The organism is Lysinibacillus sp. FSL R5-0849 (assembly GCF_038595075.1).
Lineage (GTDB): Bacteria > Bacillota > Bacilli > Bacillales_A > Planococcaceae > Lysinibacillus > Lysinibacillus fusiformis.
The window spans coordinates 3,858,739-3,916,409 of the sequence record NZ_CP152004.1 but is presented as its reverse complement, the minus strand read 5'-3'; the positions used below and the strand labels follow the sequence as shown (position 1 = coordinate 3,916,409).

The following is a 57,671-nucleotide window of genomic DNA, read 5'->3' as shown; positions in this document are numbered from 1 at the left end:
GATACGTGTATTAATTGCAGACGATCATCACGTAGTGCGTCGAGGGTTATTGTTTTTCTTAAAGACACAAAAGGATATTGAGGTTGTTGGAGAGGCGAAAAATGGACATGAAGCCGTATCATTAGCAGAAAGTATCCAACCTGACATTATTTTAATGGATTTAGTGATGCCTGAGTTGGACGGCATACAGGCGACAAAGCGCATTAAAGCAAAATTTCCAAAAATAGAGATTTTAATGCTGACAAGCTTTTCAGATCGGGACCATGTTGTCCCTGCAATGGAGGCTGGGGCAGCAGGCTATCAATTGAAAGATATTGAGCCAGATGAATTGGTCTTATCTATTCGTCGTATTATGCGTGGCGAAAATACATTACACCCAGAGGCTACAACGACGCTTGAAATGGATCGCCAGGAGGCACAGAATGCCCCGCATTCGTTAAATCCATTGACACCTCGTGAGCAGGATGTGCTGGCAGAGCTTACAAAAGGGAAAAGTAATCGAGAAATTGCATCCTCATTATTTGTTACAGAAAAAACAGTTAAAACTCATATTTCTAATATATTTACAAAATTACAAGTACAAGATCGTACCCAGGCTGCTCTATATGCAGTTAAACATGGTTTGACAGAGGGTAGTGGTAGCTAAAGCAAAACGACGAGTTTCTACAATATTGTAGGAGCTCGTCGTTTTTAGTTTGGTTATTTACTTTCCACAAACAACTTTTTTGATATCTCTAATAAAGTAGAACTTGGAGCTAATGCTAAATCCTCTTTTAGTTTTTGTTTATACGTTAGGAAAATTTTGTGCGCCTGCTCATGAAGACCTGCCTGAATTAATGTGTATAAATAGTGTTCAAGTTTTTGTTCATTATAGGGATCATATTCTAATAAAGCATGCAAAAATTCTATGGCTTTATCAGTATCTGAAAAGACTGTAGTTTGGAACCCTTTTTCTAATAACTCTATGTATGATTTCGTTAATCTATCCTTATAGGCTTTTGCCCATTCATAATCATCAAATACAAATAAACCATTTTTATAAATTGCTAGACATTGATGAATTAAAGAAATAGAAGGAAATTCTAATCGTGAAAAATCCTCATGAAGTTTTTGAAAATCATATAAGTCACACACGAGGCTTGGTTTTTCAAAGATATAGTATTTATTTGAAAAAACAATACAGTTTTCATAGCCAATCGTATTTAATGTTTTCCTTAAGTACGACAAAGCTGTATGAAGATTTGATTTGGCTCTTACATAATCTAAATCTGGCCAAAGAATTTCAATTAAATAATCTCGGTGAATAGGAATATTTGGATGCAAAATAAAATAAGCAAATAATTCCTTCGTCTTCTCAGTTTTAAATGCTACTAAGCTTTTATTGCTATAAACAGCAAATTGATCAAAGCATTGTACGTTTAATAACGTTTGAGTTGCCTGTTGAAGCATCTGCTGTATAGAAAATTCATGCTCAATACGAGTCACTGTTTTTTCTAAACGAGCATGGCTGATGGGTTTTAATAAATAATCAAGTCCACCAATTTCATAAGCTTGTAAAGCAAATTCATGATGGGAAGTAATAAAAACAACACTGACATGTGGACGCTCTGTTTTAATAATGTCCGCTACTTCAAGTCCAGAAAGTTCTTTGAGTTTTACCTCTAAAAATAGAACCTCAAATTCTATCGAGGGTAGCTCATTAAGAAATACTTCTACACTTGTAAAGGTTTGAATAATTTGTATTTGCTGAAATACTTGTAGTTTATTTTGAAAATAGTGTAAAGCTAAAGGTTCATTGTCTATTAAAACGGCTCGAATCACATCAAACTCTCCTTTTTACAATTAAATTGAAAACCATTAAACTCTAGTTCATTTTGGTTGAAAAGGCTTTCTATATATACTGAAGGGCATGAAAAGTTAAAATCACTTAATTTTCTCTATTAAAAATTTGATACTAAAATAAAGCAATTTATAGTAGGTCTTCCACAGGCGAGAGTTAGTAATCCTGTGGGGGTGTCACATCACGCCAAATCCCTTCTTAGAAAGTATTCGCCGTTCATTATATAGAAGAAAGAAGTTATTTATTTGTGTTAAGAGAATTGAAATAATTGTTTAGGCGTTTATGTATCAAACTATTCTTATAAAAAATTGAAATAGTTTATATTTAGTAGGAACATAAAGCTGTAAGAGATCGACTTTAAAAAGTAATATTTTTTCTTATATTGTAAAAATAGTATAATGATTGTAATAATTAATCAGGCGTAATTATAGTACATTTGTCTTAAATAAAACTAAAAAAGTACTTAAAAAATACTTAAAAATATAGGATGATAGTAATTAAAATGCATTTTGCTGAGAAAAAAATAAGATCTATGAAGAAAGGGGCTTCGCTATGAAATTAGAGCGTCTGCTTACAATGATAATGATATTAATCAATCGAAAAAAGGTTACCGCACAAGAATTAGCAGAAGTATTTAATGTGTCGGTTCGTACTATTTATAGAGATATTGAAACACTTAGCTGTGCAGGGGTACCGGTTATTAGCCAACAAGGGGTGCACGGAGGAATTAGCTTGATAGATGGATATCGTGTGGATAAACAGATTTTAACAAAGGATGAGCTTACATCTCTGACAATTGCCATTAAAAGTGCTTTGACTACCTATGAAGATTCTCATGCAGAAGCTGTTCTTGAAAAGCTAACAAGTATTGCAGATGATCATGTCAAACAATCGATGGACCACCTATTTATAGATCTGAGTCCATGGGGGCCAAATATACTTTTTAAGGAACATATTACGATTTTAAAAAGTGCTATAGAAAATAGGCACTGTGTAAGCTTTACTTATTCGACGACACATGGAGAGTTAACAAGGCGAGTAGTTGAACCGCATACATTGGTTCAAAAAGGGAAGACATGGTATTTATATGGCTATTGCACGTTAAGAATGGACTTTCGTCTCTTTAAATTGGCAAGAATTAAAAACTTAATGCAAGAAGATCTACACTATGAGCGGAAGGAAATTAATTTAAGTGAACTTCCATGGGGGAAAGAATGGTATCAGCCAGAAAACGTAGTGGATTTAGTAATTAGTTTTGATATGGCTGTGACGACATTAGTGGAAGAATCCTTTGGAGTAGAATTTGTTGATCATAAGCAGGCCAAAATTAATATATCTATACCAGAGGATGAGTGGCTGTACGGCTTTTTACTTAGTTTTGGCAATCGCATAAAAGTTATTGAACCACCACACATAAGGGACATACTTCAAAAACGTGCGCAGGAAATTGTTCAATTATATAAAAATCCAGATAATAGTTGACAGACAGTTGTCAGGTTTCCTTTGCTATAGTAAGGACAAATAAAGCGAAGGGTGGAATCAAACATGATGCAAAACTATTGTCAAAGCTGTGGAATGCCTCTAACAGATGCGGCTTTATTAGGAACGGAAAAAGAAGGTCACAAAAATCAAGACTATTGTACATATTGTTATGAGGAGGGGAGTTTTAAACAACCTGATTTAACCGTTGAAGCAATGATTAACATTTGTGTGCCACATCTAAAGGAAGATGGTATGCCTGAAAACGAGGCCCGTCATATGCTTACATCTTTTTTGCCAAACTTAAAAAGATGGAGAAAACAAGAATGGTCAGAACCAAAAATTATAAAAAGAGAGGAATTCCAAATAATAGGAATTTCGACGGAAACAAGCAATACCAATGAAATGACAGCGCAAGCCAAAATTCCGCAATTATGGCATGATTTTTATGAGCAAAATATTGTTGACCAACTATCTAAGTTGGATAATCAAAGCGTATACGGTTTGTATTCAGATTATGAAACCGATGTAAACGGCAATTATTCCATAACACTTGGTGTAGAAGCCTCATTGAATACAGCACATTCTGATTTAGTCATCAAGACTATTCCAGCAGCCAAATATTTAGTATTCACATCACAGAAAGGAAAAATGCCGGAGATTGTTATCCAAACATGGCAAGAAGTTTGGGCATGGTTTGCAAATTCTGAGGTAGAACGAACATATACTGGTGATTTTGAATTGTATGATGAACGTTGTGCAAACCCACAAGAGGCACAGGTGGAAGTTTATATCGCTATTAAATAAAAATAAGTCTCTTACCAATCAATTGGTAGGAGACTTTTCATCGTTTGGAGGGGGAACTATTTCAATATGAGGTTCGATATGCACGAGAACCTGACAAAAACGATTTTCTCGCAAGATGGTACGTTCGATTTCTTCAGTAATGCGGTGACTGTCAAAAACATTTAAATAGGGGTCAACCGTTACGGTTATGTCGATAAAATACATATTACCGTGAGCGCGGCCTTTAAAGTCTAAGAGCTCGATCACACCGTCCACATTACGAATTAGGACTGATAACGTTTCCACTTCATCGATATCAAATGCATCTGTAAGACTTTGAACAGCCTCCCAAAAAATTTCTACTGCTGTTTTAATAATTAAAAAGGCAACGATAAGAGCCGTTAGAGAATCGATAATGGGAAAACCAAAAATTGCACCAAAAATACCTATTGCTGTGCCGATGCTGACAAATGCATCTGAGCGATTATCAAAGGCGGCTGCTTTGACAGCGGAGCTTTTTATTTTTTTTGATAGTGCCAAATTATAGCGATAAACGATATACATAACAACTCCACTACCTATTGCTACAAATGCTGTTAAGAGGGAAGGAGTTGTTCCAGGTGGTGCCCATAAGCTTTTTAAAGAGTTAATTAAAACCTGGAGACCAACAACAAGCATGATGAATGATGCTACTAAAGAGGCAATGGTCTCAGCACGCAAATGCCCATATTGATGATTGGAGTCGGGCGGTCTTTGAGCAATGCGTAAGCCAATCAAGACGGCAATAGAAGCGATAATATCCGTGGTGTTATTTAAACCATCTGCCTTTAATGCCTCAGAGGTACCGATATAGCCAATCGTTAGTTTGATGGAGCTTAGGATTAAATAAGTCCCAATGGATAACCAAGCGCCTTTTTCCCCTTCACGTAAATTTGTATAGAGCTCCATTTTGTTTCCCCCTCGCAAAATTTTCGGACATTAGAAAACGACCCCCTATTTAAAAGGGAGTCGTTTATATCTATTATCACGGTATTAACTCCCACCTATATAAGGTGTGAGGAAAAGTCCATATTTATGAATCTTACTCAGTAACAGCGTCAAATTCATTTGATAAATCACTTTCAGGTAACTTCAGAACTTCTAAGTATAAAATATGGTGACCATCTAATTCTTTTGCAATAAATTCATAACCTTGCTCCTGAATGCTGTCTCCTTCGACTGCATCGAAGCGTTTTGTCATAAACCAACCACCGATAGTATCAATATCATCATCTTCTATGTCAGTACCTAGCATATCATTTACATTTTCAAGAAGCATTTTGGCATCTAAAATAAAATGATTATCTGCTATTTCTTGTACCTCTGGGATTTCATCTTCGTCGAATTCATCTTGAATATCTCCGACAATCTCCTCAATAATATCTTCGATCGTCACTAAACCAGATGTTCCGCCATATTCATCCATTAAAATGGCCATATGAATACGTTCACGTTGAATTTTGAGTAATAAATCGTTAATTTGCGTTGTTTCCATCACTCGAATGATTGGTTGCATATAGTCAATAACTGGTTTATCCCCATTTTTCGGGTCTTTAATGTAAGCGGTTAATAAATGCTTCATATTAACTAAACCAATAATATGGTCTTTATCGCCGTCAATAATCGGATAACGAGTATATTGTTCAACACCCATTAAATCAAATACCTCTTTAATTGTCAGTTCTTTTTCAATGCCGACAATCTCTGTTCGAGGAACCATGATTTCCTTTGCAAGACGATCTGAGAATTCAAAAATACTATTTACATATTCATATTCTGAGTTATTTATTTCTCCACCCTTTAAACTATCCGATAAAATCATACGTAGTTCTTCCTCTGTATGAGCTACTTCTGATTCCGACATCATTTTTAAGCCAAAAAGGCCAGTTAAGCCACGGGCAGACCCGTTTAATAACTTTATGACTGGATACGTAATGTTGTGGAATAAAATTAATGGGCCAGAAAAGTTTAATGTGACAAGTTCTGCTTTTTGGATGGCTAATGTTTTTGGCGCCAATTCCCCAATAACAACATGCATAAACGTTACGATTGAGAATGCAATTATAAATGAAAGGATAGATGTTATACTACCATTCAAATTTAGAAATTCAAACACTGGGTGCAAAATAATTTCAAATGTAGGTTCACCTAACCAACCTAAACCAAGTGCAGTGATGGTAATACCTAACTGACATGCAGATAAGTACTCATCTAAATCTGAAACAACACGTTTTGCATTTTTCGCCTTCTTATGCCCTTCTGCGAGCAATTGATCAATGCGGGTAGTTCTCACTTTAACGATTGCAAATTCTGTTGCAACGAAAAATCCTGTCATTATAATTAGTAGGGCGAATGCCGCCAACCTAATGGTTATCTCCAATATGTCTCCGTCCAAATAATTCCTTTGTTCCCGCCCAAATGAGGGAAGTAAACAAAGTGTACACCTCCTATGATTTAAAAAATTGTTGGATGTTTCAATAATAAATTATTTAAAAGAAAAACACAAATATTGACAACAACTTTTTACGTTCGTATTCTATCCATGTAAAAAGTAGCTAGATTCAAAAGCAAAGTGATTGTAAACGTGATTGCAATATGCTAACTTAAATTGAGCAAAGATAGTTTGTTTAGGGAAAGAAGCATTTTGCATCTTATATAATACGACACGTCAAAAATCTCAAGATTGCTTTTACTTGCGGATTTTTTTAAATAAATTATTTTTAATAGCTAAAGGAGAGACTCGATCTTCAATTGAGACTTTCCTTTTTTTGTGGAAAAAACTTAGAAGGAGCAGTCTTTGATGTGACTGCTCCTTCTAAGTTTATTCCTGTTGGAAACGTAATTTTAAACATGCCTTCTCTACATCATGAAAGGATTCTTTCAAAGGTAAATTACCCATAAATGGTGCTATAGATATTGGTGCTTTTTCTGTGATACCTTGCTGAGTTAAAATATAATTTTTACCGTTATAAGTAAAGTACATTGTTTTAATTGACTTTTTACCAAAAGTGCTAGCAGACGAGTCAAAGAAACCTTTAAGTTGACTACAATATTCGTTATAGAAATCGCCATTAATGCCAGAGATGGCTTCGAATTTTTTGTGATCTAATTTACCAGCTTCGTCAGCTAGTTCGAATATTTTTGCGGAAAATTCTGAAAAAAATTCTTTTACTTTAACACGTATTAATGCTTTTGAATGATAACTGTTTAAGTCATCTGAAAGCGTGACTTTACTCATTGATATGGCCCCCTGCATAAAAAACATATACTATTAAATTGCTAACCCTAATGTATAAGAAATATATAGGAATTTCAACATGTATCAACATAATTAGCATAAAGGACGTGCTATATATAGTAAATATAGGTATTTTTATCGGGGAATTAAGCGAAAAAATTACTATATTTTTTAATCATACACATGGAATAGCATTAGCTCATGAATCATTTTTTTAACATCTTCTTCATTTGGTGGTGTTGGTCCTGTCCATTGAATAGTGCCGTCTTTTAAATATTCAGCAGAGTAGCGTTCACGCTGATAAAAAAATGAAACAGTCCATCCTGGAAGTTGAGTATTTTCAAATAATGGCTTAAAACTGAAATGTTGAATCATCATCCAACCTCATTTCTATAGTATGTAGTTCATATTATTCAAGGATAATGGTAATTTTGCAACTATTCACTTTTATACTGAAATCTAAAGGGGGTATTTCTTTCGTTGGAAATCATTGCTCTGCTATAATAAGTGCAGAAGGCGACATAAAACGCCAATCGTGAATTCAACTGAAATGAGAGGATACTAATGGACAATTTTATAGTGACATTACTTTTTATGGCAATTATTGGCGCAGCAATCGGAGGTGTTACCAATCACCTAGCCATTAAAATGCTTTTTCGTCCACATAACGCAATATATATAAAAAACTGGCGCGTTCCTTTTACACCTGGACTTATTCCAAAACGACGTGATGAATTAGCAAAACAGCTTGGTCTTACCGTTGTAAATTATTTATTAACTCCTGAAACGTTTAGAAAGAAATTTTTCTCGAAGGATATTCAGGAAAAGGTTGAACAGTTTGTGCAAACGAAAGTAGAGGAAACCATCTTTACAAACGATAAAACGATTCAAGATTGGTTAAATATTGCAGGGTTTGCTCATATGCCAGCTACGATTGAGCAGAAAGTTGAAGCAATTGTTGAGGGACAATTTGCATCAGTGAAGAATACACTATCAACAAAATCAATTCGTACACTCCTATCTTCAGATATGCAGGATACTCTTGATGCCAAGATTCCTGTAGCAGTCAGTCATATACTAGAAAAAGGCGAGGATTACTTTTTATCACCAGAAGGTGAAATGACAATTAAAGCAATGATTGATGATTTCTTATCATCAAAAGGATCATTTGGTGGTATGATCAATATGTTTTTAGGTGATTCATCGTCCCTTGTAGGAAAAGTTCAACGTGAGCTCGTCAAGTTTTTACAAGCTCCGGGTACGTCAACATTATTAACAAAAATATTTACACAAGAATGGGAAAAATTAAAAGATCGACCAGCGATGGACTTTTTACAAGACATGCAGTTTGATCCAATTTTGTCGAAATTACAAATGTATGTAAAAGAGCAATTAGCTGTCGCTGAACGTTTAAATCAATCAATTTCTTATTATTGGCCTGAAGGAAATGAATGGATGAAAAATTCGGTCATCCCACAGGCGATTGAAAAAGCTTTTGTCAAGGCAGAGGAAAAACTAGAGGATGTACTTACACGTTTAAATTTACAAGAAGTTGTTCGTGAGCAGGTTGACTCTTTCCCTGTAGAGAAATTAGAGGAACTTGTATTAGGTATTTCAAAACGTGAATTTAAAATGATTACCGTATTAGGTGCAGTTCTTGGTGGATTGATTGGAATTGTGCAAGGTTTAATTGTTTACTTTATTTAAAAAGGAGATTGTATAAATGGTTAATATTTATAATGACATTAATGCGCTAGAGGCAACATTCCGTAAGACTCCAGAGTTTGAGGCTTTACAAGCGGCGGTTGAAGTTGTAAAGAGTGATGAAGAGGCGTTAAATGTCTTTAAAAACTTCCGTAAAATTCAAATTGAATTACAAAAGAAACAATTAGCTGGAGAAGATTTATTGGAGGATGAGCTTGTTTATGCTCAAAAGGCATCTCAGCTTGTGCAGCAAAATGAAAAGATTTCAGCTATGCTTGAGGCAGAAATGAAGTTAAGTAAAGTCATTGAAGAAGTGAATCGTATTTTAATAAAGCCAATTCAAGGCCTATATGAAGATATTCAATAAATCATCCATATCGTAAGGAATAATTGTTTGAGAAATTGCACATATACAAGTAAGAGGAAAACGTGTATCCGCTAACCGGAGCACGTTTTTACTTTATATACACCAGTCAATTGTATTGGAGGTTATAACTATGCATGTATTCATTGAATGGACCTATAAAACACCGAAGGGAGCAACAACTGTTTTACGTTCTGAAGAAATGCCTGCAGCGCAAGCGCTATTACTAGCTGAGGATATGGAAAAGACCGGAAGAGTCAAGTCCATTCATTGTTTAGATCGTCAAGATACAAGTTGGACATTAAAAGAGCTAAAAGCCTATTTAAAAGAAATAGATACAGAGCCGCATAATATTATTGTCTATTTCGATGGAGGTTTTGATAGGGGGACAAGACAGGCAGGGCTTGGATGTGCTATTTACTATGAACAAAATGGCAAGCCCTATCGTTTAAGAAAAAATGCTTTTTCATCCGAACTTAAATCTAATAATGAAGCAGAGTATGCTGCGCTTTATTTAGGTTTAGTGGAGCTAGAATTACTAAATGTCCATCATCTACCTGTCCAAATTAAAGGAGACTCCCAAGTAGTTATCAATCAATTAAGTGGGGAATGGGCAGCATTAGAAAAGGATCTAGTAGGTTGGGCAGATAAGATTGATGCCAAATTAGCACAACTTACTATACAACCGGACTATCAGCTAATCGCTCGTAAGGACAATTCAGAAGCAGACCGGCTTGCTACACAAGCATTAAATGGTATAGATATTACAGGCTTGAGCGAACTTGTAAAAGAATAAATCGAAAGAGGTGTCGGTAGTTACTGTCACCTCTTTTTTTAAATTCTTTATAGGTAATGAAACTTTTTCCATTTTGAAACTACTACTACTATGAACCCAAACAATAAGGAGAGATTGTTATGTATATGAAAAAATTAGCACCAGCAGCTTTGTCTGCATTATTAATGGGAAGTGTTGTCATACCTGTTGCTTCGGCAAATGAGCAGAAGGATGAAGTTGAAGTTCCGCAAATCCAAATTGATCCAGTACACATTTTCAATCAAACACATGGAACAGTTGAAGATGTTCGTGTTGCTAAAGACATTACATATTACACTGTTAAAGACGGAGAGCAAACAAATGTACTAGAAATTACAAAAGATACTCCTGTGTATGATAATACGGGTAAAAAAGTAGAGCTTAAAGAAGGGGATAAAGTAGAGGCATACACTTTTGCCAATCAACCACAAAAATATATCTACCCACCGCAATTCAATCCAGAGATTGTCATTGTAGATTCAAAAGAAGTTGGGCTTGTAGAAGTGGATTATTTCTTTGAGGATTTAACAAACACATATGATATTTTAAAATTAAATATTGGTAAAGAAACGGAACTACTTAATGCAAAAGGTGAAAAAGTAACGTCAAAAGATTTAGCAGAGAAGCATTTAGCTGTTTTCTATACAGCATCCACTAAGAGTATTCCAGCACAAACAACACCATCGAAAGTGATTGTTCTAGATGACAATTCGGAAAGTTCTTTGAATCCAGTAGATGAGGAAATTAATAAAATTATCGCCACAGATTTTTATATGGTAGAAGAAACAACAATGGTGCCATTACGTAGCATTGCAGAAAAGCTTGGCTTTAAAGTAGAATCAAAAGGTAAAACGGTTATCCTAACAAAGGGCAATGGATCTTATACAATCACACGTGGAGATAAAACGTTTGGTTATAACAAATCATTACGCACTTTGTCAGTGGCACCAACGTTGAAAGACACGAAAACTTATGTCCCTGTTGAATTCATTGAAGAATTTTTGAAATAAATTTGAAACTAGTATGCCAACTTTTGTGGCATACTAGTTTTATTTTTTAAGAAACTATTCTGGAAGGATATCTTTTGGCAAATTGCTGCAGGCATTGCTTGAAAGAAACCGTACTCATAAAATTTTTAGCTAATATCATTTCATCTGAATACAATAAAAATTGCTGGAAGTGCTGTTTAACAAATGCCCTAGCTTTCTCGTAGTGCTTGTTGATAGAAATAGCTCCGTACATTTCTTGTTGGTCAATGATGTAGATAAAGTCACAGATCACATTATATGTTTTATATTTAAATAATACGGTGACATATAATGTTTTTTCATCACATCGCGCTAAGTCAAAATGGTGAAATGCTACTTCTACTTGATGAATAAAGCTCGAGATGGATGGACGATTACTATTTTTTAAAAGAAACACTATCAACACCACCTTTTGTAAGAAATTATAATGACAAAAAAATAGTTTGTCTACATGTAGACTGAATATTCTGTTTTCTTGATGTTTCTTATTGTTACTTTGCTTATAGTCATAGAAATTTGTTAAACTAAAATCTGCAATATATATGGAATAAGAAAAGAAGAGAGCGAAACAATATGAAAATGATTCACATAGATCAAAAATATCCTGAGGATTGGATTCGCGTATTAAATCATATAGCGAATTTATTTTTTGAGGATTCCAAGCTGCGAGTGGAGCCGGAGGAAGCTGATATGTCGGTTTCATTTACGTACGACGTTGGAGAGAATTTTTCAATAGCTACAAAAGCGATATTGACTGTAGATGGACAACAATATACAAATGATTACAGCATCCAATACGAATCAGCTGCAACAGGTCGTGAGCTCAATATTCGAATGAAACGAGCATTATCCCATGTATTCTTAGATGTTCTTGAGCAGCATACAGGGGTACATCAGCAATGGGGGATTCTAACAGGAGTCCGTCCGACTAAGCTCTATCACAAGTTTAGAAAAGAAGGAAAAGGGGATCAAGAAATTGCTGAGTTATTAATTCGAGATTTTCGCCTGTCTAAGGAGAAGGTAGCACTTTTAAAGGATATCGTGGAACGACAATTAGTAACCATTCCAGATATTGATCAAATTGGGCAAGAGATTAGTGTATATATTGGCATTCCATTTTGCCCAACGAAATGTGCCTATTGTACATTCCCAGCCTATGCGATCGGAAGTAATCGTAAGCAAGGTCGTGTAAATACATTTTTAGATGGCTTGCATATTGAATTACGTGAAATGGGAAAATGGCTCAAGGACAATAATATGAAAATCACCTCTATTTATTGGGGGGGCGGTACACCGACTTCCATTGAAGCTGATGAAATGGACGCCTTATATCAAACGATGTATGAATCCTTCCCGAACCCTGAAACAATTCGAGAGGTTACCGTTGAAGCAGGAAGACCAGATACGATTACACCTGAAAAATTAGAAGTGCTTAAAAAATGGGGAATTGATCGTATTAGTGTAAATCCACAATCTTATACAGATGAAACGTTAAAGGCCATTGGTCGTCATCATACAGTTCAAGAAACAATTGATAAATTTTGGCTAGCTCGTGAATCCGGTATGAACAATATTAATATGGACCTCATTATTGGTTTACCAAATGAAGGTATTGAGGAATTTCAGCATTCGTTAGTGGAATCGGCTAAGATGCAGCCTGAATCATTAACTGTCCATACATTATCATTTAAACGTGCATCTGAAATGACTCGCAATAAAGATAAATATAAAGTAGCGGATCGTGATACGGTCGCTGAAATGATGCAAATGGCACAAGATTGGACAAAGGAAAATGACTATGTTCCATATTATTTATATCGCCAAAAAAATATTTTAGGTAATCTCGAAAATGTCGGCTATAGTAAAGCAGGTGAAGAGAGTATTTATAATATTGTGATCATGGAAGAGGTACAGACAATTTTAGGGATTGGTTGTGGCGCATCTTCTAAATTTGTTCATCCTGAAACAGGAAAAATTACGCAATTCCACAACCCAAAAGATCCTGCAGCATATATTATGACCTTTGAAGAGGCTATTGGGAAAAAAATCGAGTTGTTAGATGAGCTATACAAACTATAAAATAAAGGCGATCTGAGTGATTCAGATTGCCTTTACTATTTATAGAGTTCGTAATGTACAAGCCATTTGCAAGATCACTGCATCTTCAAAATATTGTGGATCATAGCCAGTTAACTCTCTTATTTTATTTAATCGATAAGTAAGTGTATGGCGATGAATGTTTAGTTGCTGTGCACAAAGCTTTAACTGTAAATTACAATCAAAAAACGATTGTAATGTTTCCAGCTGTTTTGCATTGATATTTTTAAGGATTCGGTGATGAAAAGCTTGTACCTCCTCTGATTCACGATGTTTAAAAAGAGAAAATAACTCTACATCCTCAAAAAAGGTAATCTCGTTATGGACGTTAGCGAATTCGAGTGCTGTCCTAGCTCCCTGATAGCTATAGGGAAGTAGTGAAAGTTGCTGGACAACTGGACCAATACCAATTTGTAAGGAAGGTAGTTTTTGTTTTTTCTTTCTGAGAGCTTTTATGATAGATTGACGGCTTTGTTCCTGACAATGGGTTAGCAGTATATAATACTCCTGTAATTGGCTATGTCCAGCTAAAATGGGCTGTCTATAAAATAAATCCTCAAAAAAGAAGGGTATCGTATTTTCTAAATAAGATGTTTCATGTAAACTCACTAAAATAACTTGGAAGGGTGCTATTAGTGAGAAGGGTAATTTCTGAATTCGTTTATTTAACGTAGCATCCAGCTTACTTCCATGAACGAGTGCCTCGAATATGTAGTCATTATTCTTCCGTTGCCACTCGCTTTTAGACTCAACGAGTGCTTGATGTGTCATGATCTCTGTCGTTAATTGAACAAGATTGGCGATTTCAAGCATGTCTTCTGAATCTCCAGTAATACCAATCACACCTACTACTTCATCCTGATACATAATAGGCATATTAATGCCAGGCTTTGTATTGGGATACAACTCTATATTGTCTTCATTAATAATCAACGTATTTTTTGTTTGTGCTACATAAACCGCACCTTCGTGAATATCCTCCACTCTCATCTTGTCTCCAGAGGCTAAAATAACACCAGTAGGGCTAATGACATTAATATTGTGACGTAAGCGCAACATTGTTTGATGTACGATATCTTCTGCTAATTTTTTTGTCAACATGTTTATACACCTCGGATAAAAAACAGTCTGTTATAGCACAGATAAATTGTACATTTATTATAATGTTTTCTGAATTTATTGTCATTATAATAATTTGTAAGCGCTTAACTTAGGGATTTAAAATTTACGTAAATATCAATGGACGACATAAGTGGAGGTATTTTATGAAAATCATTATTAGTCCAGATTCCTTCAAGGGTACTCTGTCAGCAGTTGAAGTAGCGAGGTCCATGCAGAAAGGAATTCTGGATGCAGATCCATCAATAGAAACTATAATTCTACCAATTGCAGATGGTGGGGAAGGGACACTTGATTCGCTTATTGCCTCTACGAATGGTCAATATTTTTCAGTGGATGTATTAGATCCAATAGGAAGAGATATACAGGCACAATATGGTGTTTTGGGTGATAAAGAAACATGTGTGATTGAAATGGCTCAGGCATCTGGCATCATGCTGCTACAAGACAATGAAAAAAATCCTGAATTTGCTACAACGTATGGTACTGGCCAATTAATTAAGGCTGCTCTCGACCGAGGCTTTAGAAAATTTATTATCGGTATAGGTGGAAGTGCCACAAATGATGCAGGGATTGGCATGCTCAAGGCATTAGGTGTGCGATTCATAAAGGAAGATGGCTCAGATTTAGAAGATGGAATTTCAAGTCTACTGAAGTTAACTGCAATCGATGTAAGTGGACTGGATGCTAGATTAACAGAAGCGATATTTACCATTGCCTGTGATGTGGATAATCCATTCATTGGTGAACGAGGGGCAACAGCTATATTTGGTCCTCAAAAAGGTGTGCGGGACGATCAAGTCAAGCATTTTGATAACTGTTTAAAGCATTTTGCAGATATCGTGGAACAACAATTTTCTATTCGATTGCATGATTATCAAGGAGCGGGAGCGGCAGGAGGATTGGGAGGCGCGTTAATCGCATTTTTAAAAGGGACATTTCATGCAGGAATTGATATCGTCATAGATGCTGTCCAGTTACAGGATCATTTAGCAGCCGCACAGTTAGTAATAACGGGAGAAGGGAAATCGGATCTCCAAACATTACATGGTAAGGCTCCATTAGGGGTTGCGAAAGCCGCAGCGCTAGCACATATAGATGCAGCTTTATTATCGGGAGACATTGATAGTACGGCTAAGCCTGCACTTCAAAAGTATTTTAGCGTTGTAGAAACATTAGTAGATGAGGAGATTACTACTCAGCAGGCAATGCAAGAACCCGCTCGTTTTATTCGGTTAAAAACTAAGAGAATCTTTGAGCTTTACATACAAAAGGGGGCTGACTAGATGTTGTTCATTATTATTTTAATCGGGGTATTGTTTGTTGTATTGGGCACGGCCAAATTAAAGCTACACCCATTTCTGGCATTATTAATGAGTGCCTTCTTCGTCGGAATTGCTTCAGGAATGCCATTATTAACAGTGGTAGAAAGTATTAACACTGGTTTCGGTGGTTTAATGACGAGCATTGGCTTAGTGATTATCGCTGGAACTATTATAGGTTTAATATTAGAGAAATCAGGCGCTGCCTATCGAATGGCAGAAGTAGTTTTACGAATCGTCGGCCCAAAACGTCCACAACTTGCGATGTCCTTAATTGGTTACATCGTATCCATCCCAGTGTTTTGTGATTCGGGTTTTATTATTTTATCGAGTTTGCAAAAATCATTAGCTAAACGGGCTAACGTAACGATTGCATCAATGGCAGTAGCTTTAGCGACGGGTTTATTTGCGACACATGTATTAGTCCCACCCACACCAGGTCCCATCGCAGCAGCAGGAAATATTGGGGCGGCTGATTATTTAGGGACAGTTATTGTCATTGGTTTATTAGTAGCTATACCGGCTACATTTGTAGGCTATATGTGGTCCGTGAAAGTTGCAACCAAAATTCGAGTACCTGAAGATGATGTAGAGGCATTAGACTATGAGGAAGTCATTAAATCCTTTGGCAAAATGCCTTCAACCTTTAAAGCCTTTTTACCAATCGTCCTCCCAATTGTCTTAATTGGACTTGGTTCGATAGCATCGTTAGTAGGGGATCCCGAATCAACATTCAATACGATCTTTAAGTTCTTAGGTTCACCAACGGTAGCTTTATTTTTAGGGGTGGCTGCTGCCTTTTTATTATTACCTGAAATTAGTGAAACGACCTTAACGGGTTGGATTGGAGAGAGTTTAAAAGAAGCCGCTCCCATTTTACTTATTACAGGAGCGGGCGGTTCATTTGGGACCGTTATTAAAAATGCTGGTGTTGGAGAAATGCTACAGGAAATGGATTTGGGGATGTTTGCGTCAGGTACTTTATTCCTGCTAGTGCCGTTTTTAGTAGCTGCTGCCTTAAAAACTGCCCAAGGATCTTCAACGACAGCGCTTGTTATTACGTCTACTCTAGTTGCACCAATGCTCGTGACACTTGGCGTTGAGGGAGCTGTCCCGTTAGCATTAGTAGTAATGGCCATTGGAGCTGGTGCAATGACGGTTAGTCATGTAAACGACAGTTTCTTCTGGGTAATTACACAGTATAGTGGAATGGAAGTAACTCAAGCCTATAAGGCACAAACGGTTGCAACATTATTACAAGGCATTGTTACAATCATAATTACAATGGTTTTATGGTGGATATTTGTTTAAAGTACAGGGAGAGCTGCCCATGGTAAGCTCTCTTTTTTGTATAATAGGAAGATAGAAAGGAAGTTAGTCACATGAAAAAATTAATAGTAGTACTCCTTTGTATTTTTTTATTAGCAGGCTGTACAGAAGCAGTTAAGACAGAGCAAGTGCCTGTAACGGCTGGCCATGAGATGCGAGTTCATTTTATTGATGTGGGACAAGGAGATTCCATATTAATTGAATCGCCGAATGGGAAAACAATGCTTATAGACGGTGGTGTGAAAGGGGCAGGACAGCAGGTAGTTTCTTATTTAAACGAACTTGGTGTGAACAAACTTGATCGGGTAGTGGCAACACATCCCGATGCTGACCATATAGGTGGGCTCATTCCAGTGTTACAGGCAATCCCTATTGAGCAATTTTATGATTCGGGCAAAGTACATACCTCTCAAACTTTTGAAGAAATGCTGATGGCGATTGATGAAAAAAATATACCTTATTATGTGCCGAAAACAGGGGACCTTATTGAATTTGATAAGGATGTAACGGTGAAGGTTTTAAATGCAAATGAACATGCAACGGATAATAATGATGCTTCGATTGTTTTAAAAGTAGTTTATGGCAACGTATCCTTTTTATTAACGGGGGATGCGGGCATAGCATTAGAAAAAGAAATGATGCAAAATGATGTGACAGCTACTATTCTGAAGGCAGGACATCATGGTTCTAATACAAGTAGCTCAAAAGAATTCATTCGTGCAGTGAAGCCAGAAGTCACTATATTAAGCTATGGTGAAGATAATAAATATGGACATCCTCATGCAGAAGTAGTGGATCGATTGCAAGCAATGGGCAGTAACATCTATGCTACTGCTGAATCAGGAACGATTATGGTGGCAACAGATGGGGTAAACTACACGGTGAATGGAAAGGAAGCTTCCAGAGCGGTAGCTCCAAAAACTCCATCCACTGTTTTACCTACCACAGCTGTTGAGATCGTCAGCAAAGATTTAGTAACAGAAATTGTAGGCATTAAAAATAATGGTCAACAAGCTGTTTCGTTAAACAATTGGCAGCTTATTTCTCTGGAAGGAAATCAAGTTTTTAATTTTCCTAATCTATCATTACAGCCTGGTAAAATCGTGTATGTTACTAGTGGGGCTAATGCTCGTGAAGGGGATAATTATTTAAAATGGACTACTAAACAGATATGGCTAAACGATGGAGATGCTGCGCAATTACGGAATGAGAAAGGGGAACTTGTTAGTGAGCTCGACTAAATATACTTTAGATCGTATGGAAGACGGTTATGCTGTTTTTTTAAAGTATCCTGAGGAAGAAGAACAAATTATTATTTTACAGTCAGCTATGAATAAGCCTGTCGTTGTTGGGGATCGTGTACAGATAGAAGAAATAGATGGCATTTACCATATTGATATTTTAAGGGAAGAAACAGAACAAAAAAAAGCCGATATCCAGAATTTAATGGACCGTTTACGTCATAAACATCAATAAATAATAGATGACAAGCTGTGAGGAAGTTATCCACAGCTTGTTTTTATTTTGAATCAGAAAAGTCCTGTAGACGGATGGAATTTAAGGGGAATTGGACATAATTTGTTATCCTAAATATTTTGAAAATATGCTAAAATAATAGTATTAATCAAAAGCTAGGAGCGGACGGATAAAATGTCGATAAACACTATTATTTTTGATCTAGATGATACATTACTATGGGATAAAAAATCAGTAAAAACTGCTTTTGAAAAAACATGTGACTATGCTGCTACGATACATAATGTGAATTCTACTGAGCTAGAGGAAGCAGTTCGTCAAGAGGCTCGTGCGTTATACGAAGGCTATGAAACATACGACTATACCGTATTAATTGGCATTAATCCTTTCGAAGGACTATGGGGAACTTTTGATGACCCGACTGAATCTTTCCAAACAATGAAGGGACTTGTTCCGGGCTATCGTGCGGCAGCATGGACAAAAGGTTTAGCTGCTCTTGGTATAGAGGATGAAAAATTCGGAGCAGAACTAGGAGAACGCTTTGTAGCTGAGCGTAAGGCCTCCCCATTTTTATATGAAGATACATTTCCTGTGTTAGACGAATTGAAAGGGAAGTACAAGCTTGTTTTACTTACTAATGGCGCACCTAGTTTGCAAAATTTAAAGCTGAAAATTACGCCAGAAATAACTCCGTACTTTGATCATATTATTATCTCAGGAGACTTTGGAAAAGGTAAGCCTGACGCTTCTATTTTTGAGCATGTAATGGAAAGTGTAGGCATTACAGCAGATGAGGCAATTATGGTTGGCGATAATCTCAATACTGATATTTTAGGCTCCTCTCGTGTAGGGATGCGAAACGTATGGATTAATCGCGAAAATAATAGGGCCAATGGAGCTGTGACACCTACGTATGAGATAGTCTCTTTGACAGACTTATTACAACTAGTGGAAAAACTTTAAAGAAATGTACTGCTCCTTCATGGATGCAGTACATTTTTTTGTTTGGAATACTTTATATTTTATGCTAAGCATATGAATGGAAAAGCTATCACCAATATCATGATGCTCACTAGCTTACCCTTTAAAGAGTATTTAAAAAAGCAGAGAGTAAAAACTCCCTGCTTTTCGTTTTGCTTATTATAAATTAATAGCTTTTACTTCATCAATATTTTCAAGCTGTGCCACAAATGCTAAATCTTCATCTGTTACAACATTATCTATCGTTAACATCATAACCGCTGTCCCACCAACTTGGGCACGACCTACTTGCATAGTGGCGATATTGATTTCCTTTTCTGCAAGTTTAGTGGCTACACGACCAATTGCACCTGGTTTGTCAGTGTTTTTAATATATAGAAGATGACCTTGTGGAATAACGTCTACAACATAGTCCTCTACTTTGACGATACGAGCACCTAAGCCATTTAATAATGTACCAGCTACGGTATGTGTTTCATTTGCAGTAATAATTTCAATCGTAATTAAGCTTGTAAAGCCCTTAGCCGTTGTCGTTTTATGTTCGATAATTTTCATGCCAATACGCTCAGACAGGTAGCGAGCATTGACATCATTCACATGATTACCGTGATTTTTAGCTAATAAACCTTTTAATGCATTTGATGTTAATGGGCGGACATCATAGTTTGCTACATCTCCAGCATAAGATAAGTTGATTTCTTTTACAGGCTCTGTTGTTACTTGTGATAAGAATGAACCAAGTTTTTCCGCTAATTCAAAGAAAGGCTCAACTTGTGCCAGAAGCTCTTTCGGAATAGATGGCATATTCACTGGATTTGTTACAGTACCTGTTTTATAAAATTTAATAATGTCATTTGATACATCAACAGCTACAGACTCTTGTGCTTCAATCGTAGATGCACCTAAATGAGGTGTTGCAATTACTTGAGGCAAAGTAAGCAGCTTATGGTCTGTCGCTGGTTCAGATACGAATACATCCAGTGCAGCACCTGCTACTTTACCAGCTACAATAGCATCATACAAATCGTCCTCATTAATAATACCGCCACGTGCACAGTTAATGATACGTACGCCATCTTTCATCATCGCAAACTTTTCTTTATTAATAAGATTACGTGTTTCAGGAAGAAGTGGTGTGTGTACAGTAATGAAATCGGCTGCTTGACAAATTTCTTCCACTGTCGCCTTTGTGACACCTAATTCTTTTGCACGCTCATCAGTTAGGAAAGGATCATATGCCATAACATTCATACGTTGACCTTTTGCACGATAAGCTACTTCAACACCGATTCGGCCAAAGCCTACAACACCTAAAGTTTTGTTTTTTAGCTCTACTCCAACATAAGATTTACGGTCCCATTTCCCATTTTTTAATGTATTAAAAGCTTGTGGAATGTGACGTGCAAGTGATGTCATCATGGCGACTGTATGCTCAGCAGCTGAGTTTGTGTTACCATCTGGAGCATTAACAACGATAATACCATGCTCAGTGGCAGCAGCAAGGTCAATATTATCGACACCTACACCAGCACGACCAATTAACTTTAAGCTTTTTGCCGCTTCAATTACTTCACGTGTCACAGTAGTTTGTGAACGAACAAGTAACACGTCTACATCTGCAATTTTAGCGATTAATTCTTCTGGTGCTAGGCCAGTGTCTACGATAATGTTTAAATCTAAATCTTGTTCCTGGCGTAATGGAAAAATCCCATCCTCACTTAGTGGGTCAGCGATAAATACGTTAATTGTTTTTGTGGCAGTAATCATTATAATTAGCTCCTTTTTAATAAATGTTAATTGTGGTTTTATCTACGATAGTCTGAAATTTGTAAAATTCTAACTTCTTACAGCATGCAAACAATCTCCTTTCCGAATCGAAAGCAATATAAAAAGCCTTTCACGCCTTACAAACACAGTTATTGTGTTGTAAGGGGCGAAAGGCTGTATAAATTTGGTTCGCGGTACCACCCTTAATCACTGCTAGAAAAACTTATTCTTGCAGTCTTAGCAATATGCGTAACGTGCATGAGACGGATAAGCTTACTTAGATGGTTCAGCTTAACTATTCAGGAGTGGAACTATTATCGTAGAAATCACTGATTTGCACCAACCATCAGCTCTCTTTGGATTTTCTTTCGACTAGTGTGTCTCCGTCGTTATATTTTTTATGATTAAATTTGTTAACATCATAATCCCTATTGTTCACCTTTGTCAACGATATTTCTAAAAAACTAAAAAAACATTGACTTCAAAAGTCTGAAAAATACCAATACACGAATATTTTATGTATTATCGTTTAATAATATTCGTCTTTTAGGGGTGTACAATGAAAGCGTTAACGATATTTAAAAAGACTGATTGTATCAAGGTTCCATGAAGTTTATAGCGAAAATATTATATGGCAATTAAATGGTATTAATTAATTGTTCTATGTTAGAACTAGTTTGCTTCATGAAAGAAAACGAACATTTTATCTTGTCACATTTTAGACAAAACTTTGATTTTTAGAAGGTAAATAGACTATGAAAGAAGAATTTAAATTAAGGATGATTGATTTGGGGGTGTAGTAATGAAATACGATGTTGCAATAGTTGGTGCCGGACTGGCAGGCTTAGTGGCAGCCTGCGAGTTAGTCGATGCAAAGAAAAAAATACTTCTAGTAGATCAAGAGCCTGAAAATTCATTAGGGGGACAGGCATTTTGGTCTTTTGGTGGCATATTTTTAGTAAATTCTCCTGAACAAAGAAGACTCGGCATTAAGGATAGTAAGGAGTTGGCATGGCAGGACTGGTTAGGGACAGCAGGCTTTGATCGTTTAGAAGATGAGGATTCCTGGGCATATAAATGGGCGAGGGCCTATGTCGATTTTGCTGCGGGTGAAAAATATGATTGGTTGAAGTCAAAGGGGATTAAATTTTTTCCTATTGTTGGCTGGGCAGAACGGGGTGGTTCTCTTGCTGGTGGACATGGAAATTCAGTGCCGAGGTTTCATATTGTATGGGGAACAGGTCCAGGCATTGTTAAGCCATTTGTGGATAAAGTCAAAAAGGCCATAAAAGAAGGCTATATTGAATTTAAACCACGACATCGTGTGGATGAATTTATTCAGCAAGACGGAAGGATTATGGGGATAAGTGGAACAATACTAGCAGAAACCTTTATTAGTCGAGGGGAAAAAAGCTCAAGATTAGGAGTCGGAGAATTTTCTTATGAGGCTGCAGCCGTTATTGTGGCAAGTGGGGGTATCGGGGCGAATTTCGATTTAGTGAGAAAAAATTGGCCTGAACGATTAGGGACCCCTCCTAAAAATATGGTATGTGGTGTCCCTGCATATGTAGATGGAAGAATGCTGGAAATTACAGAGCATGCAGGAGGTCGTATTGTGAATCGTGATCGTATGTGGCATTACACAGAAGGATTAAAAAATTGGGATCCGATTTGGCCTAATCATGGAATACGAATTTTGCCAGGCCCCTCCTCCTTATGGTTTGATGCAGAAGGTAACCGATTTCATGCGCCTAATTTCCCTGGATTCGATACACTCAGTACACTAGAAACGATTCAAAAAACAGGCTATGACTATTCTTGGTTTATTTTAACGGAAAAAATTATTGAAAAAGAATTTGCTCTATCTGGCTCGGAACAAAATCCTGATTTAACAAACAAAAGCATTGGTGATGTTTTAAAAAGAATCATGCCCGGACCACCTGCTCCAATCCAAGCCTTTAAAAACCATGGTGAGGATTTTGTGATTGCAAATGATTTAAGAGAACTAGTAGATGGAATGAATAAACTAGCAGGCAATGATTTACTCGATTTCATGAAAATTAAAGAGCAAATTTTAGCAAGGGATCGAGAAATGGATAATAAGTTTACAAAAGATTTACAGGTGAACGCCATTCACGGTGCTAGAAATTATATTGGGGATAAGCTAGTACGTGTTGCTAAGCCACATAAAATTTTAGACACTAAAAATTGGCCTTTAATTGCGGTACGATTAAATATTTTAACAAGAAAAACCTTAGGTGGCTTACAAACAAACTTAAATGGGGCAGTGTTAGGGATGGATGGTCAGCCTATTTCAGGACTATTTGCTGCTGGGGAAGTAAGCGGCTTCGGAGGCGGTGGTGTTCATGGCTACCGCGCTTTAGAAGGAACGTTTGTTGGTGGCTGTATATTTAGTGGTAGGCAGGTAGGACGTTTTTTAGCAGAAGTTTAATGCCAGTACAAAAGAGCATCGTCATAAACGATGCTCTTTTTGTCGCCAAGTAATGGAGTGACGTCTATCATGAATTTGTGTTTTGGACATCTGCGATTTTAGCGATTTGCTCTTCGATTTGATTTACCGTCCAGCCATGCTCCTCAACGAAGAAGTTACGTTTGGCACGACGGCATTCATCAGAACAGCTACGCATATAAAAGTCTTCATGCTTTTCTTCACATAGCATTAATTTATGGCATTCGGGATTTGCGCAGTTCGTATAACGTTCGGAAGGCTCACCTGTGAAATAGTCTTTTCCGATAACGACATGCTCCACTTGATTAATTGGCACACTGCGACGACGATCAAAAACAAACATTTGCCCATCCCAGAGTTGACCTTTTACCTCGGAATCTTTTGCGTATGTGGCAATACCACCATGTAATTGACCAACACTTTTTCCGTAGCCCTCACGTTTTAACCAACCAGAGAATTTTTCACAACGAATTCCACCAGTACAGTAAGTTAAAATCTTTTTATCCACAAATTCTTCTTTATGTGTTTCCATCCATGCTGGTAGGTCACGGAAATTTTCAATATCCGGTCGAATAGCGCCTCTAAAATGACCAAGGTCGAATTCATAGTCATTCCGTGCATCGATAATGATCGTATTCTCTTCTTGCATTTGTTCCATAAATTCCTTAGGAGATAAATATTCCCCTGTTATGTCTAATGGATTAATATCATTTTCTAAACCTAAGTGAACAATCTCGAGGCGAGGGCGAACATGCATTTTTTTGAAAGCATGCCCATCAGCTTCGTCAATTTTCCACATAATATCGCTAAATCGAGGATCTATCTTCATATGATTCATGTAAGCGTCTGTTTGTTCAATAGTTCCCGAAACAGTTCCGTTAATTCCTTCATTACCAACTAAAATGCGGCCAAGAAGTCCGAGTTCTTGACATAATGCTAAATGCTCTTCAGCAAATGCTATAGGGTCTTCAATCGTAACATATTTATAATAAAGTAATATACGATAGTCTTTTTGCGTCAAAATGTGTAACCACCTTTATAACAATATTCGTCCTTTAATATAGCATAACAAAAGCGAATTTGTTTAGCGGAGAAGGAGTTTTCTAAAAAAACACGAATAGTACATAGTGAATGACTATTCATATTTGGGGGTAATGGAGATGGAATTTTCAACGATTACATTAGAAATGTTAGATCGCCGTGCAACGTTAACTTTAAACCGTCCTCAGGCGATGAATGCGATGGATGATGTTATGATGCGAGAGCTAGCTGAATGCTTTGAGGCTTTGCAACAGGAAAAAGATATACAAGTACTTGTTATTCGTGGAGAAGGGAAGGTCTTTTCTGCTGGAGGCGATATTAAGGCGATGCTTGATTCAAATAAGCCTCTAAATATTGACGAAGCGATGGTATATCTTACACGCATCGTTAAGGCCTATTATCAGCTACCAATGATAGTCATTGCGGCAGTTCATGGTGCATCGGCAGGTCTAGGCTTTAGTTTAACACTAGGGGCAGACATTGTTGTGGCATGTGAAAAGAGTAAGCTAGCTATGAATTTCATAGGCATAGGACTCATTCCAGATGGAGGTGGTCACTTCTTTATGAAGGAACGTGTCGGTACGGTGAAAGCGAAACAAATGATTTGGGAAGGGAAGGTCCTTACAGCACAAGAAGCATTAGATGCAGGATTAATCGACTATATAGCCCCTGATGGTACTGTCTTTGCAATGGCAGATCAGCTTGTTGGTAAAATGCTTGCCTCACCTATTTCTTCTATGATTACGACAAAAAATATTTTACACGCTCAAAATTTAGCACAGCTCGAAAATATCCTTGCAATGGAAGCGGAAGGTCAATCAACCATGCGTAAATCGACAGATCATTTAGAAGGAATTCATGCCTTTGTAGAGAAAAGAACACCTGTCTTTGTAGGGAAATAAAAATAAGAAAAGGCATGTAGATATCCTACGTGCCTTTTCTCAATTATTAAACATGGAATAAAATTAATTTACCTGAAGCGTTTACAAGACGATGAGTTTTGTTGGCAACACCTTTTTCTTCAATTTGTTGTTGGCCATTTAACTTAGCAGCCTCATCATTTTCAAATGTCCATGTTTCATCAAACAATGTTTCCCCTGTTTTTTCGAAAGCTGTGAAACGGTAATTCTCCATACAAACCCCACCCTTTATTTAAATATATATCTATTATACATAGAAGATTTATAAACTTCACGGTAAAACTAGTAAACTATTTGATAAATTACGAAAATTGTGGAAAAAGTAAGTCGACCTTTTTTTTTAAGCATTACCATTTTTCATAAATAGGGAAGTATGATAAAATAGAACAAATATTCGGTTTTGTAATCATATGACTGCTTTGGTTGATAGTTTGTAGTAACTAACTGAGGTGGGAATTATCTATAGTTGGGGTGATTGGATGTCAGCAATTCGTTTTTTCCATATGGCAGATTTACATTTAGATAGTCCATTTAAGGGCTTATTTGGCTTACCTGAACACATTTTGAAGGAGATTCGATCAAGTACGTTTGATGCTTTTGATAAAATTATTCAAAAGGCCATTCAGGAGCAGCCCGACTTTTTATTAATTGTCGGAGATATTTACGATGGTGAAAATCGCAGTTTACAAGCCCAAAGGAAATTTCAAGAGGCAATGGAGAAACTTTTTCAACACAATATTCCTGTAATTATTAGCTATGGGAACCATGATCATTTAAAAGGAACTTGGACACGTTTTTCTTTACCAAGTAATGTGTATGAATTACCGGCTGAGACGAGTGTTGTCCAGTTGAAAATCCGCGGTCAGCAAGTCTGTATATACGGCTTCAGCTATAGTGAACGCCACTTAAAGGAGTCGGTTATTGATACTTATCCAATCGCTCAAGATTCTCATGCAATTCATATTGGCATGCTGCATGGCAGTGAGGCAAGCGATACTTCACACGCTTTATATGCTCCATTTACAAAACAGCAACTACTTGAACGGAACTATCATTATTGGGCGTTGGGGCATATTCATAAACGACAACTCTTACATGAAAACCCTCCTATCGTTTATCCAGGCAATATTCAAAGCCGTCATCGTAAAGAACAAGGAATAAAAGGTTGCTATGATGTAACTTTATCTCAAACAGCATGTGAACTTGATTTTATTCCTACCTCCACCATTGTTTATAACACAATAGAGGTGGATTGTACGAATATCGTCCATGCTAATGAATTACTTAAAAGATGCGAGGAAGCAATTGCTGTCAATAGAACTTCATTGGGAGCGACGGTAGTGGAGCTTTATTTAAAAAATATTGATGAGCAAACAGAGGCCTTGTTTGAGCATGCGACGGTGGACGCATGGCTGGAGACTATTCGCGAGGCAGAAGAAGGGATTGAGCCAATGTGCTGGGTACAAAAAATGGTGTTACAAAAACCTTCAATTCACGGTGAATATTCTGCTGCTACGCAATCAGTCGTAAGTTTAATGGAGCAATGGGATAGTACTGACTGGAAGGATATACTAAAAGACTTGTACCAGTATGCTGGTGGTGCTAGACTGATCGAGCCTTTATCTGAAAAGGATATAAAGAATTTAACGCACAACGCACAGTCACTATTGGCGGAAGAAATTCAAAGGGCGTGATGCACATGCTAACAATCAAAAAACTACAAATTTATGGCTTTGGTAAGCATCAAAACCTGACAATTCCCTTAAATGAAGGCGTTACAATTTTTTATGGTTTAAATGAGGCAGGAAAAACAACGATTCAGCAATTTGTTTTACAGATGCTCTTTGGCTTTCCAACAAGGCAGCAGACTCAGCGCAAATATGAACCAAAAACATCGACGAAGTTTGGTGGTCAACTGACACTATTACACCCTATTTATGGTTCCTGCATTATTGAGCGTGTGAAAGGCAAGGCTGCAGGTGATGTTACTGTTTATCTTGAAGATGGTACAACGGGACAGGAGGAGTTGTTAGCTAAGCTTTTATATGGCTATTCTAGAGCATCCTTTGAATCTATTTTTTCATTTTCTTTGCATGAGCTTCAAGGCATTGAAAAAATGTCAGAGGAGGAATTAACACATCTTCTCCTCTCCTCTGGCACAACAGGTATCCAGCACCTGTCTGCTCTTGAGAAAAAAATGGATAAAGAGGCGAACGAGTTATTTAAGAAAACAGGTAAAGTTCCAGTAATTAATCAAAAAATTGAGCAGTTAAAGCAATTGGAGCGAACGATTAGACTCGAGCAAGGTAAGATCCAAACATTTGAGGATAAATTACAACAATTGCAACTTCTTGAGCAAAACCTAGAGAAACTTTATGCCACTCAAAAAAAGCAACAACAGCAATGGCAATACTTAACGGTTCAAAAGCAGGCCCTTCCTCTTATCAAGCAACAACAGATGTTGCAGCAAGCATTAGGGGATGATCAATATGTTCAATTTCCAGCAGAAGGTGTAAGACGATATGAACAAGCAAAGGACCGTCTTTTACACGAAAGTCAGCAGTTGCTGCAATTAAAAGAACAATATCAATTGCTACAGGAAAAAGTGCTAGCTACTGTGAATGAGCAAACCGTAAATGAAATGGGCCGCCTTATGCAAAAGGAGGCAACATGGCATCAGTTGATCGTGAAGGAGAAAAACTTACGAGATGATCTCTTTATGCTGGAGCAAGAAATTGATACGCAGTTTCGTTTATTAGGTGTGCAAGAAAAAGAGGCACAGAACATTCTTCTTGGAGAAACAGTATCCTTACAGCAGGAACAGCAATTTCAACAGCAATTACAAAAGCTAGAAGAGGCGGAGGATGAGCTAAAGTTTCATTTACGTTCGCTAGAGCAAATCCATCAAGAATTAGATGCCATAACGCAACAAAAGCAAAGGTTAAACCAGGAGTCATTAACAAAGGAAGAAGAACATATTTTAGCACAGTGGCCTCAACAAAAGCGGAGGCTTGAGCAATTGCGTGCTGCCAAATCGCAACGGACTAAACAAAGGCAGCCTAATTATTTTTCTTGGATGATTTTATTAATTGGTGTATTGTCATTTGTTTATGGGGTTATTCAAAAAAATGTGGCGGTGGCCATTATTGGTGTAGTTTTAACAATCATAACAATATTGTTGATGAAGTTTGTTAGACAAACCACAGAGGCGCCCAATAAAGAAAATAGTCACCTCTTACGACAATTAGAGCAAGATGAAATGACTGTACAAACTATACTCCTAAAAAAACAAAGATTGGAAGATCGCTGGTTACATGTCAATGACCAGCAAAGCGAGAAGGAGCAGCAGTATGCCCAATTGGAATATAAAATTCAGCAAGCAGAGTTAGAGAGTGAGGAAACTACGCAGTCATTGCAGCAATTTTTAAAACGCTATCGCTTACAAGGTACGATCGCTAGAACGTTAATGCCAGAGTTATTTATGCGCATACGAAATGTGCAAGAACTGGCGGTTAAAAGGGACGGTTCCATTAGCCTTTTGCAAGAAATTCAGGATGAAAAGAATGGCCTTTATGAACAGCTTCAACAAGTACTAAATGAAATTTATAATGAACATGAAATATATATGTATTTGCGCACAGCCTACCTGGAAGCGCAGCAACAGCAACAACAAGTGCAGCAAGCACAAGCGCAGCTAGCTGACATCAAGATTAAACTACAAAGTGGACAAACACGAATAGATCGTTATACCGCTGATATGACACAGCTATTGAACGAAGCACAGGTGCAAAACGAACGAGATTATTATGAGAGATATGAGCAATTTGAGCAGCAGAGAAAAATTACGACAGAGCTTCAAACGGTTCTGGCTCAACTAGCCTCGTTGAATTTATCTGAACACGATGAGTTAATAGAGGACTCTGTTATGGAGAATATGCGTGTTTTAGAGCAGGAGCAAACGTCTTTGCAAGTGGATATAGACCGATGTCTTGAACATCGTGCTGCCTTGCAAATTGAAAAGGAACAGTTATTAAATGACGAAAAATATGGCCAAATGCTTCAACAGTTTGAACAAGAAAAATCGGAGTTACAGCAATTGATTGAGCATTGGGCAACGAAAAAAGCTGTGGCGACTGCTATTCATGAAACATTATTTCGTCTTCGAGAAGAAAAATTACCACATGTTTTATCGAAGGTTAATGCGATATTCCAATTACTTACTGGAGGGCGCTACGATCAACTTACGATTCATGAAGAGGGCTACTTTATTGCGAAAGATGTGGCAGGAATTCGTTATCAAATGGTTGAATTATCACAGGCGACTAAGGAGCAAGCCTACATGGCATTACGTATGGCACTTGCCCAAACGTTGATGACCTCTGCGCCATTCCCGATTATTATGGATGATCCGTTTGTCCATTTTGATCGAAACCGTACAGACAAAATGGTACAATTAATGAAAGAAGTAGGATATGAGCGTCAAATTTTATATTTTACTTGCCATGACGAAATGCTCAAACATTGGCCGAAAGAGCAAATTATTGATGTAGGAGCACTAGCAAATGAAAGGGGAGTGGCGTCAACATGAAAGGAATTACAACGCTCCAGGTTGGAGAAGCAGTTGATCAATATTTATTAATTAAACAAGCGACAAAAGGAGTTACTACTGTTGGGAAGCCATTTATGTCGCTAATATTACAAGATAAAAGTGGAGATATTGAGGCAAAGCTTTGGGATACAAATGAGGATCATGAAAAGATGTATCATGCTGAAGCCATTGTACGTGTCGGCGGAGAAATTCACGACTACAGAGGGAAAAATCAATTGCGCATCAAAGCCATTCGTGTGGCAAAGCCAGAAGAAGGAATTGCCATTCATGATTTAGTACCCTCCTCTGCAACACCAAAGGAACAACTATTTGAAGAGTTGAATCAATTTTTCTTTGATATTAAAAATCCAAATATTTCACGTATGACGAGAGCAGCCATTAAAAAACATCAGGACGCCATATTAGTTTTTCCAGCGGCAACTAAAAATCATCATGATTATGCTTCTGGCTTATTAGATCATATGGTGTCCATGTTAAAACTAGGTAAAGCCATTGCTGATTTATATCCGACTCTTAATCGAGACCTGTTATATGCAGGTATTATTTTGCACGATATTGGAAAAGTTGTGGAGCTGTCTGGACCTATTGCCACGACATATACAGTGGAGGGCAACCTGTTAGGACATATTACGATTATGGTGAATGAAATTGCTAAGATTGCTAGTGAGCTAGAAATCGAAGGTGAAGAAGTGATGCTTTTACAGCATATGGTATTATCTCACCATGGCAAGGAAGAGTGGGGTAGTCCAAAAAAGCCGATGGTTCAAGAAGCAGAAATTTTACATTATATTGATAACATCGATGCTAAGATGAATATGTTGACTAGAGCATTAGGTAAAACGGCACCTGGTGAATTTACAGAGCGACTATTCCCTCTGGATAACCGATCGTTTTATAAGCCAACATTTTAATCATTCAACACATTATTTGTGAAATTTTCGTTTCTAAATAACTGTGTGGGCGAGCTTTTATATAAGTCTAATTATATATCTGCGGAATTTCAGTACCTATCCATTGTACCAATACTGTATTTATTTTAGAATATAGGAAGAATTTATAGGAATGGGGAAAAACAATGGATAAAGAGGGACTTGTTTCACGTAAAATAAAGTTTTGGAAAAGTTTGATTTTCAAAATGATACTAGCTATTGGAATCAGTTTATTTATTAGCTCACATATTTCTGAGTTCGTTAGCCAACAAATCGAAAAGGTAGTGGAGTTAAATGGTAGCGCAGGTGTTGCCATCAATACATTTATTTCGCTATTTATTGGGACAGTAATTATTTCTTTATGTACAAGATATATCGTCTTAAAGCGTGTAAAGCGTGTGTTAAAAGCAATGACGCAAGCTGCGGATGGCGATTTGACAGTACGTATAGATGATAAATTGAAAGATGAAATTGGTCAATTATCGACTGAATTTAATCATATGTTAGAGCAAATCGGCTCAGTTATTGAAAAGGCGAATAAAGCATCTACGGATGTCTCTGCTTATACAAATGAATTTACTACGATTACAGAGCAAAGTAGTAATACAGTTGAAACCATCTCTGTTGCAATTCGAGAAATTGCCGCTAGCGCGGAAGGTCAATTGCAGCAAATGGACTTATTATCTGATTCTGCTAACTTAATTTCCAAAGATATGGATTATGCTTCATCCGCAGTACAGGCAGTTGCGGATATAGCGAATGAAACGAACCAAAAGGCCGATTTAGGATTACAGTTAATTGAACAAACGATTGGAAAAATGAATACTATTAATGAATCTGTTCACCAATCAACAGAGGTTGTCAATGCATTAGGGGAAAAATCGAAGGAAATTAGTACAATTGTGGCACTCATTACAAGCATTACGGATCAAACAAATTTACTTGCATTGAATGCTTCCATTGAGGCAGCACGTGCAGGAGAAGCAGGAAAAGGATTTGCGGTTGTCGCCGATGAAGTGAGAAAACTAGCTGAGGAATCTGGGAAGGCTGCTGACAATATTAGAACATTAGTAGATGATATCTTAAGCCAAACATCAAGCGCAGTTTATGCTATTAATAGTGGTACACAATTTGTAGAGGAAGGGCGAGAGGCTGTTGAACAAACAGGCGGTGCCTTTAAAAATATTGTAGAATATCTACAACAAATTAGCCATCGTACAAAGGAAGTTACGGATATAGTATTGCGTGTAAATGAGAAGGCCAGCCAAACCGATTATGCAACGAAAGAAATTGTAGGTATTGCAAATAGCACCTCTTCAGGTATACAGCATATCGCGCTCTCTATTGAGCAGCAAACGGCTTCTAACGAGGAAATTGCAAGTGCAGCAAATGTCCTCCAGACGATGTCAAATGACTTACAAGCCGAAATAAGCCAATTTAAAGTAAAATAGCAAAAGAGAAAGGGAGCATCTGTATTATAAGATGCTCCCTTTCTTTGAGAATGTTGCTCTTTTAATGAAAAAGGTCAATCATCCTAATTATTTAGATTCTTTATCTGTATCTTCTGCTTTGTCGTTAGATTCTTCCTTAGCAGCATTTTCTTCTGCTTTTTTAGCTGCTTCTTCAGCGGCCTTAGCTTGCTCTTCACTTGTTGTAGTAAAGAATTCTAGGGAATCTTTTAAATCCTTATCAGAAGTTTTAACATTTGCATCTTTTGCCATTTTCGCAACGATATCTTTTAGAATAGTTTGCGCTTCACCTGTTTGGTTCAGTTTACTTAACATCGATGTACGAATTTTTTCTTCTTCATCTTTAAAAGCACCAACATCTTTCACGTCACGCTTGTCCGTAATTTCGATTACGTGATAACCGAAGCTAGACTTTACTGGCTCACTTAAAGTGTTTAATTCAAGGGCATAAGCAGCATCGTTAAACTCATCAACCATTGAACCAACAGAGAACCAACCAAGCTCCCCACCATTTTGTGCAGAAGCTGTATCTGTAGAGTACTCTTTTGCTACATCAGCAAATTTAGCGCCACCTTTAATTTTCTCAATGGCTTCTTTTGCTGTTTTTTCATCTGCTACTAAAATATGACGACCATTTAATTCTTTTTTCATTTGCTCATAGTATTTTTTCACATCTGCTTCTTTAATAGCTTGATCTTTTAAAGCTTTTTCTTGAAGAAGTTGCACGCGTAAAGAATCTTTAAAGCCTTGTTCTGTTAAGCCACTTTCAGCAAGTGCTTGTGCAAAACCATCACCAAATTGTGAAGCTGTAGTATCATAAGCTTCTTTAAGTTCTTTATCTGTTACTTCATATTTGTCAGACAATACTTTTTCAGTCACCAATTGTTGTAATACATATGAGCCTGTTAAAGATTTGGCTTTTTCATTAAAGTCAGCAACTGAAATGTCGCCAACTTTAGAAGTAACGATTGCTTTGCTATCTCCGCCGCTACACGCACCGAGCGCTAAAACAGAAGCAGCTAAAGTTAAAGATAAAACTGTTTTTTTCATAGTGGATATTCTCTCCTAACATGGTTTCGTCCATTTTTTACTATAACATAAACGTTTTAAAAACAAAATGGTTCCCCCTTGAGTATTGCCTATATTTCAATTTTTGAAGCGCATAGGATATAGAAAAGAAAGGGGGTGAAGTTATGGGCAACGGAGGATACGGTGGCGGTGGCTACGGCTCAGGCTTTGCTTTATTAGTTGTGTTATTTATTTTATTAATTATCGTTGGTGCAGCGTTCCTATACTAATTAATAAAACAGTGAAAAGCTAAGAGCTCCATTAACTCTTAGCTTTTCTTAACAGTGTTAGACATTCACGCTGCATGCCAGAGATCCAAGCCATTAGTAATGGTTTGAGTAAGTTGTTTTATGGGGACTCAACTTATCTTGTCGCATGCGGATGTGAATGTATTTTACTTTTCAGTTGTTATACTGCGTATAAAATTTCAATATAAAATGAGACAAGTAAAATGGTAATAAGTATATTTATAGTTCGGAATATTTTTGGCTGGTTTTCTTCGGGAATTTCACGTCGCATACATAGAGCATATGTCATACGGTTAATTTGAAATAAATAGAATACCGAGAATAGAACTACAATCATTAATAGCAAGTCTATTCCTCCCCTCTTTCAATAGTAATAGCATAACAAAGAACGCCGTTAAAAAACAAGTACAAGCAATTTAGTGAACCGTTGGTGGAACTAAAATTTCATAGCCCTTCGGTGTTTCTTCAACTTGTGAGTTTTTTGGTGAATTCAATAAATATTTCACGTAAAGTATATCAATCAAACATAGACTACAATGATACGCTAACAGCAAAGTACCGTAATGTGTGTATGCTGGTAGTAGCCAAGTACCTATTATAATACTAGTATTAAGAACGATAAATGGCGTAAGAAGTGCTAGTATATAACGGTTTTTGGATAAAGGTTCACGAATACGCATGTGTAATACTGGAATTAGATAAAATTGCGTACGGACACGCAATTTAAGATGCTGGCGTAAATCGTAAAGAGCGAGAAAGTGTAAAAACTTGTGAACCGGATAAAGTGTTAATACAGCTATTACAAAGAGCCAGAATAAACGATCTGTATAATGCTCCTCGTTGAATAAATTAAACGTCACATACGATACTGAAAAAACGGATAAGAAAGTAATAACGCCCATTATAATAATACGCGTAGTGCCGTAATGATGTTCAAGATTTAAAATTTTCCAACAATGCATGGTTTATTATCAACTCCGAAAATAGGAAGTGTCCTATTTAATGTAAATTGAATTGTCTTAGAATGCAAGAGAAAGGAGGTACTTCAGAAATATTTCTGAAATACCTCCTTTCACATGATTTATTTCTGAATGAACAGTTAGAACCCACAGGAAAATATCTGTACGATAGCCTTATTTTATCCTTTTACAGTTGGACGTTCTTCAAGCGTGTCAAAGGAATCACGGAAATGCTGAAAGGAGCGTTCAAAAATATCGATGAAATCCTCACCATAAATATTTCGAATGACAGCCATTACGTCTAAAAAGTCTGGGAAACGGCCGTATAAGTCTTTTAAGGCCAATGATCCTTCTAATACAGAATGATAAGTATTATGGTAGTTTTTATTCATCTCTACAATAAGCTCTGTGCCAGCTTCAGTTAGCTCAACATAAGTATTACGCTTATCATCATCTCGCTTCGAAAACTTAAGGAAGCCTCGCTCTTCTAATTTTTTGGAGAAGTTAAATGCTGTAGAAACATGCATGACTCCGAACTTTGCTACATCAGAAATAGAGGCTCCTTTTAAATGATAGGAAATCCACAAAATATGGTGTTCATTAATATTTAAATCATATGGTTTAATCCATTGTTGCCAATCTTTTTCAACCGCTTTCCATAGTGCTTTCGATAATTGCGCGATTCTTTGACTGTAGAGCATTGCTTCTTTTTGTGTGTATAATTCCTCTGACAAAACCATCACCTACTGCTTTCTTTCACATTTTTAAAAATATTATAGCAGTAAAGAAAAAAAGTTTAAAGTTAGAAAAATTAAAAAATTGAAAAGTGGTTAAAAAATAATATTATAGCAATAGTTTTTGATGAAAAAATAGATTAATTAGCATCTAGAAAGGACTTTAGTCGCTAATTTTTTCCTGCGGTTTTTTCTTGTTTTCTGTGAATTGTGCAATGTTTTTCTCGATTTCGCTTATCGAATTCTGTAAAGCATCTAATTCTTGTTGCAAATTATTTTTATTTGGCTCTATTTCTTCTGTAAAAGTCGTAATTGTTTGTTTTAAATCATTTATTATTTGTGGGATATTATTTTTAACTTCGTTTGTTAATGTATTGACAGAATGTTTCACAGTCCCTACTTGTTGTTTAACATCAAGGAGCATACCTTTTGTTTGGTCTGCATTTTGTTTTAACGTTGAGCGTAACTGCTGGCCTGATTGTGGGGTTGAGAACAGCACAGCAACTGTTCCACCAATAATACCTGTTGCTAGTCCAATTAAAAATGGTTTTGCTTTCATATTATATACCTCATTTCTTGTCATGATTAACTACTATTAAACCATGAATTGCATAAATACAAAAAGAAAAAGAAACTGAGCAAGTGATAGAGCATCACCGTTCAGTTTCTTTCGATTATTTTAAAGTTAGTATTTATGAAATCTGAGAAATGGCAGTCACAAATTTAGAGCGCTTCACTAATTTTGCAACAATAGGATAAATAATAGCAAAAGCAACGACATTAAATGCTACCGCTGGAAGGACAACCCCAATAAAGAGCATCGCAAACGTTGCACCTACATTTGCATTGAAAACAAAAAGTGCCACTGCTAAAAAGACCGTACCTGATAGGATAGTACCCAAACCAACTAAAACTGCAGAGACAGCGAAACTATTTGCTATCTTTTTTAGAACAATTACAGCAGCTAAAAACACAAAGCCTGTTACAGCTTTATCAATAATGTTTGGAACTAGACCGGCAGGAAATGTTGTAAACAAACCTGAAAGTACACCTGTTGCTAGCGAAAGTAAAAACGTTTCTTTCACTGTAGGAAACAATAATATGCCAATAAACATCATTGTTAACATGAAATCGGGTTTCATGCCGTTAATCATTCCTGGTGTAACGACATATAGTGCCGCACCGATCCCAACTAAAAGGGCCATTAATACTAAATTCTTTGTATTCATTTTTTATCTCTCCTCGACTGAGCTAATCTATTAGTTTCCCAACGTGTCCTCTTGACCGTTAGCGAAACTTATTTGTGATTGTACGCTAAAATTTTTATATTTGCAATACAGTATGTGGGTTATTAAAATGTTAATATATTACAAAAAACGTTATAGGTTGGCTTTAATACTTTCTGCCACTTCAGTCAATTGTTCTGGTGAATATTTTTGTGTTTGCCAAACTAAACCTAAGCCTTCTTTTTCGTCATAACGAGGAATAAAATGTAGATGATAGTGGAACACAGTTTGTCCAGCCGCTGCCCCATTATTATTAATCGTATTCAAACCGATTGGCTCAAACGCTGCCTTAATGGCATTCGCAATTTTCGGTGCCGCAGCATATAAGTTGCGTGCAACATCCTCTGGCATTTCGTATAGATCTTGGCAGTGATGCTTTGGAATTAGTAAAGTATGGCCTTTTGCAACTGGTGAAATGTCTGTAAATGCATAGACATGATCGTCTTCATACACTTTTGTACTTGGAATGGATCCATCGATAATTTTGCAAAATAGGCAATCGCTCATGAGAATTTCCCCCTTATCGTATATGTAAATTCATTCTATCATACTCAAACCTGTATCATTTGCTAATTTTTGATAAAATATAAAACAAGAAGAGGAGTGAGGTTATGTCAGTATTAGAGGTACAGCATGTGACAGGCGGATATACAAGAAAACCTGTTATTAAAGATTTATCTTTTACTATTGAAAAAGGAGAGCTTGTTGGCTTAATTGGCTTGAATGGGGCCGGTAAAAGTACAACGATTAAACATATAATAGGAACAATGTTGCCAAAAGAAGGGGATATTTACCTTAATGGGGTAACGTTAAAGGAAGATACGGACAAGTATCGTACAGCCTTTTCTTATATCCCTGAAACCCCTGTGCTTTACGATGAACTAACATTGAGGGAACATTTAGAATTAACAGCGATGGCTTACGGTATTGATAAGGCAACTCTAGATGCTCGTTCTGAAGTACTTTTAAAGGAATTTCGAATGGAGAAAAGATTAAACTGGTTCCCATCACATTTTTCAAAGGGAATGCGTCAAAAGGTTATGATTATGTGTGCATTTCTAGTGAATCCTAGTCTTTATATTATTGATGAGCCTTTTGTGGGGTTAGATCCACTCGGAATTCAATCATTATTAGATCAAATGGATGAAAAGAAAAAAGAAGGTGCTTCCATATTAATGTCTACGCATATTTTATCGACTGCCGAAAAGCATTGTGATCGAATTATATTATTGCACGAGGGAAGAGTTCGAGCGCAAGGAACGATGGCAGATTTGCGACAAACATTTGCGATGCCCAATGCAACATTGGACGATCTATATATTGCAATGACAAAGGAGCGGGACCATGAAGAACTTGCGTGATGTATGGTCCTCTCGCTTCATGCATTATATAGGAGAAGTACAAAAATATATGCAATTTATTTTTACAGGGCATATTGCCATTGTACTTGTATTTCTAATTGGAGCAGGAGGCTACCAATATAGTGAATGGTTGAAAGTTGTACAGACAGATTTCCCAGCTGAAATACTTATTGCTGTTTTTATAGGCGTTTTACTAGCCTTTAGTCGCCCTACTACGCTTTTGAGAGAGCCAGACCAAGTGTACCTATTGCCCCTAGAGTCAAAAATGTCGCTGTATTTTAGCAAGGCACTGGCTTGGACATTTTGGTCTCAGGTTTGGATTGTAGCGATTGTCTACATTGTTAGTATTCCACTATTAAAAGCAGTGACGGATTTAACAACGGCTGACATTTGGTCGATATTCCTACTTGTGATTGTGCTGAAATATATAAGTGTACGAGGAGAATTCAGCTATCGATATAGTGAACGTGGTCAAATGGTTTGGGTGGACAGGCTGATTCGAGCAATAATATTTGCTGCCGCTGTTTATATGGGGCTGCAAGCTCAGTTGCTCCTATCAATTGTTGCTACAGTCATAAGTGTTATTTATATTATTGTCTTTAGAAAAAAATCTGTAGGAGAACCAGTACCTTACGAACATTTTGTAAAGCTTGAGCAAAATCGAATGATGAGCTTTTATCGTTTCGCAAATTATTTTACAGATGTACCCCATTTACATGGAAGCATCCGACGTCGAGGCTGGATGGACTGGCTCTATAAATTCGTTCCATATGGTAAAAATAACGCTCAAAAGTATTTAGTATTTCGCACTTTTGTCCGTACAGATGATCATTTTTATTTATGGCTCCGTCTTACGGCCATTTCAGCAGTAATTGCAGCATTTGTAGACATTCCAATAGTTACATGGATTGTTGCCGCGGCACTAAGCTTTGCAACGACTATCCAATTAAAACAAGCATTACTTTCAAGTGGGGAATTCCGCATGGACATGCTGTTTCCGTTGCCGGATAATGCTCGTCAACTAGCTGTGAAGCAAATTGTACGTCTAGCTATGATTACACAAGCGATCATCGTAGGATTATGTGCGATTACACAGCCGATGTTTTATATTGTAGTTGTCATTGTTTTAGTAATTAGTGAATTGACTGCGAAAGTATCTAAATAATGAAAAGCTCATTTTCCCAGCCTGTGCTGAGAAGATGAGCTTTTATTTGTTGTAGATCTATTCTGTATCCTCTTTTGGCATAGCACTATAAGTTGTTACATAGGAAGCTGCCGAGAAGATGTTCTGCTGATTTACACCACTGGAATCATCTCTTTTTGCATGTGCGTTTTCAAAGGCTTTAGAGCTTTTCCATGCTTCGAATGAATGTGGTCCATGCCACTGAGTCATGACAATATAAGTGTCATCCTTGATGGGACGAAGTAATCTGTAGGACTCAAAGCCTGGCTCATCCTCAATGGCATGTGAACGTTGTAAAAAGCGATGCTCGAAAACAGGGCGTCCTTCATCTGTTACAGGAATATTATTAAGAACAAAGAATCCACGTTCTTCTAGCTCATTTACCGAATCTAACACTTCAAATTTGCGAGGTGTGGCAAAAACAGATTTCCCTTCTGTTTCATGAATTAATACAGAATTTCCCTCTCCATGAATTAAGATCATATGCTCATTTGGATACTTATTTTTCAGTTGTTCTAAAAAATCACCAGTACCAGAAGTTAAATAAATATTCATCAATTTATCCTCCTTATGAATCTTACTAATTATAGCGTGATTATACCCTTTTCAGCATAAGTCTAACGCTTTGTCCAAAAAGAATCTGTCTAGAATGAACAATTTTATGACATTTCACTAGGAAAACTATACAATAACAGAGGAAGCGTTTACTATTGGAAACGGATATCAATAATAAAGGAATAAATAATACATTTTTTTCTTGACTCAGCAAAGGTTTTTTGTACTGAAATCGAAGTATAAAACACAGAAGACTCTTTCCGCTATAGAGAGTGGTGAACCCACTGATTCAAGATAAAGCCTCTGGTCGATATTGCAGATTTTGAAGAGAAGAGTAAAGAGCAAGAAATCTGGACACAATTACGCCAGGGCGTATGGATAGTAATGAATTTATCGAGGGGAAGGAATTATTCATGACAACTTTTAACGATACACTTCTGCGTGCTGCTCGTGGAGAAAAAACTACACACACGCCAGTATGGTATATGCGTCAGGCAGGACGTTCTCAGGCAGAATATCGTGCCATCAAAGAAAAATATTCATTAGAAGAAATTACACATCAACCTGAGCTATGTGCATATGTCACTCGTCTACCTGTAGAAAATTACAATGTTGATGCAGCTATATTATACAAAGATATTGTCACACCTCTTCCTGGAATTGGCGTAGATGTAAAAATTAAAGCAGGTGTTGGTCCTGTTATCTCTAATCCAATTCGTTCAGTTGCAGATGTTGATAATTTAGGTGAATTCAATGCTAAAGAGCATACACCATTTGTATTAGAGACTATTAAAATCTTGACAGAAGAGCAATTAAATGTCCCGTTGATTGGTTTTGCTGGAGCACCATTTACACTTGCCAGCTACATGATTGAAGGTGGTCCTTCTAAAAACTATAACAAAACAAAGTCATTTATGGTGTCAGAACCACAAGCTTGGTTTGCATTAATGGATAAACTTGCTGACATGATTATTGCAGATGTCACTGCCCAAATTAAAGCTGGTGCAAAAGCAATCCAAGTATTTGATTCTTGGGTGGGCGCTTTAAATGTGGAAGATTACCGTGTATTTATAAAACCAATTATGACGCGAATTTTTGCGGAATTACAAAAAGAAAATGTACCATTGATTCAATTTGGTGTCGGGGCAAGTCATTTAGCGAAGGAATGGAATGATTTACCGATTGATGTTGTCGGCTTAGACTGGCGTTTACCAATAAAAGAAGCACGCGCGAATGGTATTACAAAACCAGTCCAAGGTAACCTTGATCCATCGCTATTATTGGCAGATTGGTCAGTCATTGAAAAACGAACTAAGGATATTATCGATCAAGGTTTAGAAATGCCAGGTCATATCTTTAACCTAGGTCATGGTGTTTTCCCAGAGGTTGATCCAGAGGTCTTAAAGCGTTTAACGACACTTATTCATGAATATAGTGCACAACAAATTCAAGCTCGTTCTTAAAAAAGCGGATTCAAATGTGAAATATGTCCTTTTCTATGTACGAAATTTTCATCATAGAAAGGGGGCTGTCCAACATCATAGATTGGACAGCTTCTTTTTATCACATAATGTATAAAAACATAAAACAATTTTAGAGGTGAAAAGGGTAATGAAAGAAGTTAAAGGCTTATTGGTAATGGCATACGGGACACCTTATAAAGAAGAGGATATTGAACCTTACTATACACATATTCGTCATGGTCGCAAACCTTCGGAAGAGCATTTAGAAGATTTACGTAGTCGCTATGAAGCAATTGGAGGTTTATCTCCTTTAGCAGCAGCAACACAGGCACAAGCTGAAGCGTTATGTGCACGTTTAAATGAAGTTCAGGATGCTGTAGAATATAAATTGTTTATTGGTTTAAAGCATATTCATCCATTTATTGAAGACGCAATAGAGCAAATGGTGGCAGAGGGCATCAAAGAAGCGGTATCAATTGTTTTAGCTCCTCATTTCTCAACATTCTCTATTAAATCTTATAATGGCCGTGCTGTGGAAGCAGCAGGAGATCGCTTAACGATTACATCAGTAGAATCTTGGTATGATGAACCTAAATTTATTGAGTATTGGAAACAACAAATTAATGATACATTTAAGTCAATGTCTGAAGAAGAACGTGAAACAGGATGTTTAATCGTTTCAGCTCATTCACTTCCTGAAAAAATTAAAGATTTAGGTGACCCTTATGAGGATCAATTAATTGAAACAGCTCGACTTATTCAAGAGGCAACTGGTTTGAAAAACGTTGAGGTCGGCTGGCAATCAGCAGGACAGACACCAGAGCCTTGGATTGGTCCAGATGTTCAAGACTTAACACGTGAGCTTTATGAAGAAAAAGGCTTCCGTTCATTTGTTTATACGCCAGTAGGTTTTGTAACAGAGCATTTAGAAGTGTTATATGATAATGATTTTGAATGTAAAGTCGTTTGTGATGAACTAGGCGCAAAATATTATCGTCCGTCGATGCCAAATACACATCCTTTATTTATTGATGCGATGGTCGATGCAATTTATAAAAAATTAAGCTAAGCGAAAAGAAAGTGATGATGTTGGTGACTCAGAAAAGACGAAAGGTAGTTGTTGTAGGTGGTGGTATTACGGGCCTTACAGCTGCGTTCTATATGCAAAAACAAGCAAGCACAAAAGAATTGCCATTAGATATCGTACTTGTCGAGTCGTCATTACGTCTTGGCGGAAAAATTCAAACACTAAGAAAAGATGGTTTTATTATTGAGCGTGGGCCAGAATCTTTTTTTGACCGTGAAAATTATGTAAATGCTTTAGCAAAGGATCTCGGTATCGAACAAAAAATCATGACAAGTAACGCAGGACCCAACTATGTTGCTGTCGGAAGCCAGTTATACCCAATACCAAGCCATCTTTTATCAGGAGAAACGCCACATATCTCATCATTTATTACATCAGGCTTGTTTTCACTAAGCGGTAAAGTTCGTGCGGCAGGTGATTTTTTTATCCCCCGCTCAGCACAAGACGATGATCAACCATTGGGGGCATTTTTTAGAAGAAGGTTTGGCGCAGAGGTTGTTGAGAATCTAGTGGAACCATTACTAGCAGGGACATTTGCAGGGGATATTGAGCAATTAAGCATGAGCTCAACTTTCCCGCAGCTTTATCATCTAGAGCAAAAATATCGTAGCTTATTAGTAGGGATGAAAAAGGCTGGAACAAATTTCTTAAGTAATGATTTTATTGATGAAAATAAAGGGATATTTCAAACCTTTAGTAATGGGCTTGAAACATTAATCGAAAGTATTGAGGAATCTCTACTTCCTGGGACAGTGATGAAAGGTGTCAAGGTTGAAGAAATTGAGCATGGAAAAGATGGGTCTGTACATGTAATGCTAAACAATTTCTCACATATTAAAGCGGATGCGGTCATTATTGCTACACCCTTTAATATGGCAGATAAGATGTTCAGTAAGTATAATTTGTTAAATGAACTAGGGACAATGAAAGCTGCCACTATCGCAACCGTTACAATGGCATTTAAAAAGGACCAGCTTGGTGATTTAGACGCACTCTCATTTTATGTCTCTCGAAATAGTGATTTTTCAATCACTTCGTGTACTTGGATGAATCGAAAATGGCCGGGTACCTCACCTAATGATTATGTGTTATTACGTAGTTATATTGGTCGAGTGGGTGACGAGGCGATTGTAGCATTATCAGATACTGAGATTGAAAAAACAGTGCTACAGGATTTAAATAAAACTATCGGTATAGATGGAGAACCAATAACGACAGTAGTTACACGTTGGAAAAATGCGATGCCACAATACACCGTTGGACATGAGGCGAAGGTCCAACGGATAAAGCAGGAATTACGAGAACATTTTCCAACTGTAAAATTGGCAGGTAGCTCATTCGAAGGAATATCCATCCCAGAATGTGTGCAACAAGGTAAACATGTTGCCGATGAAGTGTTGGCGGAAATTTTTTGTTAGTAGAAGCACGATAGTACAAACATTATGTTTGTACTATTTTTTTTGAAGTAAGTTCAAAAGACAAAAAGAAATAGCAAACTAACTATTTCTTAGTTTGCTATTTCTACATCTATACATCCAATTTTCTAGATAACCTAGTTCTAAGAAATTCGATGACATGACCAAACGATACCACCAGAGTTAGCTCCACCTAGTGTAAGAGAGATAGTCAATCCATTGGCTTCATAGAACAAATCAATCGTATCTCCAGCATTTAAATTCACTTCTCCTGCTAAAGTGATTGTGCCATTTCCAAGAACTGCTCGTAAAGTTAATACAAGTGCCACATTGACGTTTAGTACAGGGAACAAGCCACTAATTAAATTTGTTGTAGCATTTTGCCTAATTGCAAATGATGGGTTTATTCCCCCTCCTAAAGTAACACTAATGGCCGCAGTAGTGGAGTAGTTAATGGTTGCTTCAAAGGAATATCTACCTGTAGTTGGTACAGTGAATATGCCAGTTGTTGGATTGAATGCAGGTGTTGTAAAGTATGGTGACGCGACACTCCAGTTAGTGATTGAAGTAGATCCACTAACAACCAACGTGTTTTTAAAGGCAGAGAATCCTTCAGTAAACGCAGGTCCAGTAGCCCCGGTAGCTCCAATAATACCAGTAGCCCCAGTTGTACCCGTAGCCCCAGTTGTACCTGTAGCTCCTGTAGCGCCAGTAGCCCCGGTAGTTCCAGTTACACCCGTAGAACCTGTGGTTCCAGTTATACCATTAGCGCCAGTAGCACCAGTAGCACCAGTAGCACCAGTAGCACCAGTAGCTCCAGTTACACCCGTAGGGCCTATAGAACCTGTAGTTCCAGTAGAGCCGGTAGTTCCGGTAACACCAGTAGCGCCAGTAGCCCCAGTAGTTCCAGTAACACCAGTAGCGCCAGTAGAACCAGTAGTTCCAGTTACACCTGTAGTTCCAGTAACGCCAGTAGCCCCCGTAGAACCAGTAACACCAGTAGAACCAGTAGGTCCAATATCACCAGTAGAACCAGTAGCCCCAGTTACACCCGTAGCGCCAGTAGCGCCAGTAGGTCCAGTAGAACCGGTAGCGCCAGTAGAACCGGTAGCACCAGTGGAGCCTGTAGCTCCGATATCACCAGTAGCCCCAGTTACACCAGTGGTTCCAGTTACACCCGTAGCGCCAGTAGTTCCAGTTACACCGGTAGCTCCGGTAGCTCCGGTAACACCAGTAGAGCCTGTAGTTCCAGTAGTTCCGGTAACACCAGTAGAGCCAGTAGTTCCAGTAGAACCGGTAGCGCCAGTAGTTCCAGTTACACCCGTAGCTCCGGTAACACCAGTAGAGCCTGTAGTTCCGGTAACACCAGTAGAGCCTGTAGTTCCAGTAGAACCGGTAGCGCCAGTAGAACCAGTAGATCCAGTAGTTCCGGTAACGCCAGTAGAGCCTGTAGCTCCGATATCACCAGTAGAACCAGTAGCGCCAGTAGTTCCAGTTACACCCGTAGCTCCGGTAACACCAGTAGCCCCAGTTACACCAGTAGCGCCAGTAGCGCCAGTAGCGCCAGTAGCCCCGGTAGCGCCAGTAGAGCCTGTAGCTCCGATATCACCAGTAGCGCCAGTAGCGCCAGTAGCGCCAGTAGCCCCAGTAGCGCCAGTAGCCCCAGTAGTTCCAGTAGAACCGGTAGCGCCAGTAGAACCGGTAGCGCCAGTAGCGCCAGTAGCCCCAGTAACACCAGTGGAGCCTGTAGCTCCGATATCACCAGTAGCCCCAGTTACACCAGTGGTTCCAGTTACACCCGTAGCGCCAGTGGTTCCAGTTACACCCGTAGCGCCAGTAGTTCCAGTTACACCCGCAGCTCCGGTAACGCCAGTAGAGCCTGTAGCTCCGATATCACCAGTAGCGCCAGTAGTTCCAGTTACACCCGTAGCTCCGGTAACACCAGTAGAGCCTGTAGTTCCAGTAGAACCGGTAGCCCCAGTTACACCAGTAGCGCCAGTAGCGCCAGTAGTTCCAGTTACACCCGTTGCTCCGGTAACACCAGTAGAGCCTGTAGTTCCAGTAGAACCGGTAGCGCCAGTAGCCCCAGTAGTTCCAGTTACACCCGTAGCTCCAGTTACACCCGTAGCTCCGGTAACACCAGTAGAGCCTGTAGTTCCAGTAGAACCGGTAGCGCCAGTAGCCCCAGTAGTTCCAGTTACACCCGTAGCTCCGGTAACACCAGTAGAGCCTGTAGTTCCAGTAATTCCGGTAACACCAGTAGAGCCTGTAGCTCCGATATCACCAGTAGAACCAGTGGTTCCAGTTACACCCGTAGCGCCAGTGGTTCCAGTTACACCCGTAGCGCCAGTAGTTCCAGTTACACCCGCAGCTCCGGTAACGCCAGTAGAGCCTGTAGCTCCGATATCACCAGTAGCGCCAGTAGTTCCAGTTACACCCGTAGCTCCGGTAACACCAGTAGAGCCTGTAGTTCCAGTAGAACCGGTAGCCCCAGTTACACCAGTAGCGCCAGTAGCGCCAGTAGTTCCAGTTACACCCGTTGCTCCGGTAACACCAGTAGAGCCTGTAGTTCCAGTAGAACCGGTAGCGCCAGTAGCCCCAGTAGTTCCAGTTACACCCGTAGCTCCAGTTACACCCGTAGCTCCGGTAACACCAGTAGAGCCTGTAGTTCCAGTAGAACCGGTAGCGCCAGTAGCCCCAGTAGTTCCAGTTACACCCGTAGCTCCGGTAACACCAGTAGCGCCAGTAGTTCCAGTAGAACCGGTAGCGCCAGTAGAACCAGTAGTTCCAGTAGAACCGGTAGCGCCAGTAGAACCAGTAGTTCCAGTAATTCCGGTAACACCAGTAGAGCCTGTAGCTCCGATATCACCAGTAGAACCAGTGGTTCCAGTTACACCCGTAGCGCCAGTAGAACCTGTAGCTCCAGCTACACCCGTAGCTCCGGTAACACCAGTAGAGCCTGTAGTTCCAGTAGAACCGGTAGCGCCAGTAGCCCCAGTAGTTCCAGTTACACCCGTAGCTCCGGTAACACCAGTAGAGCCTGTAGTTCCAGTAGAGCCTGTAGTTCCAGTAGAACCGGTAGCGCCAGTAGCCCCAGTAGTTCCAGTAATTCCGGTAACACCAGTAGAGCCTGTAGCTCCGATATCACCAGTAGAACCAGTGGTTCCAGTTACACCCGTAGCGCCAGTAGAACCTGTAGCTCCAGTTACACCCGTAGCTCCGGTAACACCAGTAGAGCCTGTAGCTCCGATATCACCAGTAGCGCCAGTAGTTCCAGTTACACCCGTAGCTCCGGTAACACCAGTAGAGCCTGTAGTTCCAGTAGAACCGGTAGCCCCAGTAACACCAGTAGAGCCTGTAGCTCCGATATCACCAGTAGCGCCAGTAGTTCCAGTTACACCCGTAGCTCCGGTAACACCAGTAGAGCCTGTAGTTCCAGTAGAACCGGTAGCGCCAGTAGCCCCAGTAGCGCCAGTAGCCCCAGTAGTTCCAGTAATTCCGGTAACACCAGTAGAGCCTGTAGTTCCAGTAGAACCGGTAGCGCCAGTAGAACCGGTAGCGCCAGTAGAACCGGTAGCGCCAGTAGCCCCAGTAGTTCCAGTTACACCCGTAGCTCCGGTAACACCAGTAGAGCCTGTAGCTCCGGTAACACCAGTAGAGCCTGTAGTTCCAGTAGAACCGGTAGCCCCAGTTACACCCGTAGCGCCAGTTACACCAGTGGTTCCAGTTACACCCGTAGCGCCAGTTACACCAGTGGTTCCAGTTACACCCGTAGCGCCAGTAGAACCAATAGTTCCAGTAGAACCGGCAGCCCCAGTAGCCCCAGTAGTTCCAGTTATACCTGTAGCACCAGTAGAACCGGTAGCTCCAGTTATACCCGTAGCTCCGGTAACACCAGTAGAGCCTGTAGCTCCGATATCACCAGTAGCCCCAGTTACACCAGTGGTTCCAGTTACACCTGTAGCGCCAGTAGCGCCAGTAGCCCCAGTAGTTCCAGTTACACCCGCAGCTCCGGTAACACCAGTAGAGCCTGTAGTTCCAGTAGAACCGGTAGCGCCAGTAGTTCCGGTAACACCAGTAGAACCAGTGGTTCCAGTTACACCCGTAGCGCCAGTAGCCCCAGTAGTTCCAGTAGAACCGGTAGCTCCAGTTACACCCGTAGCTCCGGTAACACCAGTAGAGCCTGTAGCTCCGATATCACCAGTAGCCCCAGTTACACCCGTAGCGCCAGTAGCTCCAGTGGTTCCAGTTACACCAGTTACACCCGTAGCGCCAGTAGCCCCAGTGGTTCCAGTTACACCCGTAGCGCCAGTAGCTCCGGTAACACCCGTAGCCCCTGTAATACCACCAGTAGTTCCGGTAGGTTTTACAGGCCAAACTGGACAACTTGGAATAGGCCCAGTTCTACAACAACAAGGAAAAGAATTACATTTACTACATACTCGTTTTAAATAATTTCCAAAATGCAAAGTCTCACCTCCTCTCTCAAATATCGTATTCCGAGAATTGATAGAGGAGGTAGACACATAACTATTTACTAATAGTAAATAGTAGGTTTGTTAATAAAACTTGAAGATTCATAATGACCTGCTAAATACTAATGGGTAATTTTTTGTCCTATTTATTCTAGCGATTAGAATTACTGGGAATCAGTCTGATTAGACTTTAAAGTTTGCTCGAAATACTTTTTATTGTGTAAAACCTTTGCGTCGTTTGGGATAAAGGAGCCGGCTAATTCATTGTGTGCGTTTGCGAGTTCGTATTGTTGTAGACGGTCAAATAGAACACAAAGCTGTAGGTGAGGAAGCCAAGTTGAGAAGCTTTTATTTTGAAAAGGAGCGTTAGGATTTTGTTTAATGATAAGTGCTTGTTCATACCAGAAAATAGCTTCATAATTCTTATATTGCTCCATGAAATGATAACCTAGTCGACAACAGGCCTCAGGGCGGGGTACATCGTATTCAAAGCTTCTTAATATTGCACTAAAATTGTTTTCTGGATCATTTAAATTCGAGTAGCAATCCGCTAATTTAAAGCAAGCACGAATATTATCTTCCACCCAGCCTAGCTTTGACGTTAAAAATAATTCGTAATAGTAAATGGCTTCTTCAAATTGACTGTGATCTAATAACTCATTGGCAAAATAAAATGTATCTCGTGGTGATAATATTTCACCAGATTCAACTAATGTCTTATAAATCGTAATATTACGTGAATGGTCATGAGTTAATGGTAAGTGACTAACCGCTATATCGCTTTCTATTAATTCGCCACCTACTTCCAAATATTCGTGAACAGCACCAATCCATTGGAAGCTTTTTTCTTTCTTTACTAGTCGGTTTCTTCTTATTAAAGCATCTACATTTCCTTCACTATCGAAGCTGAGATTGTAATTCATTGAAACGGCATCAATAGTAGGGGAAAGAGAACTCTTTAACGCCTTAAATTTTTCTTGATCTTCTTCTAAAAAAACATCGTCTGCATCTAACCAAAGAATGTAATCCATCGTTGCTTGCTGAAAGGAATAGTTTCTGGCAGCGGCAAAATGATGGATCCATTCAAAATCAAAAATTCTATCTGTAAATTGAGCAACAATTTGTTTTGTACGATCTGTTGAACCTGTATCTACAATATTGATTTCATCTACTAAACCTTTAACAGATTCAAGACATCTACCGATGACATCTTCTTCATTTTTCACAATCATACATAAGCTGATGGAAACCACATTTTATTCCTCCTTACCATTATCCTTGTAGTATATGTATAGAAGGAAGTATTGGCTGGATGAATACAATTAAATTGTGAAATGTATTTTTATGGTTTGTCATAAATTTACCTTTCAAGTTTCACCCGAATTTCACAATTGTGAAGTATAGTAAAGGGGCAGAGGTGATAACGTTGAAAAAATGGGCATTCTTCATTTTTTCTTTACTACAAATAGTTTGGTTAGCGGGTTGTACTGAAAAATCTTATGAATCGATTGAGCGTGATCGAAATTTTATAGCTTCATTAAATATTCAAGAGCCATCATTAGACTTTATTGATGAAAATGGCCATGTATTAGCGAAGTGGTTATTTGATAGAGCTTATTCAGGGGCAACATTACTAGGAGATGATCAAGTTCTCTTATACGGACACCAATTAAATACCATTGATGTCTATACACTATCAACTGGAGAAAAGCTCTATTCTCAAAAAGTAGAGGTTGGTACAACGAATGTGTATTATGATGACAATATCAAGCAATTTTTTATAACGAATAGTAAAACTAATACAGTGACAAGCTTTGATCATGAAGGAAACGTGTTGGCCTCCAAGCGGATAGGTAATTATCCTATGTCAATGGCATCGTATAAGGATAAGCTGTATGTGATAAATTTTAAAGATACAAAATTATCTGTTTTAAATATGAAAGATTTACAAATTGAACAGGAGTGGCCGATACAAAAATCTTCACATGGAATAGCCATTGTAGACGAGACACATGAACTTTGGATAGGTGGCCATGGAGAAGGAAGTAAGCCAAATAGTTCGGTTAAAAAATATGATTTGAGCAGTGGTCAATTGCATGGTGAAATAAACATGCCATTGATGCCAGTAGGGTTAAAAAAGACAAAGGATGCTGTACTTGTTGTAAGTCATGGTCATAATGAGTTATATGTTGCTGACTTTGATGGTCATATAAAATGGCAGCAGGAAGTAGGGGCAAACCCTTTTGTGGTCAATCAATTTAAAGACTATATTGTTGTCGCTGGCTATGACGATCACAAATTACACTTTATAAAAGATGGCCAGAAAGAAAAAACAGTTGATGTCGGGAAAGGTGCTTTTCAGCTGTTAGTAAGGGAGGAAAAACAATGACAACTGTATTAATAGTTGATGATGAGCAAGATATGCGGAACCTAATAGAAATGATGCTCAATAACTCTGATATTGAAACATTTACTGCTGCAAGTGGTACTGAGGCATACGATATAATTGTACGTGAGAAAATTGATTTAGTGCTGCTTGATGTAATGATGCCGCATGAGGATGGCTTTGTTGTGTGTCAAAGTATACGGGCTATGTCCAATGTTCCGATTATATTCCTGACAGCACGTGACGCCAATGATGACAAAGTGAAGGGTCTTACACTTGGTGGTGATGATTATATTGTTAAACCATTTACACATGATGAACTAGTCGCTAGAATTTACGCAGTATTAAGAAGAAGTGGTGCAAATATTGCAGAGCTACAACAAAAATATGTTGTATTTGGTCCCATTAAAATAGATGAAATAGCACGTAAAGTATCGGTCGATGGAAAAAGTATCCCCCTTACTTTAAAAGAATTTGAACTACTCCATTTATTTATGAAAAATCCTGGAAATGCCTATACACGTGAGCAATTATTAGAACGCATTTGGGATATTGATTATGTAGGTGGGACTCGAACTGTCGACACTCATATAAAAACCTTACGCATCAAGCTTGGAAAGGAAGCGGCTGCACATATTCAAACGGTCTGGGGAGTCGGCTACCGCTTTGATCCTGGCGAATGAAAAAGATAGCCACACGTATTTGGTTGTTAATTTTTGCATTTTTAATTATTACTGTTGTTTTTATGTATGTCCTCACGAATTTTTTATACCAACGCTTATATGTACAAGATACGGAAGATACAATGGTTGAGGTTGGCCTAAAGCTACAGACAATGTATAACAATGGAAAGGTAACGGATGAATTTATTGCAGACATTGAACGTTTTAACGATTATTCAAATTTAAATATATTTGCGGTAAGAAATCCACGTGAATTAAGTGCCTGTGTTCCATTTGATATAGATTATGAAACATTAATTGGACCTGAAGAAAGACAGAAATTACTTTCTGGTAGTTATGTGCAAAAAATTGGCTATGAACCTCGTTTCGATCGACAGCTAATTTCTGTCGTCTTGCCCCTTGTCGATCAAAATAGATTAGAAGGAATCATTTACATTTATTTCCCTCTAGCCAAAATTAGTGAATTAGCTAATAGTGGGGTGATTCTGTTATTTATTAGTGCTTTCATTTTTTTAGTGGTTGTAAGCTATTTAATTTATAAAGGTATTCGGCATATTATGCGACCATTAAACGATTTGCAACTTGCGGTGGAACAGATGTCCTACGGGAATTATGAGACACGTGTACCTGTAAATTCACGAGATGAAATCGGTAAATTATCAAGCACCTTTAATAAAATGGCAGAGGCAATCCAGCAAGAGGATGAAGCACAAAAAACATTTTTAGCGACTGTTTCTCATGAGTTACGAACACCAATTAGCTATGTAAAGGGCTATAGTGAAGCAATGCAAAATGGCATCATCACAGAAAATCAAAAAGAGGAAACGATTCAGCTTATTGTTCGTGAGGCTAATCGAATGGAGAGGTTGACGAACGAATTACTTCAACTTGCCAGAACTGAAAATGAACAAACAGACATAGTAGTGTATCCAATTCCTCTGGGAGAGACTTTACGAGAGGTTCAAAAAATCTTAACACATCAAGCTGATAAAAAGAACATAACATTACATTTAGATGTGGACGATGCCTTAATTATTCAAGCGGATGAGGTAAAGCTTAAACAAATTTTCATAAATATTATTGAAAATGCTATTAATTACTCGTATGAAAATTCGAAGGTTGAAATGGTTGCTCTTGAAAAGAATGGAAGTGCACAAATCACCATCAAAGATTATGGAATCGGCATCCCACAAGAGGATATATCACACGTAACAGAGCGATTCTACCGTGTTAACAAGGCGCGGAGTCGAGCAGATGGCGGTAGTGGACTAGGTTTATCGATTGTAGAGCAATTATTAAAACAGCTACAGGGAAGATTGGAAATAAAAAGTATTATTGAAAAAGGCACAATCGTTAAGATTACATTGCCATTAATGGAGGATTAAAAAATGAAAAAATGGTTATTTGCACTAATTGCGGTTCCTGCCTTATTGGTAGGCTGTGGAGAAAAAAAAGAAGAGGCTTTACCGGAGCCAGAAGTTCCACAAATACCAGAAGTTGAAATTTTAACACCAAAAGAAGTACCACTTAATGAAACAATTGAGCTAGCAGCACATGTTGAGCAGGGTGGTAAAAATGTCGATGACGCAGTAGTAGAGTTTGAAGTGTGGGAATCAGGGAAACGTGATGAAGGTCAAATGATTGATGGAAAATTAGACAAAGATGGTGTATATAAAGCGGCAACTACATTTGATCATGATGGGGTTTATTATATGTATGCGCATACAACAGCAAATGGTGTTCATAACATGCCTAAGCAAGAAATTCTTGCAGGAAGTCCCGATATGACACAAGTTTTGCCAGAAGATGAAAAGAGCAATAACAGTATGGATAATAACATGATGAACCATGATAATGGCACTTCTGACGACACTGATCAGACTGAAGAAAAAAAAGATGAAGAAAATCATCATTAAACACTTGCAATTTTTTTAAAATAGGAATATGATAATGACCAGATGACCGGAATGGTTTTCTGGTCATTTTTATGAAAGTGTACTTTTGATGTACATAACCTAACAAGAAAGGGTGTTACTAATGGATCGTAGGCAGGAAATTCTTGAAGCAGCTGCAAAATCTTTCACATTGTTTGGCTACAAAGCAACAACAATGGAGCAAGTGGCAAAGATAGCTAATGTCGGTAAAGGTACGATTTATACATTCTTTGCAAATAAAGAGATTTTATTTCAGGAAATTGCTATGTCACTAGTTCGAGAGATGAAGGGTGAAGCGGATGCAGTGTTGGATGCATCAGCAAGCTTTATGGATAATGCACATAATGCTTTAATGAAAATGCTACAGTTCCGTGAAAAACATCTTTTATTTGCGAAGTTAATAGAGGAAGAAAAAGAACTACGTACACCAGCTGTTAAACAGGTGCTCCTACGCATCGAGACAGAAATTTTATCGTATGTTGCAGAGTTAATTCAGCGACGTATAAATAAAGGTGAAATTAGAGATTGTGATGCAGAGCTGGTTAGTTACTTACTATTAAAGGCCTATCTTGCATTTGTTGTCGATTGGCATGAGTTACACGGTGATGTGATCCCTGAAGAGAAGATTCTTAATCTTTTCAAGGAGACAATCTTTCGAGGTTTAATTCTAACTTGATTCGATTTGGATACTCACAAAAGTGTCGAATCAAGTGTTCTTTTTGCAAAGGTTGAAGGGTTTATATTTTTTTGAACAAAAATGACCGAATGACGTTTTCGGTCAAACAGTTTAGGAGTGAGGATATTATATGATTAAAGCTGAGTGGCTGAAGATCTTTAAAACAAGAAAAATGCTTGTTTCCATTATTGCTGTATTATTTATTCCAGTAATGTATGCGGGTATGTTTTTATGGGCGTTTTGGGATCCTTATGCAGGGCTTCCTAATCTTCCAGTAGCTGTTGTTAATGAGGATACTGGTGCTGAGATGGATGACGTAAAATTAGACTTAGGGGACACCTTAGTTGATAAGTTGATAGATAGCGAGCAGTTTAACTTTATAGAGGTCTCAAAAGAAGAAGCCGAAAAAGGTTTAAATAGCCGTGATTATTATATGATTCTAGAAATTCCAACAAATTTCTCTGAGCATGCTACAACATTATTAGATGACAAACCATCAAAATTGGTTATGAACTACATTCCAAACGAAGGGCTAAACTTCCTTGGTGCACAAATTGGTGAGACTGCAATGGATCGTGTCCGTGCAGAAGTAAATTCACAAGTTTCAGCAACTTACGCTGAAAAATTATTTGATTCTATTGCAACGCTTGGTGATGGCTTTACAGAAGCCGCAGATGGCTCTAATAAGCTTGATGAAGGTGCCCAAAAAGTTGCGAACGGTGCAAAAGATTTAAAAGGTTATCTTGAACAGCTAGCATCAAGTACAGTTGAACTATCAAATGGTACAGATAAATTAACAAAAGGTGCTGGAGATGCTGCAAAAGGTGCGAATGATTTATCTAGTGGTTTAGTTAAACTTCAAGATGGTACAGTACAATTACAACAAGGTGCACAGCAAGCTGCCAATGGTGCAACTAGCCTTGAGCAAGGATTATCACAATATACACAAGGTGTTGCTAAAGTTGGGGCAGGTTTAAACACTTTAAATGATAAACAGCAACAAATTAGTGCAGGTGCAGCTTCTATTGCTGAAAATGCAGGTGCATTAAATGGTGCAGCGAACCAATTAACTGCTGGTTCTGCTAAGGTAGAAGCAGGTATTACAGCGTTATCCAACCAGTTACAAACAATGATGGCTTCAATGCCAGAGGAACAAGCAGCGGCATTAAAGCAAACATTAGCAGAGCTACAAGCAGGTAGTGCTAGTGTGCACAACGGTTTAACATCATTATCTGCAGGTACAGAAAAATTACAAGCTGGTGCTAATCAAGTAAGCTCAGGTGCAGGTCAAATTGCAGCAGGGCAAGCTGAGGTGCTAGCAGGTGCTAATGCACTAACAGCAAAAAGTAATGCTTTAGTGGAAGGTGCCAAAGGTCTACAAGCAGGTAATGCAACATTAGCTGCAAAATTAGGGGAACTAAATGCGGGTGTGAATACAGCTGTAACAGGCTCTAAAACATTGGCATCTGGTTTAAATGAATTAGCGAATGGTACAACGACATTAAATCAAGGTACATCTACCCTTGCTTCAAAATCTGGTGAGCTAGCACAAGGTTCAGCAACACTTGCAGATGGTTCTACAGAACTTGCTGACGGTACGTCTACATTATCAGGCAAATTAGGTGAGGCAAGTGAAAAAGCAAATGAAGTAAAAGCTAATCAAGACACTTACGACATGGTAGGTAGTCCAGTTGAAGTTGAAAAAGAATCAGTCAACCATGTTCCTAACTATGGTACAGGTTTTGCACCATACTTTATTTCTCTAGGTTTATTCGTAGGTGCATTATTAATTTCAATTGTGTTCCCACTTGTTGAACCAGCTATTCGTCCAAAAAATGGTGCATCTTGGTTCACAAGTAAAGTGACTGTTTTAGCAGTCGTAGGTTTAGTGCAAACAGTACTAACAGTAGTTATTGTTAAATGGGGTCTAGGACTTGAAGTAAATAACATGGGCCACTTTATATTAACAGCATTATTAACAAGCTATGTATTTTTAGCATTAATCCAGATGCTAGTTTCGATCTTTGGTGATCCAGGACGTTTCATGGCAATTGTTGTATTGATTTTGCAATTAACAACAAGTGCAGGTACTTTCCCACTTGAATTAATTCCATCACCATTACAAGTATTTAACAAACTATTACCGATGACTTATACGGTTCAAGCATTTAAAACAAGCATTTCTACTGGCGATACGTCATTCTTAATGCAAAACTATGGAGTTTTAGCTGGCTTCTTAGTAGCATTCTTAGCCATCACATTCGGTTATTTCATGCTACTGCATAACAAACGTTACTCTAAAATAGCTGAGGAAAACTAAAATAGTTGAAGCACTCACCAACTGAGGTGGGTGCTTTATTTTGTCTTTAAACGCCAAAAAACAACAGCTGATATGAGCGTATCAGCTGTTGTTTTGTAAGTGTAAGAGATTTAATTAAAGGTTCATCATAAAATATGATGAAGTTATCATTATGACTACGTGTGGGGCACGTAAATGACAATTACAGAATAGGCAAATGCTTATAGGTGGTTACATTTTTCACAAGTGTTGCAGTAGCATTCACTTTGTTCTTCAATTTTTTCACCGCACTCTGTACATTGCTTAGCAGGCAAATTCTTGAAAAATTCAACTACGTTTTCTAACATTGTGGACTCCTCCTTTAAGTTCATCTGTACTATTACTGTTCTGATATTTACTAGTGTATTATAACAGATGCTTTTCGTCAACACAAAACGCCTAATTTGCGTTAAAATAAATATGGATATTTTGTGAAGGAGGAAACGTAAACTATGATTTTCGTTGATAATAAAGTGATCCATGATCCGCGTGTTAACCTTGCTATTGAGGAGTATTTACTTAAAACAATGGATGTTGAAAAGGAGCCAGTGCTACTTTTCTATATTAACCAGCCGTCCATCATTATTGGTAAAAATCAAAATACCATTGAAGAAATTAATACGGATTATGTAGAAGATAATGACATTATTGTTGTTCGCCGTTTGTCTGGCGGTGGAGCCGTGTATCATGATTTAGGAAATCTTAATTTCAGTTTTATTACAAACGATGATGGCGATAGCTTTATGAATTATAAAAAATTCACGCAGCCAGTAGTAGATGCTTTGGCAAAAATGGGTGTGAATGCAGAGCTTTCAGGACGTAATGATATTCTTGCAGAGGGTCGTAAAGTTTCTGGAAATGCCCAGTTTTCTACACGAGGCCGTATGTTCAGTCATGGTACGTTGATGTTTGATACTGAAATAGATGCCGTTGTGTCAGCCTTAAAAGTCAAAAAGGATAAGATTGAATCTAAAGGAATTAAATCCATTCGCTCCCGAG

The 57,671-nt window shown here is 38.0% G+C and carries 53 protein-coding genes and 1 other annotated feature (2 of these 54 only partly in view); of the genes, 32 read left to right on the top strand and 21 right to left on the bottom strand.

The window, feature by feature from the left end; translation table 11 throughout:
- Nucleotides 1-646: the 3' portion of a response regulator transcription factor gene (locus tag MKY80_RS19340; protein ID WP_008173403.1), read on the top strand. 2 nt of this gene lie to the left of the window's left edge; the window shows 646 of its 648 coding nt (coding positions 3-648); its start codon straddles the left edge of the window (only 1 of its three bases is visible, at nucleotide 1); the stop codon is at nucleotides 644-646.
- Nucleotides 647-699: 53 nt separating this feature from the next.
- On the opposite strand, the gene MKY80_RS19335 is transcribed toward MKY80_RS19340, so the two are convergent.
- On the bottom strand, nucleotides 700-1,821 hold the full coding sequence (locus MKY80_RS19335) for a response regulator (RefSeq protein WP_090003252.1): 1,122 nt from the start codon (nucleotides 1,819-1,821) through the stop codon (nucleotides 700-702).
- Nucleotides 1,822-2,392: 571 nt separating this feature from the next.
- Between MKY80_RS19335 and MKY80_RS19330 the strand changes: the two genes are divergently transcribed.
- Nucleotides 2,393-3,322, top strand: a complete 930-nt coding sequence (locus MKY80_RS19330) for a YafY family protein (protein WP_008173399.1) — start codon at nucleotides 2,393-2,395, stop codon at nucleotides 3,320-3,322.
- Between the two features lie 63 nt (nucleotides 3,323-3,385).
- Nucleotides 3,386-4,126, top strand: coding sequence for a zinc ribbon domain-containing protein (locus MKY80_RS19325; RefSeq protein WP_342530763.1), 741 nt, complete (start codon nucleotides 3,386-3,388; stop codon nucleotides 4,124-4,126).
- A gap of 18 nt (nucleotides 4,127-4,144) precedes the next feature.
- Here the strand turns inward: MKY80_RS19325 and MKY80_RS19320 are convergent, their stop codons facing one another.
- From MKY80_RS19320 to MKY80_RS19305, 4 genes are all read right to left on the bottom strand, one after another.
- Nucleotides 4,145-5,053, bottom strand: coding sequence for a cation diffusion facilitator family transporter (locus MKY80_RS19320; protein ID WP_342530761.1), 909 nt, complete (start codon nucleotides 5,051-5,053; stop codon nucleotides 4,145-4,147).
- A 133-nt stretch (nucleotides 5,054-5,186) separates the two neighbouring features.
- Entirely contained in the window at nucleotides 5,187-6,506 is a 1,320-nt protein-coding gene (locus tag MKY80_RS19315) for a hemolysin family protein (protein ID WP_170844181.1), read from the bottom strand.
- Nucleotides 6,507-6,965: 459 nt separating this feature from the next.
- Nucleotides 6,966-7,382, bottom strand: a complete 417-nt coding sequence (locus MKY80_RS19310; protein ID WP_089987042.1) for a hypothetical protein — start codon at nucleotides 7,380-7,382, stop codon at nucleotides 6,966-6,968.
- Nucleotides 7,383-7,553: 171 nt separating this feature from the next.
- Entirely contained in the window at nucleotides 7,554-7,757 is a 204-nt protein-coding gene (locus tag MKY80_RS19305; RefSeq protein ID WP_025117277.1) for a YheE family protein, read from the bottom strand.
- A 189-nt stretch (nucleotides 7,758-7,946) separates the two neighbouring features.
- Between MKY80_RS19305 and MKY80_RS19300 the strand changes: the two genes are divergently transcribed.
- The 4 genes from MKY80_RS19300 (at nucleotide 7,947) to MKY80_RS19285 (ending at nucleotide 11,274) form a co-directional block, all read left to right on the top strand.
- On the top strand, nucleotides 7,947-9,089 hold the full coding sequence (locus tag MKY80_RS19300) for a DUF445 family protein (protein WP_089987041.1): 1,143 nt from the start codon (nucleotides 7,947-7,949) through the stop codon (nucleotides 9,087-9,089).
- A 16-nt stretch (nucleotides 9,090-9,105) separates the two neighbouring features.
- Nucleotides 9,106-9,453: a YlbF family regulator gene (locus tag MKY80_RS19295; RefSeq protein WP_008173388.1), complete on the top strand. Its 348-nt coding sequence runs from the start codon at nucleotides 9,106-9,108 to the stop codon at nucleotides 9,451-9,453.
- A gap of 130 nt (nucleotides 9,454-9,583) precedes the next feature.
- A complete protein-coding gene (locus MKY80_RS19290) occupies nucleotides 9,584-10,246 on the top strand; it encodes a ribonuclease H family protein (protein WP_089987040.1) in 663 nt (220 codons plus the stop codon).
- A 119-nt stretch (nucleotides 10,247-10,365) separates the two neighbouring features.
- Nucleotides 10,366-11,274 carry a copper amine oxidase N-terminal domain-containing protein gene (locus MKY80_RS19285; RefSeq protein ID WP_089987039.1) on the top strand — a complete coding sequence of 303 codons (909 nt, stop codon included), beginning with the start codon at nucleotides 10,366-10,368 and terminating at the stop codon, nucleotides 11,272-11,274.
- Between the two features lie 46 nt (nucleotides 11,275-11,320).
- On the opposite strand, the gene MKY80_RS19280 is transcribed toward MKY80_RS19285, so the two are convergent.
- Nucleotides 11,321-11,689 carry a hypothetical protein gene (locus tag MKY80_RS19280; protein ID WP_342530754.1) on the bottom strand — a complete coding sequence of 123 codons (369 nt, stop codon included), beginning with the start codon at nucleotides 11,687-11,689 and terminating at the stop codon, nucleotides 11,321-11,323.
- A 176-nt stretch (nucleotides 11,690-11,865) separates the two neighbouring features.
- On the opposite strand from MKY80_RS19280, the gene MKY80_RS19275 reads away from it, so the two are divergent.
- Entirely contained in the window at nucleotides 11,866-13,371 is a 1,506-nt protein-coding gene (locus MKY80_RS19275) for a coproporphyrinogen III oxidase (RefSeq protein ID WP_008173379.1), read from the top strand.
- Nucleotides 13,372-13,410: 39 nt separating this feature from the next.
- Here MKY80_RS19275 and MKY80_RS19270 read toward each other — a convergent pair whose 3' ends face one another.
- Nucleotides 13,411-14,490 (bottom strand): sugar diacid recognition domain-containing protein, encoded by a 1,080-nt coding sequence (locus MKY80_RS19270; RefSeq protein WP_008173377.1) that lies wholly within the window; start codon nucleotides 14,488-14,490, stop codon nucleotides 13,411-13,413.
- Between the two features lie 164 nt (nucleotides 14,491-14,654).
- On the opposite strand from MKY80_RS19270, the gene MKY80_RS19265 reads away from it, so the two are divergent.
- From MKY80_RS19265 to MKY80_RS19245, 5 genes are all read left to right on the top strand, one after another.
- Entirely contained in the window at nucleotides 14,655-15,794 is a 1,140-nt protein-coding gene (locus MKY80_RS19265) for a glycerate kinase (protein WP_089987037.1), read from the top strand.
- Entirely contained in the window at nucleotides 15,795-17,141 is a 1,347-nt protein-coding gene (locus MKY80_RS19260; protein WP_089987036.1) for a GntP family permease, read from the top strand. It abuts the gene before it with no gap.
- A 71-nt stretch (nucleotides 17,142-17,212) separates the two neighbouring features.
- Complete coding sequence (locus MKY80_RS19255) at nucleotides 17,213-18,400, top strand: MBL fold metallo-hydrolase (RefSeq protein ID WP_342530749.1); 1,188 nt, start codon at nucleotides 17,213-17,215, stop codon at nucleotides 18,398-18,400.
- Nucleotides 18,387-18,635, top strand: a complete 249-nt coding sequence (locus MKY80_RS19250) for a DUF3006 domain-containing protein (RefSeq protein WP_043989579.1) — start codon at nucleotides 18,387-18,389, stop codon at nucleotides 18,633-18,635. The genes MKY80_RS19255 and MKY80_RS19250 overlap by 14 nt, the downstream gene beginning before the upstream one ends.
- Nucleotides 18,636-18,809: 174 nt before the next feature.
- Nucleotides 18,810-19,598 (top strand): HAD family hydrolase, encoded by a 789-nt coding sequence (locus MKY80_RS19245; RefSeq protein WP_342530746.1) that lies wholly within the window; start codon nucleotides 18,810-18,812, stop codon nucleotides 19,596-19,598.
- A 177-nt stretch (nucleotides 19,599-19,775) separates the two neighbouring features.
- On the opposite strand, the gene serA is transcribed toward MKY80_RS19245, so the two are convergent.
- Nucleotides 19,776-21,383 carry a phosphoglycerate dehydrogenase gene (gene serA, locus MKY80_RS19240; RefSeq protein ID WP_008173368.1) on the bottom strand — a complete coding sequence of 536 codons (1,608 nt, stop codon included), beginning with the start codon at nucleotides 21,381-21,383 and terminating at the stop codon, nucleotides 19,776-19,778.
- 159 nt (nucleotides 21,384-21,542) lie between these two features.
- Nucleotides 21,543-21,782 (bottom strand) — a binding site (T-box leader).
- A 403-nt stretch (nucleotides 21,783-22,185) separates the two neighbouring features.
- Between serA and MKY80_RS19235 the strand changes: the two genes are divergently transcribed.
- Entirely contained in the window at nucleotides 22,186-23,835 is a 1,650-nt protein-coding gene (locus MKY80_RS19235; RefSeq protein WP_090003264.1) for an FAD-binding dehydrogenase, read from the top strand.
- Nucleotides 23,836-23,902: 67 nt separating this feature from the next.
- Here the strand turns inward: MKY80_RS19235 and MKY80_RS19230 are convergent, their stop codons facing one another.
- On the bottom strand, nucleotides 23,903-24,874 hold the full coding sequence (locus tag MKY80_RS19230) for a rhodanese-related sulfurtransferase (RefSeq protein ID WP_089987031.1): 972 nt from the start codon (nucleotides 24,872-24,874) through the stop codon (nucleotides 23,903-23,905).
- Between the two features lie 139 nt (nucleotides 24,875-25,013).
- Between MKY80_RS19230 and MKY80_RS19225 the strand changes: the two genes are divergently transcribed.
- The gene (locus MKY80_RS19225; protein WP_025117262.1) at nucleotides 25,014-25,796 is read left to right on the top strand and encodes an enoyl-CoA hydratase; all 783 of its coding nucleotides are present in this window, start codon (nucleotides 25,014-25,016) and stop codon (nucleotides 25,794-25,796) included.
- A 46-nt stretch (nucleotides 25,797-25,842) separates the two neighbouring features.
- Here the strand turns inward: MKY80_RS19225 and MKY80_RS19220 are convergent, their stop codons facing one another.
- Nucleotides 25,843-26,028 carry a YhzD family protein gene (locus tag MKY80_RS19220; RefSeq protein ID WP_008173354.1) on the bottom strand — a complete coding sequence of 62 codons (186 nt, stop codon included), beginning with the start codon at nucleotides 26,026-26,028 and terminating at the stop codon, nucleotides 25,843-25,845.
- A 265-nt stretch (nucleotides 26,029-26,293) separates the two neighbouring features.
- Here MKY80_RS19220 and MKY80_RS19215 point away from each other — a divergent pair, with 265 nt between their 5' ends.
- The 4 genes from MKY80_RS19215 to MKY80_RS19200 all read left to right on the top strand — a co-directional run bounded on the left by MKY80_RS19215 (nucleotide 26,294) and on the right by MKY80_RS19200 (nucleotide 32,803).
- Entirely contained in the window at nucleotides 26,294-27,508 is a 1,215-nt protein-coding gene (locus MKY80_RS19215; RefSeq protein ID WP_008173351.1) for a DNA repair exonuclease, read from the top strand.
- Between the two features lie 5 nt (nucleotides 27,509-27,513).
- A complete protein-coding gene (locus tag MKY80_RS19210; protein ID WP_342530740.1) occupies nucleotides 27,514-30,402 on the top strand; it encodes an AAA family ATPase in 2,889 nt (962 codons plus the stop codon).
- On the top strand, nucleotides 30,399-31,334 hold the full coding sequence (gene yhaM, locus MKY80_RS19205; protein WP_008173348.1) for a 3'-5' exoribonuclease YhaM: 936 nt from the start codon (nucleotides 30,399-30,401) through the stop codon (nucleotides 31,332-31,334). The genes MKY80_RS19210 and yhaM overlap by 4 nt, the downstream gene beginning before the upstream one ends.
- Before the next feature lie 164 nt (nucleotides 31,335-31,498).
- Nucleotides 31,499-32,803: a HAMP domain-containing methyl-accepting chemotaxis protein gene (locus tag MKY80_RS19200; protein WP_090003267.1), complete on the top strand. Its 1,305-nt coding sequence runs from the start codon at nucleotides 31,499-31,501 to the stop codon at nucleotides 32,801-32,803.
- Between the two features lie 87 nt (nucleotides 32,804-32,890).
- Here MKY80_RS19200 and MKY80_RS19195 read toward each other — a convergent pair whose 3' ends face one another.
- A complete protein-coding gene (locus MKY80_RS19195; RefSeq protein ID WP_342530738.1) occupies nucleotides 32,891-33,871 on the bottom strand; it encodes a peptidylprolyl isomerase in 981 nt (326 codons plus the stop codon).
- Between the two features lie 143 nt (nucleotides 33,872-34,014).
- Between MKY80_RS19195 and MKY80_RS19190 the strand changes: the two genes are divergently transcribed.
- A complete protein-coding gene (locus tag MKY80_RS19190; protein WP_004230765.1) occupies nucleotides 34,015-34,119 on the top strand; it encodes a YjcZ family sporulation protein in 105 nt (34 codons plus the stop codon).
- A gap of 178 nt (nucleotides 34,120-34,297) precedes the next feature.
- Here MKY80_RS19190 and MKY80_RS19185 read toward each other — a convergent pair whose 3' ends face one another.
- The 6 genes from MKY80_RS19185 to MKY80_RS19160 form a co-directional block, all read right to left on the bottom strand.
- Complete coding sequence (locus MKY80_RS19185) at nucleotides 34,298-34,483, bottom strand: hypothetical protein (protein ID WP_008173337.1); 186 nt, start codon at nucleotides 34,481-34,483, stop codon at nucleotides 34,298-34,300.
- 70 nt (nucleotides 34,484-34,553) lie between these two features.
- On the bottom strand, nucleotides 34,554-35,099 hold the full coding sequence (locus MKY80_RS19180; RefSeq protein ID WP_008173333.1) for a DUF3267 domain-containing protein: 546 nt from the start codon (nucleotides 35,097-35,099) through the stop codon (nucleotides 34,554-34,556).
- Between the two features lie 176 nt (nucleotides 35,100-35,275).
- Nucleotides 35,276-35,836, bottom strand: a complete 561-nt coding sequence (locus tag MKY80_RS19175; RefSeq protein ID WP_008173331.1) for an HTH-type transcriptional regulator Hpr — start codon at nucleotides 35,834-35,836, stop codon at nucleotides 35,276-35,278.
- Nucleotides 35,837-35,993: 157 nt separating this feature from the next.
- Nucleotides 35,994-36,389 (bottom strand): YtxH domain-containing protein, encoded by a 396-nt coding sequence (locus MKY80_RS19170; protein WP_036120331.1) that lies wholly within the window; start codon nucleotides 36,387-36,389, stop codon nucleotides 35,994-35,996.
- A gap of 133 nt (nucleotides 36,390-36,522) precedes the next feature.
- The gene (locus tag MKY80_RS19165; RefSeq protein WP_036120328.1) at nucleotides 36,523-37,059 is read right to left on the bottom strand and encodes a tryptophan transporter; all 537 of its coding nucleotides are present in this window, start codon (nucleotides 37,057-37,059) and stop codon (nucleotides 36,523-36,525) included.
- Between the two features lie 150 nt (nucleotides 37,060-37,209).
- Complete coding sequence (locus tag MKY80_RS19160) at nucleotides 37,210-37,623, bottom strand: HIT family protein (protein ID WP_089987027.1); 414 nt, start codon at nucleotides 37,621-37,623, stop codon at nucleotides 37,210-37,212.
- Between the two features lie 104 nt (nucleotides 37,624-37,727).
- On the opposite strand from MKY80_RS19160, the gene MKY80_RS19155 reads away from it, so the two are divergent.
- Nucleotides 37,728-38,477, top strand: a complete 750-nt coding sequence (locus MKY80_RS19155; protein WP_008173321.1) for an ABC transporter ATP-binding protein — start codon at nucleotides 37,728-37,730, stop codon at nucleotides 38,475-38,477.
- Nucleotides 38,461-39,642 carry an ABC transporter permease gene (locus MKY80_RS19150; protein WP_008173319.1) on the top strand — a complete coding sequence of 394 codons (1,182 nt, stop codon included), beginning with the start codon at nucleotides 38,461-38,463 and terminating at the stop codon, nucleotides 39,640-39,642. Before MKY80_RS19155 ends, MKY80_RS19150 begins: the two co-directional genes overlap by 17 nt.
- Before the next feature lie 57 nt (nucleotides 39,643-39,699).
- Here the strand turns inward: MKY80_RS19150 and MKY80_RS19145 are convergent, their stop codons facing one another.
- Entirely contained in the window at nucleotides 39,700-40,215 is a 516-nt protein-coding gene (locus MKY80_RS19145) for an antibiotic biosynthesis monooxygenase (protein ID WP_008173317.1), read from the bottom strand.
- Nucleotides 40,216-40,628: 413 nt separating this feature from the next.
- On the opposite strand from MKY80_RS19145, the gene hemE reads away from it, so the two are divergent.
- The 3 genes from hemE (at nucleotide 40,629) to hemY (ending at nucleotide 44,183) form a co-directional block, all read left to right on the top strand.
- Nucleotides 40,629-41,678 carry a uroporphyrinogen decarboxylase gene (hemE, locus tag MKY80_RS19140; RefSeq protein WP_096364806.1) on the top strand — a complete coding sequence of 350 codons (1,050 nt, stop codon included), beginning with the start codon at nucleotides 40,629-40,631 and terminating at the stop codon, nucleotides 41,676-41,678.
- A gap of 148 nt (nucleotides 41,679-41,826) precedes the next feature.
- Nucleotides 41,827-42,747 (top strand): ferrochelatase, encoded by a 921-nt coding sequence (gene hemH / locus MKY80_RS19135; protein WP_089987023.1) that lies wholly within the window; start codon nucleotides 41,827-41,829, stop codon nucleotides 42,745-42,747.
- A gap of 14 nt (nucleotides 42,748-42,761) precedes the next feature.
- Entirely contained in the window at nucleotides 42,762-44,183 is a 1,422-nt protein-coding gene (hemY, locus tag MKY80_RS19130) for a protoporphyrinogen oxidase (protein ID WP_008173311.1), read from the top strand.
- Nucleotides 44,184-44,323: 140 nt separating this feature from the next.
- Here the strand turns inward: hemY and MKY80_RS19125 are convergent, their stop codons facing one another.
- Both MKY80_RS19125 and MKY80_RS19120 read right to left on the bottom strand, forming a co-directional pair.
- A complete protein-coding gene (locus tag MKY80_RS19125) occupies nucleotides 44,324-48,649 on the bottom strand; it encodes a collagen-like protein (RefSeq protein ID WP_342530731.1) in 4,326 nt (1,441 codons plus the stop codon).
- 170 nt (nucleotides 48,650-48,819) lie between these two features.
- Nucleotides 48,820-49,908: a glycosyltransferase family 2 protein gene (locus tag MKY80_RS19120; RefSeq protein ID WP_043989571.1), complete on the bottom strand. Its 1,089-nt coding sequence runs from the start codon at nucleotides 49,906-49,908 to the stop codon at nucleotides 48,820-48,822.
- 164 nt (nucleotides 49,909-50,072) lie between these two features.
- Here MKY80_RS19120 and MKY80_RS19115 point away from each other — a divergent pair, with 164 nt between their 5' ends.
- The 6 genes from MKY80_RS19115 (at nucleotide 50,073) to MKY80_RS19090 (ending at nucleotide 56,654) form a co-directional block, all read left to right on the top strand.
- Nucleotides 50,073-51,044 carry a YncE family protein gene (locus MKY80_RS19115; RefSeq protein WP_233301547.1) on the top strand — a complete coding sequence of 324 codons (972 nt, stop codon included), beginning with the start codon at nucleotides 50,073-50,075 and terminating at the stop codon, nucleotides 51,042-51,044.
- Complete coding sequence (locus tag MKY80_RS19110) at nucleotides 51,041-51,724, top strand: response regulator transcription factor (protein WP_008173305.1); 684 nt, start codon at nucleotides 51,041-51,043, stop codon at nucleotides 51,722-51,724. Before MKY80_RS19115 ends, MKY80_RS19110 begins: the two co-directional genes overlap by 4 nt.
- Complete coding sequence (locus MKY80_RS19105; protein WP_008173302.1) at nucleotides 51,721-53,109, top strand: ATP-binding protein; 1,389 nt, start codon at nucleotides 51,721-51,723, stop codon at nucleotides 53,107-53,109. The genes MKY80_RS19110 and MKY80_RS19105 overlap by 4 nt, the downstream gene beginning before the upstream one ends.
- Before the next feature lie 3 nt (nucleotides 53,110-53,112).
- Entirely contained in the window at nucleotides 53,113-53,640 is a 528-nt protein-coding gene (locus tag MKY80_RS19100) for a FixH family protein (protein WP_239355236.1), read from the top strand.
- A gap of 121 nt (nucleotides 53,641-53,761) precedes the next feature.
- The gene (locus MKY80_RS19095; protein ID WP_008173298.1) at nucleotides 53,762-54,334 is read left to right on the top strand and encodes a TetR/AcrR family transcriptional regulator; all 573 of its coding nucleotides are present in this window, start codon (nucleotides 53,762-53,764) and stop codon (nucleotides 54,332-54,334) included.
- 130 nt (nucleotides 54,335-54,464) lie between these two features.
- Nucleotides 54,465-56,654: a YhgE/Pip domain-containing protein gene (locus MKY80_RS19090; RefSeq protein WP_090003043.1), complete on the top strand. Its 2,190-nt coding sequence runs from the start codon at nucleotides 54,465-54,467 to the stop codon at nucleotides 56,652-56,654.
- A gap of 200 nt (nucleotides 56,655-56,854) precedes the next feature.
- On the opposite strand, the gene yhfH is transcribed toward MKY80_RS19090, so the two are convergent.
- Nucleotides 56,855-56,980, bottom strand: coding sequence for a protein YhfH (yhfH, locus tag MKY80_RS19085; RefSeq protein ID WP_008173294.1), 126 nt, complete (start codon nucleotides 56,978-56,980; stop codon nucleotides 56,855-56,857).
- Between the two features lie 144 nt (nucleotides 56,981-57,124).
- On the opposite strand from yhfH, the gene MKY80_RS19080 reads away from it, so the two are divergent.
- Nucleotides 57,125-57,671: the 5' portion of a lipoate--protein ligase gene (locus MKY80_RS19080; protein WP_342530721.1), read on the top strand. 446 nt of this gene lie beyond the right edge of the window; only the first 547 of its 993 coding nucleotides appear in the window; its start codon is at nucleotides 57,125-57,127; the stop codon falls past the right edge of the window.

What these genes read in the sequence shown, in the direction of transcription:
- MKY80_RS19255 (WP_342530749.1), top strand. Translation starts at nt 17,213, where the DNA reads ATGAAAAAATTAATAGTAGTACTCCTTTGTATTTTTTTATTAGCAGGC.
- yhaM (WP_008173348.1), top strand. Translation starts at nt 30,399, where the DNA reads ATGAAAGGAATTACAACGCTCCAGGTTGGAGAAGCAGTTGATCAATAT.
- MKY80_RS19265 (WP_089987037.1), top strand. Translation starts at nt 14,655, where the DNA reads ATGAAAATCATTATTAGTCCAGATTCCTTCAAGGGTACTCTGTCAGCA.
- MKY80_RS19275 (WP_008173379.1), top strand. Translation starts at nt 11,866, where the DNA reads ATGAAAATGATTCACATAGATCAAAAATATCCTGAGGATTGGATTCGC.
- MKY80_RS19330 (WP_008173399.1), top strand. Translation starts at nt 2,393, where the DNA reads ATGAAATTAGAGCGTCTGCTTACAATGATAATGATATTAATCAATCGA.
- MKY80_RS19320 (WP_342530761.1), bottom strand. Translation starts at nt 5,053, where the DNA reads ATGGAGCTCTATACAAATTTACGTGAAGGGGAAAAAGGCGCTTGGTTA.
- serA (WP_008173368.1), bottom strand. Translation starts at nt 21,383, where the DNA reads ATGATTACTGCCACAAAAACAATTAACGTATTTATCGCTGACCCACTA.
- hemE (WP_096364806.1), top strand. Translation starts at nt 40,629, where the DNA reads ATGACAACTTTTAACGATACACTTCTGCGTGCTGCTCGTGGAGAAAAA.
- MKY80_RS19300 (WP_089987041.1), top strand. Translation starts at nt 7,947, where the DNA reads ATGGACAATTTTATAGTGACATTACTTTTTATGGCAATTATTGGCGCA.
- MKY80_RS19285 (WP_089987039.1), top strand. Translation starts at nt 10,366, where the DNA reads ATGTATATGAAAAAATTAGCACCAGCAGCTTTGTCTGCATTATTAATG.
- MKY80_RS19180 (WP_008173333.1), bottom strand. Translation starts at nt 35,099, where the DNA reads ATGCATTGTTGGAAAATTTTAAATCTTGAACATCATTACGGCACTACG.
- MKY80_RS19290 (WP_089987040.1), top strand. Translation starts at nt 9,584, where the DNA reads ATGCATGTATTCATTGAATGGACCTATAAAACACCGAAGGGAGCAACA.
- MKY80_RS19270 (WP_008173377.1), bottom strand. Translation starts at nt 14,490, where the DNA reads ATGTTGACAAAAAAATTAGCAGAAGATATCGTACATCAAACAATGTTG.
- MKY80_RS19220 (WP_008173354.1), bottom strand. Translation starts at nt 26,028, where the DNA reads ATGGAGAATTACCGTTTCACAGCTTTCGAAAAAACAGGGGAAACATTG.
- MKY80_RS19325 (WP_342530763.1), top strand. Translation starts at nt 3,386, where the DNA reads ATGATGCAAAACTATTGTCAAAGCTGTGGAATGCCTCTAACAGATGCG.
- MKY80_RS19235 (WP_090003264.1), top strand. Translation starts at nt 22,186, where the DNA reads ATGAAATACGATGTTGCAATAGTTGGTGCCGGACTGGCAGGCTTAGTG.
- MKY80_RS19170 (WP_036120331.1), bottom strand. Translation starts at nt 36,389, where the DNA reads ATGAAAGCAAAACCATTTTTAATTGGACTAGCAACAGGTATTATTGGT.
- MKY80_RS19200 (WP_090003267.1), top strand. Translation starts at nt 31,499, where the DNA reads ATGGATAAAGAGGGACTTGTTTCACGTAAAATAAAGTTTTGGAAAAGT.
- MKY80_RS19155 (WP_008173321.1), top strand. Translation starts at nt 37,728, where the DNA reads ATGTCAGTATTAGAGGTACAGCATGTGACAGGCGGATATACAAGAAAA.
- MKY80_RS19305 (WP_025117277.1), bottom strand. Translation starts at nt 7,757, where the DNA reads ATGATTCAACATTTCAGTTTTAAGCCATTATTTGAAAATACTCAACTT.
- MKY80_RS19295 (WP_008173388.1), top strand. Translation starts at nt 9,106, where the DNA reads ATGGTTAATATTTATAATGACATTAATGCGCTAGAGGCAACATTCCGT.
- MKY80_RS19210 (WP_342530740.1), top strand. Translation starts at nt 27,514, where the DNA reads ATGCTAACAATCAAAAAACTACAAATTTATGGCTTTGGTAAGCATCAA.
- MKY80_RS19145 (WP_008173317.1), bottom strand. Translation starts at nt 40,215, where the DNA reads ATGAATATTTATTTAACTTCTGGTACTGGTGATTTTTTAGAACAACTG.
- MKY80_RS19150 (WP_008173319.1), top strand. Translation starts at nt 38,461, where the DNA reads ATGAAGAACTTGCGTGATGTATGGTCCTCTCGCTTCATGCATTATATA.
- MKY80_RS19100 (WP_239355236.1), top strand. Translation starts at nt 53,113, where the DNA reads ATGAAAAAATGGTTATTTGCACTAATTGCGGTTCCTGCCTTATTGGTA.
- MKY80_RS19195 (WP_342530738.1), bottom strand. Translation starts at nt 33,871, where the DNA reads ATGAAAAAAACAGTTTTATCTTTAACTTTAGCTGCTTCTGTTTTAGCG.
- MKY80_RS19090 (WP_090003043.1), top strand. Translation starts at nt 54,465, where the DNA reads ATGATTAAAGCTGAGTGGCTGAAGATCTTTAAAACAAGAAAAATGCTT.
- MKY80_RS19215 (WP_008173351.1), top strand. Translation starts at nt 26,294, where the DNA reads ATGTCAGCAATTCGTTTTTTCCATATGGCAGATTTACATTTAGATAGT.
- MKY80_RS19245 (WP_342530746.1), top strand. Translation starts at nt 18,810, where the DNA reads ATGTCGATAAACACTATTATTTTTGATCTAGATGATACATTACTATGG.
- MKY80_RS19260 (WP_089987036.1), top strand. Translation starts at nt 15,795, where the DNA reads ATGTTGTTCATTATTATTTTAATCGGGGTATTGTTTGTTGTATTGGGC.
- MKY80_RS19165 (WP_036120328.1), bottom strand. Translation starts at nt 37,059, where the DNA reads ATGAATACAAAGAATTTAGTATTAATGGCCCTTTTAGTTGGGATCGGT.
- hemY (WP_008173311.1), top strand. Translation starts at nt 42,762, where the DNA reads ATGATGTTGGTGACTCAGAAAAGACGAAAGGTAGTTGTTGTAGGTGGT.
- MKY80_RS19190 (WP_004230765.1), top strand. Translation starts at nt 34,015, where the DNA reads ATGGGCAACGGAGGATACGGTGGCGGTGGCTACGGCTCAGGCTTTGCT.
- yhfH (WP_008173294.1), bottom strand. Translation starts at nt 56,980, where the DNA reads ATGTTAGAAAACGTAGTTGAATTTTTCAAGAATTTGCCTGCTAAGCAA.
- MKY80_RS19095 (WP_008173298.1), top strand. Translation starts at nt 53,762, where the DNA reads ATGGATCGTAGGCAGGAAATTCTTGAAGCAGCTGCAAAATCTTTCACA.
- MKY80_RS19225 (WP_025117262.1), top strand. Translation starts at nt 25,014, where the DNA reads ATGGAATTTTCAACGATTACATTAGAAATGTTAGATCGCCGTGCAACG.
- hemH (WP_089987023.1), top strand. Translation starts at nt 41,827, where the DNA reads ATGAAAGAAGTTAAAGGCTTATTGGTAATGGCATACGGGACACCTTAT.
- MKY80_RS19105 (WP_008173302.1), top strand. Translation starts at nt 51,721, where the DNA reads ATGAAAAAGATAGCCACACGTATTTGGTTGTTAATTTTTGCATTTTTA.
- MKY80_RS19310 (WP_089987042.1), bottom strand. Translation starts at nt 7,382, where the DNA reads ATGAGTAAAGTCACGCTTTCAGATGACTTAAACAGTTATCATTCAAAA.
- MKY80_RS19110 (WP_008173305.1), top strand. Translation starts at nt 51,041, where the DNA reads ATGACAACTGTATTAATAGTTGATGATGAGCAAGATATGCGGAACCTA.
- MKY80_RS19160 (WP_089987027.1), bottom strand. Translation starts at nt 37,623, where the DNA reads ATGAGCGATTGCCTATTTTGCAAAATTATCGATGGATCCATTCCAAGT.
- MKY80_RS19175 (WP_008173331.1), bottom strand. Translation starts at nt 35,836, where the DNA reads ATGGTTTTGTCAGAGGAATTATACACACAAAAAGAAGCAATGCTCTAC.